Below are 43,458 nucleotides of genomic sequence, written 5' to 3'. Positions count from 1 at the left end.
CTCAGCGCTCGTAATCGTTATCGTTCGAGCGCTGCGTCTTGCGGTCCTGCTCTTCCGCCTGATGAGCCTTCTGCTTTTTGGCATCCTTCTGCTTGGCTCTCATCTCCTGCTCGGTGCCGGTGCGCGGCTGCTCCGGGTGGGGGGGGATCGTCCCGAGTTGGAAGGTCTCGCCCTCGCGCCTCGCGCTCGGGGATCGGTTCCTCACCGCCACCACCACGACGCTGTTGCTGCCGCTCGAATTGCAGCCGCGCGAGACGGTCGTGCATCTTTTCGTTGACCTCTTCACGATACTGTTCGAACTGTCCTTGATGCGTCGGCGGCAGCGTCTCGCGCATGTTGTCGAGAGCCTGATTGACGCGGGCCATCTGACGCCGCATTTCCAAGGGGGTTTGCGCCATGTTCAAATCTCCTATCAGTGCATTCAATTCTCTCATACCGGGATGGGACAGGAAAGACTTCTGCCCCGATTGATCAGCTCCGCGCCCCGCGGCAGGACCTGGCTGCCCCTCCCTGTCCGATCGCGACGGAACTGCAGAAAATCGTTGCCGATCGACTCGGCTGCCGTGAGAGCCTGACCGACCACGCCTGCGGTCCGCATCGTCGTCACAGTCTTTTGCCATGCGGCAGCGATTGCATCGCCGTTAACGACCAGGGATTGCCCATCCAACCGGCGTTGCCGCTTGGCCTCCACTCGCTCGATCGTCCTGGCGCTGACTTGGTAGCGCGGATCGCTCTGGGCGCGGCTGTAGGCTCCGGCATGCTCCTTCGTGAATGGCCGTGTCATCGCATGATCCATGCGCCGCGTCGCGACCATCGCAATGCCGTTCTCGCGTGCTTTTTCCGCAAAAGTCTCGCGCCAGGCTGCGAGATCCGGCTTGTAGAATTTCAGGCGTTCGCCGTCGGCTGACCGTGCCTGCACCATCGCGTGGACATGGACGTGCCTGGTGTCCTTGTGATGCGCCAGGACGAACGTGTATCCTGGCGCACGCTCCTCGAGCACGGCGCGCCGCGGCCATGACGGCGTTGGCATCGGTGCCGGCCCTTGCCGAGAAAAGCAGGTGATAGGCATTGCGGCGCTCACGTCCCGAAAATTGCGGGCGCCATTGTTCGTAGACCGAAGCCGCCGCCTTGGTCGAATTCTTCACCCCGGGTACAGGCTCGCCATTTGCGTGGCGAACCTGGCTGTGGGTGCGGATGAACTTCTGCAGGAAATATTTCGCTTTGGGTTCGCGGCTCACGGCCGCCGTTACCTCTGCCTTGGCTACCACCCCGCGGCACCCATAGCCTCAGACAAACGCGCCTCGATCTTGTCTAGCGCCTTGCTGCGCGAATTCTCCCGACCCCCGGCCAGAACTCTCGCAAGCGGTCCGGCCCGCTCATCGGTGTGCGCGTATACCTCCACCGCCTGACCATCCTGTGCATAGATGAACGGTTTTGCACCGAAGGCTTTGTTCAAGGCTTCGCCCAAGGCGGCATCGGTAACCTCGCCGGCGAGCTCGAAACGAACCTCGATAAAATTGGTGTTTTCCAGGGGCGGTTCGAACGTCTCGCAAAAGGTTTCCAGGAACGCCTTTCGTGCGCGGCCTGCCGCAAGGACCTGCCCGTCCTCGTCGAAAATCTCGATGTCGTGTTTCTCGCCTTTTTCGTCCTCGCGCTTCCCGATGTAATTGAGCAGCCGTGCGGCGGCTTCCTTGGTCGAGGGCGGATTGGGCATGACCTTGAACACAGCAGGCTGCGCACCCGCCGCATAGCCTGCCCGTGCCGCTACGGCCCGCGCCTGATAGGCGACCCGCGCCGCCCGTCCTGTACCGCTCGGGCGACCAGCGCCACGGCCGCCGCCGCCGCGCCGCTTCCAGTTCTCCTCCTCTTCTTCCGGCCGAAAACCGGCAAGCGTGGCGCCATAGACCATGATCGGCGCGCTAGCGGCCTCGGGCGAACTCGCGGCAGCAGTGGACTTCGGAGCACCGCTGGAGACGGAGCTCCCCGCCATTCCTCTCCCTCCCGGCGACGAACGAAGGGCGTTCCTGCCGCCACCCAGCGTCGAGCCGGCTGGTCCTGGCCTAAGGTGCCCGCCGCCGCCGGTCCGCTCATAACTCTTCATCACCTGGAATTCGCTGGCCTCGCGTCGGGCGCCCGTCAGAGACTTGTCATCGTCCAACTCCTCACGCTTCACGCCGGACTCGCCCCGCAGATAGCGTTCGATTTCGACCGCATAGCCAGCAAGACGACCGCTCATGGCCTGGCCTCCCTCGCCTTGCGGGACCCGCCAGTCATCGCCTTCAGTTCCTCGCGGAACTGCCGCACGAGGTCGCCCACGGCGATCAGCGCCTGCTCAAGATCCTCATCCTGGGCAACCCGGCCGTCGTTCATGGCGCACACGGCCTGATTGAAATTGACGCCGACGCGCCGCAGCTGATCGGTCATGTCCACGATCGCCGGCCGCAACGCCTCTGACGCGATAGGCAGATGCCCGGCCTCAGCCCGCACCAGACGCCGGACGACCTCACTGACGGTGACGCCGTCCCGCTCCGCGATGGCTTTGAGGCTGGCCAACTCGTTAGCCGAAAACCGGATGTGCGTCACCTCGCCGTAGCGTCGTGACGCGCTCTTCACCGCTGCTTTCTGGGCGTCTGCATTCATCTCTCAAGCCCGCTTGCGGGCGCTAAGGCCCGCCAGGGCCGCGCCGCCTATTTTGTGTGTATCACAAAATAGGCTATCCTGCCAATAAGAAGCAAGAATGAGAATAAGGGGGCGCGTCTTCTCACCAGCCCAGTTATCAGCGGCAGCGGCGCGGGCGGAATGTTCCCATCGTGATTTGATGCGATGTGTCTATGATACGATGACGACTTGTTTCCATGTTAACATGGAAACATCAGCCCTCTGATGCGCAGCCGGAAAACCGTTGTCGGAAAATGCGCAGTCGATGGGCCACCGGACCTGTTTTTTGCTGAAGACAGCAGCTGCGCAAAAACTGCCCCTTTAGCGAGCCCTTATCGATGCGCGCCTGGGTTGCCAAACCATTCTTCCCCGTCGACAATGTCACCATGTTTCGACCGTGATTTCGTTTCATGTGTCCATGATGACTTGTTTCCATGTTAACATGGAAACAAGGAGACAACGCCGGAAGGAGGCCCCATGATCATCTCCGCTGCGATCCCAAAGGGCGGCACTGGCAAATCGACGATGCTGCGCACCCTCGCATCCGTCGCGCTGCATAGGGGTTATTCAGTCACTCTTATAGACGGCGATCGGCGGCAGAACATGAACCGCTGGTTCCAGATGCTGGGTGACGCTGGCAATCGTCCTGACAGCCTGCAACTGGTGAGCGCGATGACCCCGCAGGAAATCCTTCGCGCGGCAGCCACTCACAACGGTGAACGCTCCGTCGTCTTGATCGATACGGAAGGCACTACAAATGACAACCTCATGGCCGGGCTCTTCGCGGCCGATATTGTCGTCGTGCCGGTCTATTTTGCCCTCGACGACGTGACCGCCGCCATCCAGATCACCGACCACTACATTCCGCTGGCGGTCGAGAGCCGGGGTAGACCGCTGCCTGCGATATTCGTGCTGACCAAGCAGACCATCATCGATGGTCGGGCCCGAGCCTTGACCGAACTGCGGGCCATCATCCAGGCCAACGGCACGCCGATTGCAGAACACGTCCTGCACAATCGTGTTGCCTACCGCGATCTACAGACCGGACAGACCCTTTACAGCTTCGCGGTGCCCGATGCGAAGGCGGTTGCCGAGAGCGAAGGGGTCTTCGACGACCTTCTGCAAACCTTCATCGAAGCCACAAGGAACGCGGCATGAGTGAAGAAACCGCACCGAAACCCGGTGACGACAAGAAAGCCCGCATGATGAAGGCGATCTCCACGCTGCCGCCAGCGCTGCCCAGCATGTTCATCCCACCGAAGGCCGAGCCGTCAGGGATCAAGCAGCAAGCTACGCCACAGACGCAGGAACCGACAAAGCCGTCCCCTCCAGTCGGGCCCGATTTTCGCAAGCTGCTGCGGCAGGGTCAGAAAAAGGATCCCATCGCCGGCAAGAAGATTCGCGAGGAGGAGATGGTTCGCTGCGGCTACTATCTGATGGCCGTTGAGCAGCGCCAGTTCAAGTTGCTGGCGATCAGCAACGGGCACAGCATGACCGAGCTGCTGCGAAAGGCCGTGCAGGATTATATCCGCATTCATAAGCACAAACTGCCGAAGGAATAATCGGCGGTATGGAGTCGCTGTCGCATGCTGTGACGGGTGACGTTCGTGGCTCTTTGCGACGCGCAAAAAAAGGGCCCGCGACGGAGTGTTCCGTCGCGGGCCCTTTTTTTGTGTTTGCCTACTCGGGTTGGTTGAGGTGTTTCAGCAGTTCACCGAGGATCCCGTCCCGTTCCGAACGATCGCCGGCTGCCGCTTTGTCCTCGACCAGCTTTGCAGCCATTTCGGGCGGCAGCGGCATGAAGTTGTAGCCCTGCGCAGTCGCGGCGTGGCGAAGATATCCAAGCGTTTCGAACGCGCGATCGGCGGTGCCAAGCCAGAGCGCGGGCTCGTCGGTTTCTTCGTGCGGGAACGCTTGCAGGAAGTAGGTCCGAAGTGGTGGATCGTAGCCGATGACAGCGTCTGGATCCGAGCGGACTTTTCCGGTGACGGTGCCCGTGACAGTGATGGTGTAGCGGCTCATTGCAACCTCCTTTTGCCGGTGGGGAAGCCGGCCCCTCGAGGGGCCGGCCACCGATGCCTCACTGGGGGTTGTTCCAGAGGATGACCTTCTTGTTTTCCTCGCCACCCGGGGCGGGAGCGAGATTGCCGAAGATGACGCCGATCTCGGGGGCTTCCAGCTTGACCGAGAGGTATTCCTCGCCCGAACGCTGGGAGATGCGGTGCCAGCCGGCTCCGATCTCGAAGCCCGTGCGCTTGTTGACGATCCGGTAGTCGGGCGCGTCCTCGCGCGACTTGTTGGTGTTCGGGATGAGGGTGATCGGGGCGTTGACCCGGAGCGTGGCAAAGACGCCTTCCATCGAGCCGTCGGCCTTGGTGGTGAGGTTTGCGATCGTGGTGGCCATGGTAGTTCTCCTTCGGTTGCATCGGGACCATTCCCGATGGCGCCAAAGGAGAGGGCCGTCCTGCTGCGGTCATCTCGGCGAAAATTCTGGAAAATTCTATTTGCCAAAAAATAGCGGGCAGGCCCTTCGCCTGCCCGCAGATAAAAAACAGAAATCGAATTTTCCTGAATATTCGCCGAGTGTACCCCCCAACGGGGGTTGACCGCACAAAGCAGGCGGTCGTCTACAAAGGCGACATGAAACGGGAATGGCCCCGGATGCGACCGAAGGAAAAGAACTCAGGCCGCCATCGCTAGACCGCCGACGCAACGCTGCCGGATCGCAGGAACATGCTGCAGCCTCTCGGGTCATGTCGTCGGCATCGCCAATACATCGAACAGCAGCCCGGCGCGTGACCGCCTTGCGTGTTCGGTATGGCGGCACAGCGGTTTTGAGATCGGAGCCGGCTGGCAGCGAACTTCACGCCCCTCGGGTAGGATGCCTCGCAGTCAGCTTGGACGACCAGGCAAGCCAGGATGTTGTTCGGCACGCTTGCACCCGCTTCAGAGGCGAGAAGCGTCAAGATGATCATCCTGCGCAACGCCCTGCGGCTTGCGCGTGGGCCGGTTTCGACGGGGCCGGCTCCGGCCGCTCATAAAGGTGGAGTAGGCGGCGAGGAGACGGATCAACATATCGGATTGAACCCGCCGGGCTGTCGGCAGGACCGCGCGTACATCATCCTGGCAACGTTAGACGCTCCTCCGGCATCATGCGGGCTTCGGCTTGGCGGCGAATGTCCAAACCGGCATGGCGGAGCATGGCGCACCAGTCCTCCACATTGTACGTCGTCGCCATCCGGCCCCTGGCCAGATCGTAAATGACGCACGGCTTGTTCGCGATGGCGAGCCGAAGCACGTTGACGGCCGTACCGGGTGATGCGCCGTCCCAGACCATCATGCCAAAGTCGGCGCGCCGCGCCATCTCCCGGTCCTTGGCGGCGTCGTACCAAGATCCATGAGTGCCTCCAGGTGACGGGACATGGTAGGCGGCCCAGTCGCCCAGATTGTTGTGGGGTTCCTTGCCGGCATGGAAGACCCCGACATGCTCGTACTTGTAGCCCGCGAGCAGGCCCTGCACCTCTGCATCGGCTCCCGACGCGTCGCCAACCAGCACGCCGTGCTCGGCAGCGACGATTGCGCCGATGCGAGCGATCGCAGGTTCCGGCAGCTCGAATATCTCGCGCGATCCACCTATGAATATCATCGACATGGTGACTTTCCCTTCCTCTCCAGCGCCCCCCGCCCCGCTCCGGCCGCCCTCTCCCCCTGACCCTGCGCGAGGGATCGTCACCCGAAGGCCGAGACGGCGAAGCCGGCTCGGGAAGCGGCGGGACGCCGCGACGAGAGCCCGGCCGGCCGCAGGCCGGCGCGCCCGAACCCTGCCGCTGCCGGAGGCGCTACGCGCATCTGGCTAGTGGCGCTTCGCGCTTGGAGCTAGTGGTCTTTGTCGGCCAGCCAGAGGCTCACGTCCTGGATCGAGCGCATGGCCGCGAAAAGAGAACGTCAATCCAGACGGCTGACGCGGCGGCCCTCGCTGCGCGCTTCGATAAAGGCGCCTGCGATCTTCATCATGAATGCCTTGCTGAACCGACCGAGGGACTTACCGTCGGATTCGATGTACCAGGAGCGTTCGGCAATATCGTAGTTGTATTCGTCAATCACGATCCAGCAGCGTTTGAGATCGGTCAGACCGGCGCGGCGGCACTCGATAGCGGAGACTTCCAAACCGACCCGATCGCTGGTCGGTGGCTGGGTGGTTATCGCCAGGAGCGCGAGATGGGTCAGGCCATCTCTTGCGCCGCGGACAGCGATGACCACGCAGGTCGGTCGGCTCTTGCGGCCTTCCGTTTCGCCGCGCTCGTGTTGCCATGCCCAAAGATAAGGATAGGAGATCACCTGACCAGGCAGAAATCTACCGCTCATCATCGTATCCTTCCCCGCGCGCCAATCGGTCGATCTCGGCGGCGAAAAGTTCCGTGTGTTCGTCCGGCATCTCGGAGACATGGTATGCGCGGCGGGGATCGCCGCCGGTGCGCATCCGTTCGTAGTGCTCGTAGCTCATCAGCACGAACCGGGGTTTCCGGTGCTTGGTAAGAATAACGGGTTCGCGGCTGGCAACGTCGGTGACGTCGCCAACCTGCTTGTTGAGATCCCCCGTCGTGAACTGGCGCATGGCTGGCCTCCTTGATCAGTCTCCATATTATCTGGATTTTCTGGATTTGCAAGAAAACGGCGCTCACGCGCCGCCCTCCGCGAACCGCCAGACGGGAATGCCCAGCCGACGCGCCTTGTCGGCAAGGTTGTCGGTGATGCCGGAGCCGGGAAAGACGATCAGGCCGTAGGGCACCACGGAGAGAAGCTGGTCGTTGCGGCGGAACGGGGCCGCCTTGGCGTGTCGGGTCCAGTCCGGCTTGAAGGCGATCTGGGTGACCTTGCGGTTCTCGGCCCAGCAGGCCGCGATGCGTTCGGCGCCGCGCGGGCTGCCGCCGTGGAGCAGGACCATGTCGGGATGTTTTTCGCGGGCCTTGTCGAGCGCGTCCCAGATGCGGTCGTGATCGTTGCAGTCGAGGCCGCCGGCGAAGGCGATCTTGGTCCCGGCTGGGACGAGCACCTCGGTTTCGGCGTGACGGCGGGCGGCGAGGAAGTCTCTGGAGTCGATCACCGACGCGGTCATCGCCTGGTGGGAGACCTTGGAGCCGGTGCGCGGCCGCCATGCCGATCCGGTTTGTGCCTCGTAGAGGTCGGCGGCCTCATCGCGCATGATTTCGAGCACGTTGCGGCGCTCGATATAGCTGATGCCTTCGGCGGTCAGCCGCTCCAGCTCGACGGACTTCACCTCTGAGCCGTCCTGCTCCTGCTGACTCGAGCGCTGCGCTTCCTCGTTGCGGTCGAGACTGCGGGCGACGCGCTCGGCGGCACGGTGGAAGACGTTTGCGAAGGACCAGAGCAGGTCGTCGAGGTCGGGTTCGAGCCTGGTGTCGCCGAGCATGCCGGCGAAGGTTTCGACGATCCCGGCGAGGCCGGCCCGGATCACCTCGTCGTCGGGAAGTGGCCGAGGATCAGGTTCGTCCTGATGCGGGCGATGGCCGTACATCTGCAGTTCGAGGATGACGCGGTCGGTCGGCGAGGAGGCGTGGTAGGGCTCGTGGGCGTCGTCGAGAGGAAGCTCGTAGGTCATGGCGTGTCTCCGTCGGTTATGGCCGCGCCCTTCGCGGCCTGACAGCGCATCCCGGCCGCGCCCCGGGCGCGGCCGCACCGAAGGCCGGAGCGCGAGCGGAGGACGGCGCAGCCGTTGCGGCTGTGACCGGGGGGTGGCAGGGGTCGCCTCTCAGGCAGGCGCGGGCGCGGCCTCTCCGGTGGACCGCCGCCATGTCTGCAGGCTATCCGCGACGTCGCGCCGGGCTCGCGTGCCGGCCCGACCCGTTCATCCGGGCGGCAGGAAGCGACGGGCATCCTCCGGGACGAGCTGACCGCTGAGCGATGCCGTAAGATGGGTCTGGCCGAGATGACGCAGATCGTCGTTGAAGTCGCCGAGCTGCGGCCGCAATACCAAGGCGAGAATCCCGGCCTCGGCTGCGCGCTGGCTGAGACGTTCGATGCCGTGCCGGCCGGCGGCGTCGGCATCGGCCGCGATGTAGAGGCGACAGCAGCCGGGCGGCAAGATCAGGCCGGCGAGGTGATTGGCCGAGGTGGCGGCTGCCACCGGCAGCGCCGGCATCACTACCTTAAGCGATGCCATCGTCTCGAAGCCCTCGCCGGCGGCCATGACCGGGACTGGCGCACCGTGTTCAAGGCCGAGCCAGACGCCGTTGCCCAGCAGGTGACCAAGCGAGCGGCGTGGATCGGCGAGCTGCGCCTTGCCGATCTTGCCACTCGGGTCGAGCCCAGGGGAGAGGTAAGTGCGCTGCAGGCCGGTGATCTGCCCGTTGAGGTTGGTGACAGCGGCAATCAGCGCAGGATGAGTCTGCGTTTCGCCCGTCACGAGATCCCGGTAGTAGCAGCCGGGATGAAAGCGCAGGGCTCGCTCATGCGCGGAGAGCAGAATGCCGCGACCGGCAAGGTATCGTTCGGCCAGCGTGCCGGCGATCGGCTGCGTCATGGCGAACAGGCGACGCGCCGCCTCAGGCGAGCCGCGTGCCGCGGCAGGTTGGCGCTGCGTGCCAAAGGGCTGGGGCGGGGGCGGTGGCGGCGGCATGGAGAGGAAGCGACGTGCTTCATCCGCGACCTCGCGGAAGTCGACCAGACCACAGCTCTGCTCGATGACGTCAAGCAGGTCGCCATATTCCCCCGACGACTCGTCGACCCACTTTCCGGCTGCCTTGTCGCCGACCGCCTTGAGCCGCACATGCATGGAACGGCCGCGCGTGTTGCGGACATCGCCGACCATCCAGTAATTGCCCGAGCGATGGCCGTTGGAGAGATATTCGCGGCACACCGCTTCGGCATGATCGCCAAGGCGGCGTGCCAGCTTGGAGGCCGAGCCGGACATGATCGCCTCCCTCTCAAGCCACCGAGGCACGGTCGGTGACGCCGACCAGCGTATGGCGGTCGAGAAGCGCGGCGAGGATTGCGGACCCGCGCGCGGACGTGGGGATGAACAGCCGCAACTTCCAGGAGATGATCTCGGAGATCAGCCCCAGCGCCTTCAGCCGGGGGACCATCGCGTCGGTGAAGCCGATCAGCTCGACACGGTAGTCGTTCATGACCCGACTGCGGCGCAGGATCAGGCCATCGGCGAGTTGCAGTCCGATCCTGCCTTCCACGAGCCCAGTCCAGGCATCTTCCGGCGCGAGCGTGGGCACATCGTCGAGCCCTAGATTGCGGAACATGGTCGTGACAAGGGTAGGCGCAATGTGACGCCCGATGATGCGTTCGCCGGCATCGGTCTGGATCCGGTAGACCTGACAATCATGGTCCGGCAGCCGACGCCAGATCGGCAGCAGCAGACCCGTCACGATGTGAAAGGTGCTGGTGGTGAACTCCGGGACGGCGGCGACTTCTGCAAGCCACAGGTCGCAGAACAGTTTTCGGTCGGCCGGCTGCCAGTGGGTTTCGGCAAGGGCGTCGAGACCGAAGCGCAGCTCGTCCGTCGGCCGCAGCAGGCGTACGCGGTGCTCTATCGTGCCGTCGTCGAGCATCAGGCTCGCCGTCGGCAGCTGTATCGCCGCGCGGTTCGACCGCGTGTTCACCAACAGAACAGATTGCGGCTCCGCGCGGGCGATCGCCAGCGCATCGACCAGACCGAGCGGCTGGATACGGTCCTTGCGCGCGACGGTCAGCACATGCGACTGCGCACCGGAGACCGGGTGCGCGTAGACGGTGCGGCGATCGGTGACGACGATGCTTTCGGCCGTAATGGTCTCCAGGCCGCGGTCGTAACTGCCTGCGGCGATGGCGCCCTCGACCTTCGCCGTCATCAGTTGCCCGAACACTTCGAACAGCAGGTTCTGGGTCTCGATGCGCAGCGCCAGCAGGCGGTTGAGCCAGGTCGTGATCGGCGGCAGCTCGTCGCGCAACCCACCCTCGTCGGTCGTCAAAGACAGCCCGGTCACGGCCTCGAAGGTCGTGAGCGAGCAGCCTTCGATCCTGCCCCTGATGCAGCAGCATGTAGAATTGGCGAAGTGCGGCCCGCGCGTAGGGGCTTTCGAGATTGTCCTCGGCACGGAACAGCCCTGCCCCGCCGGTCTGGCGGTGGCCGCGCGTGATGGCGCCCAGCGTGTCGAGCCGTCGTGCGATCGTCGACAGGAAGCGCTTGCCCGCTTTCACATTGGCGGCCATGGGCCGGAACAACGGCGGTTGCTTCTGATTAGTGCGGTGGGTTCGTCCGAGACCCTGGATGGCGTTGTCGGCGCGCCAGCCGGCTTCCAGCAGATAGTGCTTGCGCAGCCTCTGGTTCCTGACCCCGAGATCGGCGTGATACGAGCGGCCGGTACCGCCGGCGTCCGAAAAGATCAGTACGCGCTTGTCGTCATCCATAAAACTCTGGGTCTCGGCGAGATTGGCCGAGACAGGGCGGTTTTCCACGGCCAGCCGGTCGATACCGTCGCGGCCGGTCTTCTTCACGATGCGCCGCGAGCGGCCGGTCACCTCGGCAACCGTGTCGGTGCCAAAGTGATGGATGATCTGATCCAGCGCGCTGCCGACCGGCGGCAGCGATGCAAGTTTTTCGATCATCTCATCGCGCCGGCGCACCGCCTCCCGGCACTGGACGGGATTGCCATCCGCGTCGTGCACGGGCCGCGAATAGAGGTTGCCTTCGGGGTCCGAATATTCCTCGAACAACTGCGTGGGGAAGGAGTGCATTAGATACCCGCCGACGTACTCGCGCGGCGTCACATCGACATGGAGATCGGACCACTCCTCGGTGGGGATCTCGGCAAGCCGGCGCTCCATCAGCGCCTCGCCAGTCGAGACGATCTGCACGACTGCCGAATGACCGTCGGCGAGGTCCTGCTCGATCGCGCCGATCAGGGTCGGCGTCATCATCGAGGTGATGAGATGGCTGAAGAAGCGCTGCTTGGTGCTCTCGAAGGCCGACCTTGCCGCCGACTTGGCGTTGCGGTTCAGCGTGGCGGCCTCGCTGGTGATGTTGGTGGCCTCAAGTGCGGCGGTCAGGTTGTTGTGGATGACCTGGAAGGCGTCCGCATAGGCGTTGTAGATGCGGATCTGCTCCTCGGTCAGCGCGTGCTCGAGCAAGTCGTATTCGACGCCATCATAAGAGAGCGAGCGCGCCGCATAGAGGCCAAGCGATTTGAGATCGCGGGCGAGCACTTCCATCGCCGCGACACCACCCCCCTCGATTGCCGCGACGAACTCGGCCCGGTTGGCGAATGGAAAATCCTCGCTGCCCCAGATGCCGAGACGCTGCGCATAGGCCAGGTTCTCGACCGCGGTCGCACCGGTCGCGGAGACGTAGACGACGCGCGCGTCGGGAAGGGCGTGCTGCAGCCGCAGGCCTGCCTTGCCCTGCTGCGACGGGGCGACGTCGCCACGCTCGCTTTTGCCGCCAGCGGCATTGGCCATGGCGTGGGCCTCGTCGAAGACGATAACACCATCGAAAGAGCTATTGGTCCCTGAAGGGCCTTCGGCCCTTCCCGCGAGGTTCTCTCCAGTCGGGCCTTCGGACCTTCCCGCCGACTTTTCTCTGTTCCCCGTCGGGCCTTCGTCCCTCCTCGCCTCTTGTCCGACCCAGTCGAGGATCTGGGCGATCCGGGATCTCTTGCCTTCCCGTTCCCGCGAGCGCAGCGTCGCGTAGGTTGTGAACAGGATGCCCTGGGCAAGGCGGATCGGCGTGCCCTGCCGATAGCGCGACAGAGGCTGAACGAGAAGTTTTTCCTGGCCAAGTGCCGCCCAATCGCGCTGGGCATCTTCCAGAAGCTTGTCCGACTTGGAAATCCAGATCGCACGGCGGCGGCCCTGCAGCCAGTTGTCGAGGATGATGCCGGCGACCTGTCGTCCCTTGCCGCAGCCGGTTCCGTCGCCCAAAAACCAACCACGACGGAAGCGGACCGCGTTCTCGGCACCTTCTGGCGAGGCCGAGACGACATCGCAGGTCTCGTCAACCGTCCAGGCGCCGGTGAGATAACCGGAATGGGCTTCGCCCGAATAGATGACGCTTTCGAGCTGGGCATCCGACAGCAGGCCCTCGTCGATGATCGCATCAGGAAGAAGCGGCCGATAGGAAGGTTTTGGTGGCGCGACGGCGGCCATTGCGGCCGATTGTACCAGCGGCGTCGGATGCGGTTTTGCGCGGGGAATGTCGATCGACTGGAGCGCATAGGGTTCGTAGATCGTGTCGGTGAGCCGGCCGCCCTCTTCCGGCATCCAGTCGCGCAGCTCATAGGCAAGGGGGACCGGCGGCGTGTTGTTTGCCTTGACCTGGCGGGCGGGTTTCGCCTGCGCAATCGGGCGGACCGATTGGATGGGCTTTGCAGCAGCCCTTGAGACAGCGAGGGGTGCGGTTCTTGCTCCTGATCGGGCGCCCATACGCATGGCGGCACTGCGCAGGATGCCGCTAGACAATGCACCGATCGAGTCCGGAAGGCCGCCCGGCGTCCGGGGCGGCAGATCCGTGATCCAGGAGAGCAGCGTTTCGACATCCATGGCCTTGCCCGGCGAGCCGGAGAAGCTGGTTGGGTCGGTAGCAGGAACTTTGTCGATGATGGTCAAGCGGGTCTCGGCCATCGTCCCATGGCGGGCGTAGACACGGCCGTCGATCGCTGCGGTGAAGATGACGGTGCCCTGCTGCTGCAGCCGTTCGAAGGCGGGCCGCCATTTGAGGTTTTCGGGAGACAGCCCGGTGCCGGTGATGGCGACCAGGCGCCCGCCGGCGCGCAGGCGTGCGAATGCGGAAGAGAGATGCCGCCATGCCGCGTCAGTGACATGGCCGTCGACATAGGCGCCGACGCTGAAGGGTGGATTCATCAGAACGACAGACGGCTTCATAGCTGCGTCGAGATGATCGTCAATATGGGCGGCGTCGTGCCGCGAGACGGGCAACCGTGGAAACAGCAGGCCGAGCAGATCGGCCCGCGTCGCGGCTAGCTCGTTGAGGGCGATCGAAGCGCGCGTCATCTCGGCATGGACGGCGAGCAGACCGGTGCCGGCGGAGGGTTCGAGAACGAGGTCGCAAGATGCGATCGCCGCGGCGTGCGCCGTGACGAATGCCAGCGGCAAGGGCGTGGAGAGCTGCTGCATGGCCTGGCTCTCGTCGGAGCGCCGCGTGTGGGTGGGAAGAAGGTCGGCGATCCGCTTCATCATCGCCAGCATTGCCTGGGGCGTGCTCGACCGGGACAGGATCGCCGGGCCGAACCGGCGCAGAAACACCACCTGGGCGACTTCGAGCGCCTCATAGGCGTCCTTCCAGACCCAGAACCCTTGCGCATCGTTGCCGCCAAAACTGGTCGTCATGGCGGTGCGCAGTGCGGCGGTGGTGACAGGCTTGCCCTGATCGAGGAAAGGCAGAAGCCGCATTCCCGCCTGATGGATCGCCTGGGCGGTGTCGACGGCGTCTTGTGCCGGCGCGGCGCGGGAAGCGGCCGTCCGGGCGACGATCGATGTGGTCGAAACGATGTTCATGGAGATGTCCTTCGCGAGAGGGGGAATGATGCCCGCGCCGGCACTCTCTCCGCGCCAGCCGGGCCACACTCCTCCCGGCTCCCCTCTGCCTCTGGCGCCGATGCACCAAAGGGGTTGCGCTCTGTGCAAACCCATGACTTGAATGCGCGCACAGGGATGCGGCGGCGACCTGGAGCTGTGGAGGTGATGCGACGGTTCAGAATTGGCAGTGCGGTCTACGAGGAGGGAGCGCCTGACCTGCAGGCGGCGCTGGCGAACGCCTATGCCCGCAGCGAGCGTCCGCTATGCCTGTGCCGCGAGCCGGGCTGCCCGATGTACATCGCCCGCATCGGCGACCTTCATCTGATCAAGCGCATGCCGCTGAGCGGCGGCGGGCATGATCCGTCCTGCGATTCATATGAATCGCCTTACGAACTGTCCGGCCTGGGCGCCTTGATGGGCAGCGCGATACAGCTCGATCCGCAAAGCGGCATGGCGGCCCTTAAGTTGGACTTCAGCCTGTCGAAGACAGGGAGCCGGGCCGCATCCGTGCCTCCAGGGCAAAGTTCCGCCAGTCTAACCGCCGATCCCAGGAGGATGTCGCTGCGTGGCCTCATTCATTATCTGTGGCACGAAGCCGAATTGACGGTCTGGACATCGAGGTGGGCTGGCAAGCGACATTGGTGGAATGTCCGCTGGCATCTGCTCGAGGCTGCCGGGCAAATGACGGTCAGGGGCGGATCGCTCGCGGATATCCTGTTCGTGCCCGAGCCATTTCGCGCCGAGAACAAGGAAGCGATCGAGCAGCGTCGCAACGCGGTTCTCGGCACGGCGCTCCCGCCGAAATCCGGCCCCCGAAAATTGCTCGTCCTGGTCGGCGAGGTGAAAGAGATTGTTCCTGCTCGTTCCGGTCAGAAACTTGTCATCAGGCACCTGCCCGGCTTTCCTTCATGATCGACGATGCATTGCATCGCCGCTTGCAGGCGCGTTTTGAAAAAGAATTCTCCCTGTGGGCAGCGGATTCCAGCTCGCATCTCATGACGATCGCGACCTTCGGACTGAACCCGGCCGGGCTCGCCATTGTCGACGAGATCGCGTTGATGGTCGTGTCCGAGAACTGGATACCTTACGAGACGGTCCCGGAAAAGCGGCTCGTTGACGCGCTCGGCCGCCTTCGCGAGATGAGCGTGAAGGGATTGCGCTACGACCTGCAAACCGACCAACCGATCGCCAACGCTTTGCTTCAGAACAGGCAAGAGCCGATCGCGCTCTTTGTCGTCCCGGCCGGTGCGGACGAAGCGTTCGAGGCTTCGTTGCAGGATATGATGGCCGCGCGTCCGGAGATCGGCTCCTGGGTGTGGCGGGTCGGCGAAGGCGATATGCCGCCGCTGCCGCACTGAGCGTCGGCGGAATTTCCAACGAGGCTCAGTATGTCTTACGCAAGGCCCAGCTTCTTCTTGAGCTCGGCATTTTCCTTGCGCAGACGGTCGGCAAACAGGTTCTTGAGGCGCTTGTTTTCTTCTTCGAGCGCGACAAGATCGCGGAGATCGCCGCTGTCTGAAGAATGGTGCGGCAGCCCTCTTCCAATAATAGTAGGTCTGCTCGGATATGCCGGCCTGGCCGACCGCAATCTTGCTGGTCGCGCCGCCAGCGATCGATTTCTCGATCTGGGCAAGCTTCTGGGAGCGTTCCTTCTCGGAATATGTCTTGCGGGCCGTCTTCACTGCCACCGGAGCTTCTGCGGCCGGGGGCACGTGTTTCGCTCCGTTCTTACGGACCGGCTTGACGAGTTCTGCCTTCGCTTTCTTTGCTCGCGGAACTTTCTTCTTCGATTCAGGCACTTCCACTTTGGCTGGAGCTACTGTCGCCTGAACAGTCTGAGCGTCCTGAAAATCGGCCATGATATACTCCGCTTGTGGTTTTTCCCCTTCTTCAGCATCAAGGGGTCTTATACTGAAGTCAATGACCTCCGAATTTGGGAGCGGGGCAGCATAGCCCGGCTGCGTCATCTCCGTGGCAATTTTGGACAGGTTGAGATCGCCCCAGATCGAATCGCTTGGCTTCTGCTTACCGCGCCTCTGTTTCATTTCCACGATGAATGGCCGGATCTGGCGCTTCATAGTCTGTTCCTTGATGTGAGCATGACTTGCAAGTCAAGTCGCTGTTCGTGTTAGCGAGTATCCGACCTATCTTATCGCTCTCGTCGTGCTTTATCGGAGAAACCCCGCAACGAGCAAGCGGTGTGTCATGGGCCTTAGGCAGCCGGCTCCATCAACGGAGGCAAACATCCCTACTGAGAGGTGATGGGCTGATCTTCAGAGCTGCATCATACACGCGATGCTCAGGCGTCTAGCCGGCGGTGTGCGATACTGTGCACAATCCGGCTGGAGCGATTGCAATCCTCATTTTCTTGGGAACTAATCTTATCATGGCGGCGGATGAGCTGGACGCGCTTGTTTTCGGGATGGCGGTCGACAGCGTTCGGGCGCTTCCTGTTCCTTTCACGGAAGTCGCGGAAGTCGCCAACAGAAGCCTGGGCGTTGTGCTTTTCAATTTGCGCATCGATGGCGACATGGAACTTCAGCGCGTCGCCGCCATCCGGTATCCAAGTAATCAGACAGGGGTTCTGGTGCTGGATAAGCAGGGCTTGTTGACCAGCCATTGCATGGTCAATGGCACTTTCTCCAGCTTTATCGCTCCGTTGGAGGACTGGAACACGCTGCCGCTCGCAGCGCAGGCCAGGACGAGTATCGCCGGCCCGGCCAGCCTGTTCATCGGCGCTTTACGCAATGCCGGATACCTCCCGCGTGGCAGGCACTGACCCCAAGTTTTGCTGAGGACCGGATGCTTGTATCCTCGGGGCAGTTGGCCATGCGGTCTCGAAGGTCTTAACAGCTGAGGATGGACGCGGGTGCATCCATTGAGCGAAAGTCGGTCACCGTGATGGAGACTTTCGCCGCCGAAGCGCGTTTCTTATAGATGCCCATCGTCGCCTTCCTTTGTCAGCTCCGACGCAATCGCACTCTGGACAGGAATTCGTCGATCTCGAGATCCGACAGATCATCGAGCAGCCTGAAGGCAGCATCATGCCTTCCGGCGTTAACGAGAATCGTGCGTTTGCCGCTATGTTCGGCCCACCCGGTCTCGGGGTCTGCATTGCGGGCGGTCCCCCTGAGCTCGACAGGGGTTATGTTCCAGATCGCCTCGAGCTTTTCCGCGCGGGTCATGCTGTCGCTCGCGCCGGTCTCGTGGGCGATGGTGGCGGCGCGCATCTTGTCTGGCGACTGCCGATCCGTGAGATCGCAGAAGCCATGAAACCAGCGCTCGCGGCCCCGGATCCGGATCGCGAAGAATACGCTGGTCACGTTGCCCGCCTTATACTCCGACATTCCCAACATGCCGGTGCGCATGAAGAGCGGCGGCAACAAATCTAGCATGAAGTGGTATTCGGACGCGGTGATCTCAAACCACTCGCCTGAATAGGGAGTGCCGGAATTGGGATCGATGCCGGGAGTGTCTTTGTGGCGGCTGAACAGTTGGAACATCTGCTCGCGGGTGGCGACGCCGTCGAGCACCTTCCTGAAGGGTGGATGTGCGGTCATGAGGTTCTCCTCAAGGCAAGTCGGCCACGCGCGGCATCGCCGCGCCATGGCAACTGCTTGCTGTGTTGTGGCTGGCGACGGGCCGAGCCTGCGGCCGGCACGTGCACTGGCGATGATGGGGTTTGCAGGAGTTTAGGCGGCGCGTCGCTCGGAGGAACACGAAGCGTCTCGACCAACCCCGGTGATGGCACGGACGGCGGCGGCGAGCGCCGGGATATCGTCGAGCATGCCGAGTGCGACGAAGTGGTTGGCCCCGCCGATGTAGTCTTTACGGCCCTTGCAGGTGCGGATCAGGATACCGTGACCTGAGGACAAACCGAACTGGCCGACCTGGATGTAGGCGTCGTCGTGGTGCAGGGTAATTTCACCGCAAACGGCGATGCCCGCCCTGTTGGAGCGCAGGTCGAAGCTTCCCTGCGGCAGCGCGAGTTCGGCGGCGAGTTTCTTCAGCCGTGAACGGGCTGTGGTGTGGAAACGTCTCTTCTGCTGCTCGTCGTAGGAGCAGGATCTTTTCCAGTCGAACATGTCGATCTCCATGAAACAAAAACTCCCCGGGCGCGCTGTGGCGATCCCGGGCTTGAGGGTGAGTTGGAACTGGATTGGGCCCGGCGGGAGTGCCGGGCCCGGTGCGAGCGTGAGGCCGGCTATTCGGCGGCCTGAAGGTGGTCGGCCTCGTCGCTGTCTATGGTCACCGGCTTATTGGAGGACGGATCCGCATCGTCGGCGAGGAAGGCCGGCAGCTCGGCGGCATCGCCGTCGAGAGCCGCCTCGTCCGACATCTCGCTGGCGGCCGCGTCGCCAGCATCGGCAGACACTTCATCGACCTCAACGCGCAGCGGCTCTGGCAGCCAGTTCGAGCCTTCGAGAAGACGGGCAGCTTCACGGGCCATGATGTCCTTCTTCATGTGGTCGATCAGCTGCGCGGAGTCTGCGCCACGCGCTTCACGGACAGCCTGTAGAATCCGCGCCTTGGTGAGCCTCCCGAGGAACTCGACCGTGGGCGTCCAGCCGGCGTCGACCATGTCGAACTGGAGCGAGCGGCCAAGCACGTCTACATGCTCGAGCGCCTTCGCTCGCCTGTTCCAGGGTTCGACCACCGCATTGAGGGTCAGCGAGACGCAGTGCGCGAAAAGCGCCTTGCGGCTTGCTTCATCGAGGCCGAGAAGGAAGTCCCACAGGCCTTCCGCCTCATCGGGCAAATCGCGGTCCCAGGCTTCGTGCCGCTCGGCGATCTCCTTGGCCCAGGAGGTCTCGGCAAGACCGTCAACCTGGCTGAAGCTGCCGCTCTTCATGCAGATCTCCAGGCACGTGTTCGGCGCGAAGCGATAGAAGACCTGCAGGACGAAGGCATGGAGTGCGGCGATGATGGCGATATCGACGTCGCCGGCGAGCGCGTTGCGTAGCGCCAGCGTGCGCTGCGCCGTCAGGTCGAAGACGAGCCGATCAGGGAGGGGCTTGATGCCATCGTCCTCGCCGTCGTCGCCAGAGGCGTCGTTCACCGGCTGGCCGTTGACGACAACGCCATCGCCGTCGTCGTCGCCATTGGATCGGGTTTGGCCCTCGGTGCCCCCCTTCCTCGCCCTCATCGACGTCGCTGGTTTCGGGCCGCGGCTCGTCCTCGGACCGAACGAAACCGGCGTCGACCTGGGGCTTACCGTTCGCGGCAAGCATAACGAACACCCCGGCAATGGTCTTCTGGCCGGGATCGTAGCTTTGAGGACGATCATCGATCGCATCGAGCTCGGCACCCAGTTGGTCAAGCTTCGCCTCGATTGCCTCGTCGGTCTCCTCTGCCTCGGCATAGTCCGCATCCAGCTTGTCGTATTCGGCCTTCAGCGCCTCGTAGCGTTCGATCTCCTCGGCGCTGAGCTCCTGCGCCTCGGCGTAGATGCGCCGCATGCCGGAGGTGTGGCCATAGGGAAAGCTGATCGCCGCCTCGACCCATTTCCAGCCTTCGGCGCGGATCGCCTCGGCATCCACCTTCAGCCTGTCGAAGACAAGCTGCTCGAGGAGCGCGGCATCCTGGAACCAGCCGCCGGAATCCTGCTCGAACAGGTCGCGAAGGACGACGCCTCCAGCCGCTTCATAGGCTTCGGCACCGACATAGACGGCACGGCGATCATCGGCCCGCACCGTCGTCTCCGTCAGCAGGCGCCTGATGTAGTATGGTTCCTGCGTGTGCGAGCTGGCAATCCGCTCCCAGACCTGTTCCTGGCGCGCGTGATCGTCGGAGATCGAAAACGCCATGATCTGTTCGAGCCGGATTTCGTCCTTCTCGTAGAGATCGAGAAGTTTCGGTGACACCGAGGCCAGCCGCAGGCGCTGCCTCACCGTCGCCGGCGATACGAAGAAGCGGGCGCCGATCTCCTCCGGATCGAGGCCCTGATCGCTGAGCGTCTTGAAGGCCCGAAACTGATCGAGCGGGTGCAGGTCGGCGCGCCGCAGGTTTTCGGCAAGCGAATCCTCCTCGGCCGAGGTCTCCTGCCCGCGGTTGACGATGCAGGGGATCGGCTCGTTCTTCGCCAGGCGCTTTTGCTTGATGAGGATGCCGAGCGCGAGATAACGCCGGCCGCCGGCGGGCACCTCGAACGTGCCGGTCTCCTCGCCCTCGCCGTCGAGCACGGGACGTACGTTCAGGCTCTGGATCAGCTTTCGCCGTCCGATGTCTTCGGCCAGCTGCTCGATCGACACCCCGTCCTTGATGCGCCGAACATTCTTCTGCGACAGCATCAGCCTGTCATAGGGAATATTCTCCGCAGCGTTCATCGCGATCTTCTGAATGGCGTTCTTTGCCATGGTCAGGTTCTCCATGACGGGCGGCCCGGGGCCTCTCCCCGAACCTCCAAGCCCGTCAGAACCCTCCCCTCCCCCCTCCGCCTCCAGGCCTCACGCCGACCTGACCCCGGCTCGCGGATCTCGACGCGACCGAGCCGCCCGAGGGGCCTGCAGCATGTTGGCGTCACGGTTCTCCCACGAAAAAAGCGCCGTCCTCTTGCTTCGGAGGACGGCGCTGGGGATTGATGGAGACTGCGCGGAGGCGAGGCCGGCGACGAGAGTTTTCGCCGCTGGGCTCCGCAAAGGATCAGGCGGCGAAATCGAGAAGCTTCTTGGCCTTGCCCTCCATTTCCAGGCGGACATCCTGATGCGACTTGTCCCGCGCGACCCGCGTGATGCCCTGCACGAAATCGAAAATCGATTCTGGCGGCCGGCCTTCCTCAAGCAGCACAGTATCGATGATCTTAGTGGTCTCGGACTTGGAGAAGCCCCGCTTGCGCAGGAAGCTCAGGCGCTCTTCGTCGTCTCTGGCAACGATCCGTTGCCGCGCGGTCTTGATGCCGTTGACGAACGGCATGGGGGAGGAATCGGCAAACTGGATCAGGGCTGGTTCGGCTTCGAGGGCGAAACGGGAGGCCGCGTATTTTGAATGGCGGATGGTGATTTCCTCGAAATCTTCGACCCCCCACAGATTGCGATTCTGACAAACCGCGCGCAGATAGAAGCTGGCGATCCCGAGGGTGCGAGCTCCGACTTCGGAATTCCAGCAGTAGAAGCCGCGGAAATAGAGATCCGGTTCCCCATTCGGCAGCCGCCCGGCCTCGATCGGGTTCAGATCGTCGACGAGGAAGACAAAGATATCGCGATCAGACGCGTAGAGCGTGGTGGTATCGCTGGAGATGTCGACGTGCGGATTGTAGATCCCTGTCGACCAGTCGAGCACTCCGGGGACCTTCCAGCGCGTGTCTCCTGTACCGTTGCCGGCGACCTTTTGCACGGCGTCCACCAGCTCTGAGTCATATATTCTGCCATAGTCAGGGCCTGTTACCGCCCGCAGCTCGAGGCGTCCGTTCTCAATTTCCAGCGTCTTCACCTGCTCGGCGCGGTGGTTGAGGAGACCGTGCTGAAGGTTGATTGCCGCGAGCGGGGCCGGAAGCTGGCGCAGATAAGTGGCCGGCGCGCCGACCAGGCTGGCGAGTTGGCCAAAACTCCAATGCGTGGGGGCGACAGGCGCACGCGCATCGGGCAGCATTAGTCTCAGGCGCTCCGGATCGTCGCGGCTGGCCTCGACGCGGATCAGCTCACTTTCGACGATGCGGGTCTTGCTGCGCTCCGACCGGCTCTTCACCGCCTTTCCAAGGTCGTTGAGCGACAGGTATCGCTCATCCGCCGGCCGGTTGAACCATTCTGACGACACGCGGCCAATACGCTGGCCGCGGCTGAGGTCGACCTTGTATCCGGCACGCTCGTTGCGCTTAGGCGCAAGAATTTCCATTTGGGTCATGGTTGTTGCTCCTTGGCGGGCGCCGGGAGACTCTCTCCCGGACCTTTACCCGCCACCGCACCCCGCCCGCCCTCTTTCTCTCCCGGCACCCGCGCGCCACTAGCAGCGTCGCCATTGCAGCAGCGGCCGCCTCAAGGCCGGCACCGTTCAGGAAAGCCCGAGCCTAAGACCAGGCGCCGCTTCACCTTCCGGACACGTCAGAATTCGCTGTGCTTCCTTGCGCAACAAGACCGGTGCCCATCCGAATTCAGGTAGCTGCCTGCTGAAATTCGGCAGGCAACTTGTCTTGAGATTGGGCGTTCTGTTCTGGCCCTAGCCACAAATGTATAAATTGACCCAACGTCATGATAGCGAAGACCGTGTCACGGTCGGAATTGAGAGTGTAATTGCATGTCGAGCAGGTTCATCCGGCCCGTGGTGGTGCAAGTTGGCCGGCATGACCGTGAGCGCATCATATTCGATGTCAACGACGCAGCGACGATCCTGCTGCGGAGTTTCCCTCATCAGACGAACAAGCGAAAACTGGCCATGGATGCATGTCTTCAGGTTCTGCGTGGTGAAGCTCAGCCGCCGGTAGCGAGACGGGCCTTCGTTGTAGCGGCGTTAGAAGCGAAAATCCTACGCAGCGACTGAGGTCGAAGCGGAACATCGCGCCTCTCGACAACGGGCAGGTAGACCGGCAATATTTACCTCGATCGGAGATGGCATATGCGAAATTTGCCGAGCGACATCGATGCTGACGTTGTGATCGAAGTCAGTCGGCTTATCGATGATGCCGAGGATCTCTTGCCTTTGCCGGTGCACGAACTGGTCAAGCGGATTCGTACGATACTGCAGACCCGCCTTTCCGACGAAGCTATCGAAGAACTGGTGGTCGAGATGGCATCGACACGCGGGTTGCCCATGGTCTTCGACAAGCCTGCAGAATAGTCAATTCTTCCACATCTCTTGTGAAAATATCGGCAAAAGCAGGCGGCGAATTGCCATTGTCCTTCGAATGACCGGAGAGAATGGCAGGCCGAGAAACGGCCTTAGGTCAGTATTCGCCAGCCGGGCTGGCGAATATAAGCCATCGGCTTAACCGCTCTGACCTTCACCGATGAAGTGGCAACGCGATACTGCCCAATTCTGGCTGCGAGATCGCGCAATCACCGCCGGGCCTCGTCACCTCAGTTTACCCGTTTCTCGCGCGCAAGAAAAAGTCCGGACCAAGGTCCAGCCAGGTATGAAGGTTAAAACCTCCAGAGGGGAACGCGCCGGACGAATGGGAGGAAACATCCCACGCACCGCGCATATGGGTCAGCAAAGGTGACACTTCAACAACATGCCGGTAGGCCACCAGACCTGTCCTCTTGGTGCACTGAAGCTTGCGTGCTTGATGCGATTGCCAATTTGAGTGCCTGGTTCAGCCAGCCTTGCTCAGGTTGCCGGCAGACGATTTACCGGTCCGCCGATCCTGTTCTATCTCGTAGTTGACCTTCTGGCCGTCAGCAAGCGTCGAAAGGCCAGCGCGCTCGACAGCAGAAATATGGACAAACACGTCCTGTCCACCACCGTCGGGTTGAATGAAGCCAAAGCCCTTGGTCGCGTTGAACCACTTTACCGTTCCAGTCGCCATAAAGGTGTTTCCTTGCCGTAAGTGTCTACCTGTCCGTTGGCCGACCGCACTGGCCGCAGCTGTTTCAGATACATGCAGCAAATGGCCCTCATAGCAAGTCTTTGGCCTGTTTGACGACCTTTTGGCGCCAAGCGGTGGGGGGCGCTGACGCCACCTCGATAATTGAGCAGTGCCAGCATCGTATGCTTGGAAACAAGACTCTCGGAATACTGCCCCACCCTTGTGCCTTGTCGGTCAGACGCGCGGACAACCACCAAGACTGCTGCCGGTCGACGAAACCAGAGACCCAAAAGGCCGCATTGGCTTTGAGCTGGTCGCAACGCGACAAGCTGCGGGATCGGCGATCGTCATCCCGTCATCTTCGCCATGGCGCCGTTCGCCTTGAGCGCCGCCATCAGCATCGGCCCGACAGAGAACTGCCCTGACGTCGCCTTTTCGGTCAGTACCCGCAAATAGCCGCCGGCCGAGTTGATGTGCTGCGCCCTTTGCAGAATGCAGGCGATCACGATCGCCGCGATCTCTTGGCCCATCACATGGCACGCCTCCTCATACGCAGACGGCGAAACGCCCAGATATCCCCGCACCTGGGCGGCCGTTATCATAAGATCGCGCCAATTGCCGATCCCGTCGACGGCATAATCCGCAATTTCGGGGCAAGCCTTCAGCACCATCCCTAGTGGGTATGTTTTCGGCGCCTCTGCGGTCCTCGTCTTGGGCTCGGCCGATGCCCCGCTTTTCTCTAAAGCAGGTTCAAATTCAAAAATAGAGTCGGTATTTGAATTAGATTGCTGCCGCTCGTTTTGAGAGTCATTGCCGCTCGGATTCGTGTGTTTCATATGACTTTCCAGCAGCTTATCCACCTCGTCATGTAATCCGGCCATATCCGCCACGATCAGTTCGAGCTCGGCAATGCAGGCTCGGCGCGGAATTGCCTCCACAACGCCGCGGAAGCGCTTCCACAGGCCTCCCCAGTCGCCTGGAACATCTTCGTCAACAGCCGCCTCGATCAGCTTGTGGATGTCCCGGCGGTGTAAGGTGATCCGCTCGCGCATCAGCCTGAGCGCCCTGTTGTCGGCGCGAACACGCTCGGCCGCCGCCTCGAACTCGTGAGCGCGGGCCAGCAGCGGCGCCAGGGAGAAGCCAAATGCTTCCTCGATCTCCCCTCCTCTGCCCTTGCGCGCGTAGCGCTTGCCGTTCGGACTATCCCGACGGATGATCAGCCCGCAGTCAACAAGAGCCGCCAGGTGTCGTCTGACTGTGGGCTCGGGCATTCCGTGCGCCCTGAGCGACAGCTGTGCGTTCGAGGGAAAGACGATGAGGTCGTTTTCCTCACCCAATTCGCTGTCAGGATAGAATGATAGCAACGCATTCAGGACGGCCAGCGCACGATCGCCGATACCGACGATGCTCTTGCCCTCGCAGAGGTTGCGGTAGATCTGCCATTTGTCGACGACCCTGCCCTTGGGGATTTCACGTGAATCGTTTTGCGCTGCCAGCATGGCAAGCGACATCGGCCGCCGCCCAAAGGGCGTCGTTGCAATACCCGTCTCCATTTTCTTTCACCTTCGATTAGGCAAAAGAAATCTGCTCGCCAAAACGGCGCCACGACTCTTGACAGTGATTCGGGGAAATGCGATTCTCAGCTTGCGACAGACGAGAAGGGCTTCCGCGACGGTGACGTTCGGGGGCCTTTTTCTTTTGCGGTTTCAGTCTCCTGTTGAGGTCTGCTCCGATTTTCTGAACGCCTCATAGAGGTTGCTCAGATTATCGGAAATCCACGTACCAAAGCGGCTGCCGTCCATCTCCTTCACGGCGATCGTGGTGGCCTTGCCTGCCTTCTTAACGCTGACGCAAACTGCTTTGTCCTCTGGGACCCAGGATTGTGCTTGGGACTTCAGACCTACCTTGCGAACCGGCTTCCCCTTCGCATTCAGGGCTCCCAGCAGCCTTTCGAAACGTTCGCTGCTTTCCAACTCACCGAATTCTGGTTCGGACAAGATTGCATTAACCATTTCGAATTTCTTGCCGGCGAGGAGAGACAGCTCAACCCACCGCTCGCGGCCCACAGACGTAGCGGATCCAATCTTGCCGATCACAGACGCCGGAATTCTTGAGACGACTGATACCATCTTTGATACCGCAGCGGCGTTCGAGGCCAATGCTGACGAGATCACATCTCTGTCGTACCCCAAATCCTCAAGACGCTTTGCGAACATCGCCTTCTCGATGAAGCTAAGATTTGCACGAGCGGAATTCTCCTGACCCTGGGCAATTACATGGGCCCTGTCGTCGATCTCCTTGACGACTGCCCTTACCTTCCGCCCCAGCTCACGAGCGACTCGGACTCTGCGGTGGCCGAAGACAATCATGTAGCGGCCGTCGGAGCCTGGATGCGGACGGACAAGTATGGGAGAATCCTGCCCCCTTTCCCGAATAGCTTCCAGCAGCTCTTGGTACTGCTCCTGGTCGTCGCCCATGCGGTCGGAAACGAACGACCCGTCGACTGCGCTTGGGTCGAGTTCCACGACATGCTCGCCCTCAAGATACGCATCCGCTTGCTTTGCCAACTCGTTGACCGAACGGATCATGGATTTTGACGCTCCGCGGATCGGATATGCTGCAGCCGCGTAGATGACTCCCGCTCGCCGGCTTCCGCTTCTACGAGGCCAGAAAGAAGATTCTTACGTGCCATATTTTACCTCCAGGCAGCGTAGGCCGTTGAATACATTTGGAAAAGGTGCACTTTTGTCAGCAGACAAGTCAGCGCCCCCATGCTTCATGAATCAAAGCTACGATTTCGCCATTAACGACGTCCAAGGCTTCCATTGCCCGCTCGTATGTGGACCGGGTCATCGCACTCTTTTCGACTTCGTAGAGGGTCTGCTTGGTAATCCCCGCATCGGAAATCGCCGTTGATTTCAGCATCTGGTTCTTTAGGATGAATTCGCCGAACAGCGTATGCAGGAATGCCACCATCTGCGCTTGCGGCTGGTCCGTAGGTTCGAACCGAGTAACAAGGTAGCGATACCACTCCAGATTCACCTCGGCACCGGCCGCTCTGATCGGCTCCAGGATGTTCCCGAGCATCAGCAGAAACTGGCCCATGCTCATCACATCGAGCATCTGCGGATGGATCGTGATCAACACTGAAGTCGCCGCGGTCAGTGCAGTGATCGTCAGGTAGCCAAGCTGCGGCGGACAATCGATAACTATGACATCGTAGCGATCGTCGACCTCCATCAATGCCTTCGAGATGCGTGTGAAAAACGCTCTGCCCGCATTCGAAGACTTGTCAGTCATTGCCAGAGGCGTGTCGTATTCGAATTCCTGGAGCTCTAGGTTCGCTGGGACGATGTCCAAGCCCGGGAAATTCGTCGGCTTGATGATCTCGGAGAGAGGCACCCTCTCGTCGTCATAACGAATCGCGTCGTAAAGGGATTTCGTCTGGTCGAGTTCAGGCTGGAACCCATGCAATGAAGAAAGCGACGCCTGCGGATCGAGATCGACCGCTAGGACACGGTGACCGGTAAGCGCAAGGTATTGGGCGAGGTGGGCAGCTGTAGTGGTCTTCCCGCTGCCTCCCTTGAAATTAACCACAGCTAAAATCTGAAGCTTCTCGCTGGGCCGCCGATGGGGAACATACATGCGGGCGTCAGATCGACCGTACTGGTCCAGATACTGGCGCAGCTCAAGCATCTGTTCAGCAGTGTACGAACGTCTGCCCGACGTCGAGGTTTCAGGCACCGGTCCCTTTCCTTCCAGATGCAGTTTCTTCAGATGGCTCTGGGAAACCCCCAGATACGTGGCAACCTCCGCCAGCGAGAACGAACGAAGATCTTTCTTCGCGTGGGGAGGGAAGCGCTGCATCGAAAGCAGGTGCAACTTCTTCGATATCTGATCGCCCTGATCGAGGATGCTTTTCTCGAACAGCAGCGGGATCTTTGTAGGAACGGGCGAGTTCACGTTCATTCGATCGAGACTCTCTAAAAACGATTTTTGACGTAAAAGCGCCAAGCAACCGTCATTATGTCCGATTCGTTCGCCCGGGCAAGAAATTTAAAGTTAACAAAGCTTAACGGTCGCGGAACTGGGCTCAATAATATGATTCATGCAACTGAATATGCTGCACAATTCGGCGATTTTGTCTGCGGACAAAGCCTACCATCCAAGCACAAATCCAGCTTACCCAGGCATCACGCCCAGTTCTTATCGGCTTCCTAAGGCGCTCCGCACCGGTGCCTGGCAAGTGATCACGACACTCTGAGCCTATGACGAGTATTTGCAGATCAAACTTGACCGCGTTCTGACCCGACATCGCAAAGCGCCATGTTGTCTTTTACCTCCCTTGAAGACGCTAAGCAAAGCGTTCCAGGTGATAGCTGTCGGAGGAGAGAGGGCAGCACTCATCAGTCCGTTGCCTCACGATAAGCGCCAAGTGGGAGGACGGAGTAATGGTGTCGAGTTCGCTCAATGGGAAAAGAGAGGGCTTTTCAGAGCCCGGACGCCTTAGTGAGGTTGATCCGGAAACGGTCGCGACGCCGCTGGTACTTGCGGGTCATCTCGGCGCTGGCGTGGCCAAGCTGCTTCTGCACATAACGCTCATCAACCTCGCCAGAGGAAGCCAGGCCAGCGCGCAGTGAATGTCCGGAAAACTTCTGTCCCCGCTCGCCCTCGGAGAGATCGCCGCGCACGCCGGCGGCCAAGGCCGTGCGCTTGACCAACCGGGCCACCTCCTGATCGTTGAGCCGATCGACGCCGACCGTTTTACCCTGACCAGTAACACGGCGGAACAAGGGGCCATGCGCGATGCGGGCAAACCTCAGCCAGGTCTCGAGCGCGACAACCGGGCAGGTGGCGTCGGACGAACCGCGGCCGATCTCGACCTCGCGCCAGCCGGTCTTGCCGCGCAGTGTCACAAGAACACCTTTGTCGAGCACCTCGACCCAGCCGCGCCATCCTCGGTTTGATCGCGGGCAAGATCGAGGCCGACGATTTCGGAGCGGCGCAAGCCGCCTGCGAAGCCCAAAAGCAGCATGGCGCGGTCACGCAGGCCACGCAGCGTGCCGCGGTCGAGCGTCTCCAGCATGGCAACAAGATCGTCGCGCAGTACGGCCTCCTTCTGACGGGGCGGGGCGGCGTGCGTGTTGCGGATGCCGGCGAGCACGGTGGCGATATGACGGTCCTTCCGGTCAAGCGATTGGCCGCGCTGCGTGTAGTTCCAGGTCAGGGATGACAGGCGGCGCTCGATCGTCGCCACCGCCTTTTGTCCCTTCCAGTGCCCGAAGCCTGCGCGGTGATATAGAGGCCGACGGTCTGCGGGTCCGGCCGCGATGGATCAAAAGACTGGCGCCGGCACCAGGCGCAAAAATGCTTCCAGTCGGCTGCGTAGGCGCGACGGGTGTTCGCCGAACTTGCTGCCTCGACATAATCGCGCGCACGGTCGGCGAGCTTTTCGAGATGCGTAGGCAACGATGTCTGTCGCGGGTCAAGGACCGGCGGGGGAGGGGAGGGGCCTTCATCCGGCCGCCCCATCTCCATGACGACGTCGACAATGTCCGGCAGGTCATCGGTGTCGATTGCGTCGGTGGACACCATCAAATTACGGGCTTTGCCCATCCAGCCTCGTCCATTCTACTGTCGCAGCAATGCGATTCTTACGAGCGAAGGTGCGGCCAAAGTCCGGAATTGTCCACCGCGAGCTGTGTGACGGAATAGCTGCGGGAATTGCCTCCGCTCCGGTTCTGGTATCGCATCAGCGGGAGCGCAACGGGCCTTTCCGATCCAGGGATGGCCTCTCAGGGGGTGGTCTCTCCTTGCTATCATGTTCAACATCCTTTATATTCCGTTCAACAGATGGAGATCCCAAGATGACCATACGTGGCGCAGCGACAGCCGCAAGCGAGGAGCGGATCGCCCACACCCGCAACCGTCTGGTGCTTGAGCAGGCGAGGGCGGTCGGCCTGCTTGGCGCGGCCAAGAACACACGCCTTTCCGGCAGGGTGCCGTCGGAATTGATCGAGGCGGCAAAGAAGCGCGCCCATGTGACCTCCGACACCGAACTGCTTGAGCTCGCCTTGTCGCGGCTGGCCCTCGAGGATGATTTTGGCGCCCGGCTCGTCGGCCGCAAGGGCAGCATCTCCGCGGACATCGATCTTGGCATTTGATCTAGGCGGCGCACTGCGGTCCCTAAAACCACAGCGGCGTAGGGCAGGGCTGGAACGGCGACCAGATTCCACCCTGTCCTGGGCAGGTGACCAGCCGCCTGTCGGCGGCGTATTGCTCCTCGACACCAGCGTCTATCTGGATGTCCTGCAGGGACGTACGCCCGAAGCGGTCGATAACCTTCTGACGTATCGGCTCTGTCACCACTCGGCCGTCTGCCTTGCCGAGCTCAGCCACGTGTTCGGCCGGCTCGACCCGGCGCACCCGACGACGAAGTCGGTCCTGGGAGCCGTTGCTGATACGATCGAGGATATTCCGGCGCACCGGCTGCATGCACCCGACGCCACCGCTTGGGGACGCGCCGGCATGCTGGCCGGCCTGTTGTTCCGGCTGAGCCATCTGCCGAAAGGGAAGGGGCATGAACGCAGCTTCCTCAACGATGCGCTGATCTTTCACCAGGCCGGTATGCTCGGGGCGACGGTCCTGACCGGCAATGTTGGCGATTTCGATTACCTCAGCCAGCTTGTTCCGTCGGTGCGGGTGATCTTCTACCGGGCAGCGCCAGGTTTGCGCCCGCAGGCTTAAAAGCGTCAGTGGGATGCACCAGCGCTATCGTAGCCGTTCCAGGAAAGACCGTCGCGCTGTGGGATGGTCCGGAGGGTCGCTGGGCGTGAATTTTGGGCTTCTGCTCGACGAAAACGGCTGTCACTCTTCTTGGATGAGTGGACTGGATGTCGTTGTTTTGTAACATTCATCGCCCATCCTAATTCAGTGGATTCGTCCTGGTTAGGTGGATTCTTACCCTGATTTGGTGGACGAAGGCGAGGGCGACGGTTTATGGGTCGTGACCCCGACAAATTCGCGGCCGATGATGCCGACTGGCGAAGGGCGGTAGCGCGCGAGGCCGTCATCCGCCCCCCTGGCGTCGAAGGATCGCTTGTCTCCCGCCGATATAGGCCTCGCATGCCGCCAGCTCGGTGTGAGGCGGGCACGCCTTTATGAACTTCTCGGTCGATACCGTGTCTCTCCTGTCACGAGTTCACTGCTTGGTCACAATCCCGGCCCGGCGAAAGGGCGGCGGCGCCTGTCGGAAGAGATGGAGGCGCTCATCGAAACCGCGATGCGCGACACTTACCGCAGGCGGGAGAAGCCTTCTATCACCGCCCTGCATGACCGCGTTCGAGAATTGTGCCGCAGCTGCGGAGAGGTTGCGCCTTCCTGGAAGGCGGTAAGAGCCCGTGTAAAGCTTGCCGATCCGCGGCTACTGATGCGTGATCGGGAAGGGGCAGAAGCGGCGCGCGAACGGTTTGATCCCGTGGTGCAGGAGTATCGCGCTGATCACGCACTTCACATCGTCCAGATCGATCACACATTGGTCGATCTGTTTATCGTCGATGCCGTGCATCGTCGGCCTCTTCAGCGACCTTGGCTGACGCTGGCCATCGATATCGCAAGCCGCATGGTGGCGGGATTCTACCTCACGCTGGAAAATCCGTCGTCGGCATCTGTAGCGCTTTGCGTCCAGCACATGGTGATGCCGAAGGAACCTTGGCTCGAGGCACGCGATATCAAGGCGGCGTGGCCGGTTTTCGGGCTGCCTGACGTGATCCACGTCGACAACGGCAGGGAATTCCATGGAAAGGCGCTGGCCCGAGGGACGGCGGAACATGGCATCGCCCTTGAATATCGGCCCGTCGCAAGGCCTCATTACGGGGGCCATATCGAGCGGCTGATCGGCACGATGATGGGTGCGGTCCACCTGCTCCCGGGCACGACGTTCAGCAACATCGCCGCGCGCGGCACCTACGATCCGCAAAAGCATGCCGCAATGACGCTCGACGAACTGGAAGCGTGGCTCGCGCTCCAGATTGTCGGCCGCTATCATGCGGAAATCCACAGCAGCCTGCATCTGCCGCCCGCCAGCGCGTGGAACGACGCCGTTGCGGCACGTCGCCATCCCTTGCGGCTGCCCCATGACCGCCAGCGGTTTCTCCAGGATTTCCTGCCCTTCGAGGAGCGCAGCATCCGACGCGACGGGGTGCATCTGTTCGGACTTCGCTATTGGGACGATGTGTTGAGCCCCTGGGCAGGCCGGTTTCCTCGCCGGATGCGCGTCAGATATGACCCGCGCGACCTGTCGTGCGTGTTTGTAGAAGGCCCCGATGGCACGAACTGGCCGGTCCGGTTTGCCGATCTCAGGCGACCGCGCATTACGCTCGGCGAGCACCGAATTGCCCGCGCGGAATTGCAAGAACGCGGCGTCAGGGCGGTGGACGAGCAGCTGATTTTCGAGACGGTGGAAAAGCAGCGGCAGCTCGTCGACGCAGCCGGACATAAGACCAGGAGCGCGCGCCGGCATGCCGAGCGCCGCGACCGGTCGTTGATGGCGGCCGAAAACAGGAGCTTTGCCGCCCCGGAGATCGACCACGACGAAGAACTGGATACCGATCTACCGTCGTTGGTCGTGGAAGAATGGTCTTGAGCGACTACCAGCATCTGCTCCCCGCCTATCGCTCGCATGCCGCTCTTGGCGATGCCGACAGAATCGCCTGGATCCGGGCCGACCGCTGGCTGGAAACCGCCCAGGCGCGCGCGGCGCTGGCGCGGCTGGAGGACCTGCTGTCCTATCCTGCGCGCGACCGCATGCCCTGCCTGCTGCTTTATGGCGACACCGGTATAGGCAAGACCAAGATCATCCGTAAATTCCTGCGCGATCATCCGGCCTGTTTCGATCGGGGCACAGGCATCACAAGCATGCCCGTCGTGGCCATGCAGATGCCGCCCGAACCGTTGGAACGGGACGTTTATGGCGGACTTCTTACCGCGCTCGGCGCACCGGGACCTATGACGGACTCCACCTATCGTCTGAAGGAGGTCTGCCGGAGCCTTTTACGCAGCATGGGCGCCCGCATGCTGATCATCGACGAAATCCACTCGATGCTTGCCGGCACCTTCCGCCAGCAGCGCATTTTTCTCAACATCATCCGGTTTCTGGCAAATGACCTGAGGGTTCCACTGATCTGCGCCGGGACCGAGAAGGCCCGGCAGGCGCTGCTGACCGACCCCCAGCTTGCCGAGCGTTTCGAGGCCTTCCACCTTGAGCGCTGGACAGATGACTTCCAGGTTTCCCAGCTTTTGACGAGCCTGGGCGGGATCCTGCCGCTGCGCCGTCCCTCGGATTTGGCAACGACGGCTGTCCGCCGAAAAGTGCTCGCTCTGACCGACGGCATGACCTCCCGGATCTTTGGCCTGATGGAGACGGTGGCGGTGGAGGCGGTCCGCAGCGGCAGTGAGTGCATCACCATCGACAGTTTCGACGGGGACAATCTCGTCCTGCCGCTTGTGTCGATGACACGCCACATGGAAAAGGGACTGCAGCACCGGGCGACCCGGTGAGGTCGGTGCGCGTCCTGCCCCTCGCGCCCCGGCCATTTGACGACGAGTTGCTTTCCTCCTGGCAGGGGCGTGTGGCCTGTCGCTACGGATGCACGCTGCGCGACGTTGAAAGCTGGCTCGATCCGGACAGCGATCCGGGACAGCGAGGCGACCTCATCGGGCGGGACTTCGATCCTGGCGATGCAATGATCACACTTTGGGCCCGCGCCTGCCGGATGGATGCGGGCCGACTTACTAGGATGGCGCTGCGCCGGCAGGCGCGCGGCCTCAACTGGTACATCCAGGATCGCTGGCATCATGGCCTCTGCAGTGCTTGTCTCGACGAGGATCACGCCGGCGGCCGGGATCATTATCTTCGCCGTGCGTGGTCTCGGGTCGAAGCAATCGTCTGCCCCCGGCATCTGACCATGCTGCGGGACATGTGCGGCCATTGCTTCGCCCGTAAGGGATTTCGCTTCGATTGCCGAGAGGGGAGGGGACGTCTGGTTTGTGGGAGCTGTTCGGCTCCCGTGTCTTTCGGCCGCGCGGACAGGGTAGTTTTGGAATGGCAAAACTTCCTGATGGCGCTTGCCGACACCGTCACATTGGCCATCGAAGAGGGGCCGCAGGGCGCGGCGGCCAAGGACATCATGCGGGCGGCGCGATTGTTGTGGTCGTCATCGCAGGCGGGCGGAAAGCCCTTCATCGCATGGCTGGGGCATCCGCGCCTGAGCGGCAACGACATGCCGGCCGATCGCGAGGAGCCGCTTGCCACTGCCTCATTGCCAGGCCGCATGTTGACCCTGTTCGGAATTGCACAGCTGCTGGATCTGGCCGATGCCAGAAGCCACATCGGGCCGCCGCCTGTCTTTCTGGCGGAAGAATTCGCCGCGGGCGACCCGTCGCGGTCTGCCGCGCGCCGGGGCGTGCGGCAGACCCAACACGCCGAGCGACACGCAACGACGTGCGCGCTCCGCCCGGACGCCGAATACCGTGCATTGGCAGAACAGATCCTCGCCAGTCCGCAATGGAGGGCCGTTCAGGGCGCCGCAGGGACCGTGCGCGAGCGGGCGTTGGCACGCCTCATGACTGAGGCCCTTGATCGGCACCACGAGACCGAGCCGCCGGGCTCGATCCAGGAGCGCCTTGACCGACGACGGCTGCCATTGGCGAGCGCCGCGGGCGTGCGTTCATGCATCCGTTCCAGCTGTGCGCCGATCTCGAGCAGAGTAAGATCCGGATCGGCGAGCGCAATTCCGGCGACCAACGTCATCAGCCGGTCCTCCGGCGGGCGGCGAGGGGCGCGTTTGATCAGCGCCGGTTCGGCGATGTGTTCGCGCACCAGCCGATGCACCGCGCGCCGCAGCCGCTCGATCGTCCAGCTGTGCCCCTTCCGGTTCAGCACCCGCACCACGTCGTCCCAGCTGTGCTGCGGCCGCAAGCGGCGCACGGTCGGCAGCCAGGTCTGCGCCGAGGTGATGAGATCGTCGAGATAGGCCCGCTCTCGCGCTGCCGCGATCGCCCGGACAGCTTCGGGACGGCGTTCGCGAAGCCCGGGATTGCCGGCAAGCCTGCCGCGTGCCTTGGCCGCCTTCATGCCCGCCTTGGTGCGTTCAGCGATCAGGGCACGCTCGAGCTGCGCCACGGCGCCGAGCACCTGCAGCGAGAACATGCCCTGCGGCGTCGACGTGTCGATCGGATCGCGCAGCGAGCGGAAGTGCGCGCCCCGCGCCTCGAGTTGCTCGATGACCTCGAGCAGATGGCTGACCGAGCGGGCGAGGCGGTCGAGCCGCACGACGACGAGAACGTCGCCGGCCGCGATCTCGCGCATCAGCTTCGCCAGAACTGGCCGGGAGCGCGATGCGCCGGAGCCATGCTCCTGGTGAACCATATGACAGCCGGTGGCCTTGAGTTCGTCGACCTGGGCGTCGTTGAGCTGGTCTTCGGTGGAAACCCGAGCATAGCCGATCAGGCGGCGGGAGCGGGGAGGGGGTGTGGCTTGGGTGCGCGGTTTGGCCATTTGCGGGGACAATTTGGGCCGTTTTTTGCAATAGTGCAATGTGTCAGAAAAGGTTCCTTTGCAGGCGTGTATTATCGACCCATTTGCAGGCCCGTAGAGCGCGTTCGAGGCCTTCGGAAGTGTCCGAGGACTCGGAAAGGGCCAAAATCACGTCCACGGGCGCGCTAGGGCCGAAAGCGGGCAAAACAGGTCATTTGAAGCCAGAGCGGCCTGAAGGACCGGTAGCGAAGCGCTAGGGGACAATCGATTTGGCTTTAGCTCCACCGGCGGGCGAAGCGGATTTCATGAGACCACGTGAATCTGAGTCGGAAATCGTGAGACTGCGTGACAAAGCGCGTCTTTGCCGGAGGGGCGGACAATACCAAGGTAGTTCAAGAGGTTAGCCGTCGGCTGGCGTAACCGGGGCAGATTACCGGGCAGTCAGGCTTGAGCGGCTTGCCTAACGAGATCCGGGAGCGGCGGAATCGACTCTTGTGTTGGTATGCCGAGGCGGTCGCCGAGATAGCGGAAGAATGAGACGTCGAGCTTGATGCAGGTCTTCATCAGGCCGAGCAGGACGTCGCGGGCGTTCTTGCCTGCCTCGCTGACGGTTCCGCCGGAGATCTTGCGCTTGGTGACGAAGGTGCGGATGTCGTTTTCCGAACCATTGGTGTGGAGCGGGATCTCGGGACGATCGAGAACGCGCAGGAGTTCATGCTTGCGGCGATGCAGCCTGGCAAGAAGCCGGTCGAGCATGACGTAGCCGGTTCGTCGTTTGAACAGGCGCTCGAAGCGGGCGCGCAGGGCCGCCGCGTGGCGCGGACAAGGAGCACGCTGGTAGCTCTTGAGGTCGCGATAGAACCACCAGATCAACTGGCGCATGATGTCGACGGCCTGACGTTGATCCGGGGTCACGGGTATCAATTTGTGGACGAGCCGCTCGGCGTGGACCCAGCACAGAGCATGGTCGCCGATGCGGAACTGGCCGGCATCATCGGACACGACCACGGTATCGCCAAGAAAGCCGTGGTGGCGGATCGCTCCCACATCGCCCCTTCGGTGGCGATCCTGACTGGGTTGGGCTCAACCGCGAGCTGGTCGAGGCCGAGTGCGGCCAGATGCGCCTGCCATGCGGCGCTGTCGGCAAATGCCTTGTGCGGCGCAGCCGCCAGCCGCGCGATCACCGGACCGGCGAGGTTGCGGCCGCGCATATAGGCCAGGGCCTCTTCATTGATGAAGTAATCGCTGTGCCCGGCACGCAGCGTCGCCAGGAACGCCTCCCGTGACTTCGATCGCCCGGTGCGGAACGCGGTGAAGCGGCGATCGCCGATCTGGGTGGTGTAGCCGTCCTGGTGGGCGTGGCGCGCCGACGTATCATCGACGGTGATCCAGGGCGCCGTAGCCAGCCCGGCGCGCAGCACGTCACGGTCCTCCGCCGCGAAGGCCTCCAGGCCCTCCGAAATCAGCCGCACCACCTGGCGCTTCGAAATGTCGACCCCGATCCCGGTCAACAACGCCGTCAACCGCTCCGTCGTCACCTGGCCTTGAATGTGACAGGCCAGAATGAAGCGGCGCAGGTTCGCGCCCCAGCCGCCGATGATCCCCGCCGGCAACGGCGCCACCATCGTTTCGCCGGTCGGTGTCACCCAGCGCTCGCGGCGATAGCGCACCACCTCGGCCGACAACGCCAGATCGCGCACCAGGATCGTCTCATACCCCTTGAAGCGAGAGCCCGCAGGAGCGCTCACCGCAACCGTCACCTCGCGGCTCACGCGACCGCCGTCGCGCTTGGCGCCGCGCCGGCGGCGCTTGCCCTTGCCAGATGTCGGCTGCGTCGCCTTCTCCATGCCCGATGGCTTGGTCGGCTTGACCGGGGGACGCGGCGGCAGGTCCTTCAGCCGGGCGATCTCATCCTTCAGGGTCTGGTTCTCGGCGCGTAGCGCCTGGTTCTCGATCTCAAGGCTCTCGACCCGGCTTTGAAGACCGCGCACTTCGCCGATCAGCGCAGAAACCAGCCCGCGGAGTTCCGCGAGCGACAGGCCTTCAAGCGAATCAGTCGGTGGTAGCGTCACGCAAAGGGTGAATCACGAAAGCACGCGCCTGCAAACCCCCACCGCCCGGTAATCTGCCCCGGTTACTCGGCTGGCGAACTTTTCCGGCACGGAGTCTCACGAAAACCGATTCAAAACCGGCCGAATTGGCGCTCGCGTCTCGCGAATTCCACCGATCTTGGTCGCGCTGTCCACCCAATTAAGGTGAGAATCCGCCGATTTAGGATGAAAACGACGCCTGAAACGGCGCAAATGCCGGCTTTTCCACCCATCCAGGGCGAGCGACAACGGCCATTTGTCCTTGTAGCGCAATGACGAACGATAATGCAAGATTATCGTTCATTTTACGAAGGCGACAGGTGCAGCGCTTTCTATCCATTTCTGTTGCCAAAAGCGCCGCCATGATTCATCGTGCTTTTGATGATTCTGCGTCCCAAACCCTCCCCATGCCACCAGGGCACTCTTCCCGGCGCCACTGCGGAGGTGCCAGTGGCGACGGTGCCGGGTTGGCTGCGCCGGGCCGTTCACGATGCGCAAAGCCTTGCGGGCAAAGATGTTGAGGACCTCGCGCTCACCGCGGGCGCCGCCATCGGCGCGCTCGATGCGGTGGTCCGCCGGCAGGAGCGGTGGGCCGGCGCCTGGCGCCAGCGCCTGGCGCTTTCGGCGGCCGCGGCAACGGCGAAGCAGGCCGGCCGCGTCAACGATGAAAATGCGCTGCGCGATGCCATGCTGCTCACACGACCGGGCGATTTTTTGTCCGTCGGTCCCGCCGGTCTTTTGCTCCTCGCCTGGCGCCGGCTGGCTACCCGGCCCGCGGAGGAGCTGCTGACGAAGAAAAACCTCGCCGCCGTCCTGGAAGAGTTCGGCTATGCCGCCGACGCCGAGGCGGTGTCCGATCTGGCGGACGATCTTCGACCGCTCTCTGCCGGCGCCGGGACGGTAGGGATGCTCGCCGGTGCCTTCGTCGCTGCCGAGCGATACGGCTTCGGGCGCGCCTTCGGCTGCTGGCTTGCCGACGCCCTGCTGGCCGCGCGGCTGGGCTGGGCCCATGCTGTGCCGGTGCTGGGCGCAGAGGCGGCTTTGGGCGGGGGCTCAGTCGACCGCGGCGCATGGCCGCCGGCGTTGCGTCAATGAATGTCGAGACAGAGCCAAATCGTGCCAAAAATCTGCTGGCCGCGCAGGCGCGTGCGGCGTTGCGCGCGATCGATTTGTCGGCGGAGCTCGGGCGCAGGGCGGATCGGTTGCTCGCGGTTGTCCCGAAGCTCAGGGCCAAGGGAGCGGAAGCGATCGTCGACCGGTTGTTGAACGAAGACGCGCTCGTGGCCTCGCGCGGGGAGCAAAAGAACGGCATGAGTGATCGCGGCCTGCGCCGCCTGTTCGATCGGCTGGTTGAACTCGGCGCCGTGCGCGAATTGTCGGGTCGCCCGACCTTCCGCATCTACGGGCTCTGACGACCATGGCGGAAGCGGTGCGCAGACGCGGAAAGGATCGGTCAGATGACCGTCGATCAGGAGACCGCCTGTTTGACCGGGAGCTGGATCACCTGCCGGCGGAGGCCCGCTGGCGCGAATGGATGCATCGGGTCGAAGCAACCATTTTTGCAGCGAGCGAGCCTGTGACGCGCGAAACGCTGGCCCGCATTGTCGGAAAAAGCTGCAGCATAGATCTTTTGATCGACGACATCCGCGAGGAGTTGCGCGGCCGTCCCTACGACCTGGTCGCCGTCGCCGGCGGTTTTCGGCACCTGACCCGGCCGGCCTATGCCGACGCCATCCGCAGTGCATTTGGCACGGGCGTCGGCGGAAACGAGCGATCCGTAGACCTCACGCAGTCGGAGGTGCTCGTGCTGATGTGCATCGGCTACTTCCAGCCGATCACGCGCGGAGAACTGTCGTCTTTCTTCGGCAAGGAGATCAGTCGCGATTTTATTGGTCATCTGCGCGGCGCCGGCCTGATCGCTTCCGGTCCGCGTAGCCCGACGCCGGGCGCGCCCTACACCTACGTGACGACCAAAGAATTCCTGCTGGAGTTCGGGCTCGACACGCTGCGCGACCTGCCGGATTTCGAGGCGCTCGAGGATGCCGGCCTGCTGTCGAAAGAGAAGTTGTTGGCGGGCGACATCTTGCCGGCAGTCGAAACCGAAATGAGAGCCGACGACGAATTCAGCTGAGTGACATCAACCACGACCGGTTAACGCGCCACACGAGGTTTTGCATGAGAATCAATTACAAGGGCTACAGGATTCACACATGGATCGACGACGATACCAACCATGCCCAGATGCTTAAGGGCAAGAAGGGACCGGAGCGGCTCTATGTCGACATCGATCCCATTGAGGCCGGGGATGGGCGGCACCCATCGAGCAAGCGCTTCATGGGCGATATAGTAAAGAAGTTCCAGTTCTCGGGCACCGAAACAGAGCAGCTTGTGCAGGTTGCCCAGCTCTGGATCGACGATCCTGCGCACTTTGTCGCTCCGCCCAGTCCCATTGCCGCCGGCTTCAAATCGGGTTGGTGATCGGATCCGACGCAGCAATGAGAGGATGTATGGTCAAAGTGGCTGGGTGAGATGGCTGAGTTTCGGCTCGAAATTGGATCGGAGACGGATTGCCAGACATGTGGCGCCGCTATCCCGCTCAGTTCGGCTGCGTGTCCGGGCTGTTCAACAGACGCTCCTCATCGGGTGACCTTCGAGGAGTTCTTCATCGAACTCGAGCAGGGACGCATGCTCGATGCACGCAAGGGGGGCTTGGTCATAGGCCGCTCCGGGCCAGATGATGATATCCCTATGTACCGACATTTCGGGAAGGGCATCTTCGAGGTCGTTGGCCTGATGCAGGGTGGCGAGTTCATTGTCTCGAAGCTCGCAACGGAGAAACATCGAGAGTGGTTGGAAGAAATAAACCAGGAAAAGGGCGAGCGTCCAGCCGCTCTCGCGCTGGGGCATTCGCCGGTCACGTCGGTGATCAATACGAACCTGTTGCCAGAGTGGGGCGGGCTTTGGATCAGCCACCAGTTCGTGGTCAACCGGTTCGCGACTGCCAAATGGCTGGATGAGCTCCAATGGCGTAATGCGACAGCGAACCGTGACAACGTTGCCGGGCAATTCATTCGATGACGTGTCTATTCTAAGCAGCGGCTGCGCGTCGCGGTGGGCAAAAGATAGCCTAAAGGAGCGTCCCGATCGGGGTCAGATCGGTGATCGCTCCGCCCTGATACGAAAGTGACCCCGTACGGTAGCACATCCGAGCGGGGTCAATTGACCTTGAACAGAGAGCGGGGAGGGCGCGTGCGCATGACGCCTCGCTATGACATCACTGGGAACTAGTGAGCGATTTGAGTGCGCTGCTGGAAATCCCCCTTCATTCGATTTCAGTTATTCAAGGGCGAGATGCGGCGCCAAGCGCTGGACTTTTGCCTCAAGCTGGATGCCAGGTTCACGGGCCTCACTGGCGCGTCCTATGATCGACTGGGTAGGCGGAAGATCAATCGATCATTCATTGTTCTGTAAGTTTGCGATGGCGATAGATCGCACATCGCTGGATCTATTGTTCACACGGACAAAGCGGTCTCTATACCCAGGAAGGCAGGTGCAATGTAAGCGGTGCGCCAAGGCACCTCCCAATATCGTCTTGTGATGCGTCTATGGTAGGTCAGCCGTTAGTCGGCGCGCCGGCGGCGATCACTCCGGGTTGCCATAGCCATAGCGGGTGACGTAGTGGAGTTCGCGCAGTGCGGGGATGACGAGGGCGATGTCTTTGTAGGCCTCATGCTCGATGAAGCGCGCGGTCTCGGGCCCCGGCCTGGGCTTGCCGAGGACGGGCCTCCCCTTTTTGTCGACGCAGTAGATCAGGATCGGCAGCAGCAGGCCGTGGTTGGGGTTGTCGAGGTCGAGTAGCCGTCTCCAGCTTTTGATGTTGAGATTCATGGCCGCGTAGAACCCCTGGCACCACGGCCGGGGGTCGATGCCGCCGCTGGGCTTGGTTGCGAATCGGGGCGCATAATCCTGCGGTCTGTCGAAGAGCGTCTCGTTGATCCGGTTGTGGATCCTGGCGACGCTGGCAAACACGGCGTGATCGGTTGCAGACCCTTTGGCCAGGACGTCGCGCGGCAACCCCATGAGCGGGCACATCCAGTCTTGCGGGTCCGGGTAGCGCGGCCCGGTGACCGCCGCCGTTACGAAGCCATCCAGCGCCGACATGGTCCGCACCAGCGGGCGGTTGGTCTTGGCGGCCATCCAGGCCTCGAGCGCCTCGTCCGACAGCGCCATGTCATCGAGCGCGCTCATGCCGCCAAGGAGAGCTGCATCTCTTGGCGGCGCACCCAATTCCACGGCATCAGTTCGTCCCAGCGCGAGGCTGGCCAATCATTCTGGATGCGCTCGGTGACGTCGGCCATGTAGGCTTCGGCATCGACGCCGCAGAGCTTGCAGGTCTCAATGATGCTGAGCACGACCGCTGACCGCTCTGCCGCGGCGAAGCTGCCCGAGAAGAGCCAATTGCGCCTGCCGACCGTAAATCCACGAATCGCCCGCTCCGCGATCAGGTTGTCGGGCTCGAGCTGGCCATCGTAGAGGAAGCGATTGAACGCGCGCCATCGCCTGGTGCCATAGGCGAAGGCCTTGGCGATATCGGCATGGCGCGACAAACCCTTGCCCTGGCGCATGAGCTGTCGTCGCAGCGCGCGAACCAGTGGTCGGGTCCGCCTTCGTCGTGCGGCCAATCGCTCGGCGGGCGGGAGCCCCCGTATCTCTTCCTCGATCCGGTAGATCGCCTGGATACCAGCCATGGCCGTCGTGCTGAGCTCGGTCGGCTGGCTGTCGTGAACGTCGAATATCTTGCGACGCAGATGGGCCAGGCAGGCTGCTTCTCGAATGGCGCCGCCCTTGTAGAGCTGGTTATAGCCGCTGAATCCGTCGGCTTGGAGGGTGCCGGCAAATCCGGCGAGTTCGCTCATCACGCTCTCGCCGGCGCGGCCCATGGTGGCGCGATACCAGGCGATCGGCGGCTCCTTCGAACCCGAGTTGCGGTCGTCGGCGACATAAACCCAGAGCGCGCCCTTGTGGGTCTTGCCGGTGCCGGGCGCCAGGATCGGAAGCCGCGTGTCGTCGGTGTGAATCTTGCTGCGGGTACGGCCGATCTCACGGATGCGATTGTAGATGGGATCGAGCAAAGCGGCGGCGTAGCCGGCGCTGCGCGCAAGCGTGGAACGCTCGATATCGACGCCCTTGGCGGCCATCATCTGTACCTGACGGTAGAAGGGCAGATGATAACCCCACTTGGCCATCATGATATGGGCGAGCGCGGCATAGCTGAGCTTACCGCGTGCAATGGCCTTGGCTGGCGCCGGCGCCTGGATGATTTTATCGCAGGTCCGGCAGCTGTACTTGGGTCGAATGGTCTCCATAACCTGCCAGGCCTGGGCGACCAGATCGAGCATCTCGTCGCCATCTTCGCCCATGGCGCGCAGATCGCCGCCGCAGCCCGGGCAGCATGCGCAAGACGGCTCGCGAACGACCCGCTTGCGCGGCAGGTTGGGGTTGAACTTACGCACCGGCAACACCCGGACCTTGTCGGTGTCAGCAACGATGGGCAGCTCGAGATCCGGCACGCTGGCGGCGAAATCGGTCTCGAGATCTTCGAGTTCGAGCAGCATCTGGCCGAGCTTCTCGGACGAACGGCCGAAGGCCTTGCGGTTGAAGCGATCGATCCGCAGCTGCAGGCGCTGGATGCGAAGTGCGGCCTCGGCGCGCTCTCTTCGAAGCTGCTCATCGCGTTCGGCGATGGTGATGTCACGGGCAGAAACGGCCGCCTCCAGAAGGGCGATCCGGGCGAAGAAATCAGCGGTTGAGGGAGCTTGTTCCGACACCCAAATTACATACCCGAAAGACCCTCGTTACGGAAGAAGAATCAACACAAAATCAATTAGAAACATCAAAATCAGCCAGCCAAACGCGGTCGATAAATCTTGCTCGGTCGGCGCCAATCGATCCCGTCCAAAAGCAGCGAAAGCTGCGCCTTGGTGAGCGACACGGCGACCTGATCCCTGGTAGTTGGCCAGGCAAAACAACCATCGGTAAGCCGCTTGGTGAACAGACAGAACCCCTGGTCGTCATGCGCCAGAATCTTGATGATATGACCCTTGCGTCCACGGAAGCAGAAGATCGCGCCGGTGTGCGGGTTGAGCGCGAGCACCTGCTGCACCATCCGCGCCAGG

37 protein-coding genes and 7 pseudogenes (1 of these 44 running past the window's edge) are annotated in these 43,458 nt (G+C 62.4%); 16 read left to right on the top strand and 28 right to left on the bottom strand.

What is annotated here, in order from left to right; genetic code table 11:
- Position 1: 1 nt before the first annotated feature.
- The 4 genes from HB778_RS36295 to HB778_RS36280 all read right to left on the bottom strand — a co-directional run bounded on the left by HB778_RS36295 (position 2) and on the right by HB778_RS36280 (position 2,640).
- A complete protein-coding gene (locus HB778_RS36295) occupies positions 2–286 on the bottom strand; it encodes a hypothetical protein (RefSeq protein ID WP_183465422.1) in 285 nt (94 codons plus the stop codon).
- 144 nt (positions 287–430) lie between these two features.
- Positions 431–1,030, bottom strand: a complete 600-nt coding sequence (locus HB778_RS36290; protein WP_183465421.1) for a relaxase/mobilization nuclease domain-containing protein — start codon at positions 1,028–1,030, stop codon at positions 431–433.
- Between the two features lie 231 nt (positions 1,031–1,261).
- The gene (locus HB778_RS36285; RefSeq protein WP_183465420.1) at positions 1,262–2,236 is read right to left on the bottom strand and encodes a hypothetical protein; all 975 of its coding nucleotides are present in this window, start codon (positions 2,234–2,236) and stop codon (positions 1,262–1,264) included.
- On the bottom strand, positions 2,233–2,640 hold the full coding sequence (locus HB778_RS36280) for a hypothetical protein (RefSeq protein WP_183454984.1): 408 nt from the start codon (positions 2,638–2,640) through the stop codon (positions 2,233–2,235). Before HB778_RS36280 ends, HB778_RS36285 begins: the two co-directional genes overlap by 4 nt.
- A 495-nt stretch (positions 2,641–3,135) precedes the next feature.
- On the opposite strand from HB778_RS36280, the gene HB778_RS36275 reads away from it, so the two are divergent.
- The gene (locus HB778_RS36275; protein WP_183454985.1) at positions 3,136–3,816 is read left to right on the top strand and encodes a ParA family protein; all 681 of its coding nucleotides are present in this window, start codon (positions 3,136–3,138) and stop codon (positions 3,814–3,816) included.
- The gene (locus HB778_RS36270; RefSeq protein ID WP_183465419.1) at positions 3,813–4,220 is read left to right on the top strand and encodes a hypothetical protein; all 408 of its coding nucleotides are present in this window, start codon (positions 3,813–3,815) and stop codon (positions 4,218–4,220) included. The genes HB778_RS36275 and HB778_RS36270 overlap by 4 nt, the downstream gene beginning before the upstream one ends.
- A gap of 118 nt (positions 4,221–4,338) precedes the next feature.
- Here the strand turns inward: HB778_RS36270 and HB778_RS36265 are convergent, their stop codons facing one another.
- The 8 genes and pseudogenes from HB778_RS36265 to HB778_RS36230 form a co-directional block, all read right to left on the bottom strand.
- Positions 4,339–4,680, bottom strand: coding sequence for a hypothetical protein (locus HB778_RS36265; protein WP_183465418.1), 342 nt, complete (start codon positions 4,678–4,680; stop codon positions 4,339–4,341).
- A 58-nt stretch (positions 4,681–4,738) separates the two neighbouring features.
- Positions 4,739–5,062, bottom strand: a complete 324-nt coding sequence (locus HB778_RS36260) for a DUF736 domain-containing protein (RefSeq protein ID WP_006205585.1) — start codon at positions 5,060–5,062, stop codon at positions 4,739–4,741.
- 714 nt (positions 5,063–5,776) lie between these two features.
- A complete protein-coding gene (locus tag HB778_RS36255) occupies positions 5,777–6,310 on the bottom strand; it encodes a hypothetical protein (protein WP_183465417.1) in 534 nt (177 codons plus the stop codon).
- A 293-nt stretch (positions 6,311–6,603) separates the two neighbouring features.
- On the bottom strand, positions 6,604–7,023 hold the full coding sequence (locus tag HB778_RS36250) for a hypothetical protein (RefSeq protein ID WP_183465416.1): 420 nt from the start codon (positions 7,021–7,023) through the stop codon (positions 6,604–6,606).
- Positions 7,013–7,273, bottom strand: coding sequence for a type II toxin-antitoxin system prevent-host-death family antitoxin (locus HB778_RS36245; protein ID WP_183465415.1), 261 nt, complete (start codon positions 7,271–7,273; stop codon positions 7,013–7,015). Before HB778_RS36245 ends, HB778_RS36250 begins: the two co-directional genes overlap by 11 nt.
- 63 nt (positions 7,274–7,336) lie before the next feature.
- Complete coding sequence (locus HB778_RS36240) at positions 7,337–8,278, bottom strand: DUF2493 domain-containing protein (protein ID WP_183465414.1); 942 nt, start codon at positions 8,276–8,278, stop codon at positions 7,337–7,339.
- 246 nt (positions 8,279–8,524) lie between these two features.
- Positions 8,525–9,589: a DUF7146 domain-containing protein gene (locus HB778_RS36235; RefSeq protein WP_183465413.1), complete on the bottom strand. Its 1,065-nt coding sequence runs from the start codon at positions 9,587–9,589 to the stop codon at positions 8,525–8,527.
- A 13-nt stretch (positions 9,590–9,602) separates the two neighbouring features.
- Positions 9,603–14,178, bottom strand: a pseudogene (locus tag HB778_RS36230) (strawberry notch-like NTP hydrolase domain-containing protein).
- A gap of 186 nt (positions 14,179–14,364) precedes the next feature.
- Here HB778_RS36230 and HB778_RS36225 point away from each other — a divergent pair.
- Positions 14,365–15,557, top strand: a pseudogene (locus HB778_RS36225) (DUF1173 domain-containing protein).
- A 35-nt stretch (positions 15,558–15,592) separates the two neighbouring features.
- Here HB778_RS36225 and HB778_RS43240 read toward each other — a convergent pair.
- Positions 15,593–15,787: a hypothetical protein gene (locus tag HB778_RS43240; RefSeq protein WP_348524771.1), complete on the bottom strand. Its 195-nt coding sequence runs from the start codon at positions 15,785–15,787 to the stop codon at positions 15,593–15,595.
- Between the two features lie 798 nt (positions 15,788–16,585).
- Here HB778_RS43240 and HB778_RS36215 point away from each other — a divergent pair.
- Positions 16,586–16,978, top strand: a complete 393-nt coding sequence (locus HB778_RS36215; protein ID WP_183465412.1) for a hypothetical protein — start codon at positions 16,586–16,588, stop codon at positions 16,976–16,978.
- A 181-nt stretch (positions 16,979–17,159) separates the two neighbouring features.
- On the opposite strand, the gene HB778_RS36210 is transcribed toward HB778_RS36215, so the two are convergent.
- From HB778_RS36210 to HB778_RS36195, 4 genes and pseudogenes are all read right to left on the bottom strand, one after another.
- Positions 17,160–17,759: a DUF1419 domain-containing protein gene (locus HB778_RS36210; RefSeq protein WP_183454992.1), complete on the bottom strand. Its 600-nt coding sequence runs from the start codon at positions 17,757–17,759 to the stop codon at positions 17,160–17,162.
- Positions 17,760–17,891: 132 nt separating this feature from the next.
- Entirely contained in the window at positions 17,892–18,296 is a 405-nt protein-coding gene (locus HB778_RS36205) for a hypothetical protein (protein ID WP_244662052.1), read from the bottom strand.
- 107 nt (positions 18,297–18,403) lie between these two features.
- Positions 18,404–20,570 (bottom strand): annotated as a pseudogene (locus HB778_RS36200) (ParB/RepB/Spo0J family partition protein).
- 271 nt (positions 20,571–20,841) lie between these two features.
- Positions 20,842–22,038: a DUF932 domain-containing protein gene (locus HB778_RS36195; protein WP_183465411.1), complete on the bottom strand. Its 1,197-nt coding sequence runs from the start codon at positions 22,036–22,038 to the stop codon at positions 20,842–20,844.
- 390 nt (positions 22,039–22,428) lie between these two features.
- On the opposite strand from HB778_RS36195, the gene HB778_RS36190 reads away from it, so the two are divergent.
- Together HB778_RS36190 and HB778_RS36185 are read left to right on the top strand one after the other, a co-directional pair.
- Positions 22,429–22,671: a DUF982 domain-containing protein gene (locus HB778_RS36190; protein WP_183465410.1), complete on the top strand. Its 243-nt coding sequence runs from the start codon at positions 22,429–22,431 to the stop codon at positions 22,669–22,671.
- Positions 22,672–22,746: 75 nt separating this feature from the next.
- Positions 22,747–22,968 carry a hypothetical protein gene (locus HB778_RS36185; protein ID WP_183465409.1) on the top strand — a complete coding sequence of 74 codons (222 nt, stop codon included), beginning with the start codon at positions 22,747–22,749 and terminating at the stop codon, positions 22,966–22,968.
- Between the two features lie 475 nt (positions 22,969–23,443).
- On the opposite strand, the gene HB778_RS36180 is transcribed toward HB778_RS36185, so the two are convergent.
- The 5 genes and pseudogenes from HB778_RS36180 to HB778_RS36160 all read right to left on the bottom strand — a co-directional run bounded on the left by HB778_RS36180 (position 23,444) and on the right by HB778_RS36160 (position 29,272).
- On the bottom strand, positions 23,444–23,656 hold the full coding sequence (locus HB778_RS36180) for a cold-shock protein (protein WP_057143290.1): 213 nt from the start codon (positions 23,654–23,656) through the stop codon (positions 23,444–23,446).
- 347 nt (positions 23,657–24,003) lie between these two features.
- On the bottom strand, positions 24,004–25,209 hold the full coding sequence (gene repC / locus HB778_RS36175; protein ID WP_183465408.1) for a plasmid replication protein RepC: 1,206 nt from the start codon (positions 25,207–25,209) through the stop codon (positions 24,004–24,006).
- Between the two features lie 153 nt (positions 25,210–25,362).
- The gene (gene repB / locus HB778_RS36170) at positions 25,363–26,244 is read right to left on the bottom strand and encodes a plasmid partitioning protein RepB (protein ID WP_244662051.1); all 882 of its coding nucleotides are present in this window, start codon (positions 26,242–26,244) and stop codon (positions 25,363–25,365) included.
- 172 nt (positions 26,245–26,416) lie between these two features.
- Complete coding sequence (repA, locus tag HB778_RS36165) at positions 26,417–27,625, bottom strand: plasmid partitioning protein RepA (protein ID WP_111543958.1); 1,209 nt, start codon at positions 27,623–27,625, stop codon at positions 26,417–26,419.
- A gap of 521 nt (positions 27,626–28,146) precedes the next feature.
- Positions 28,147–29,272 (bottom strand): annotated as a pseudogene (locus HB778_RS36160) (site-specific integrase).
- Positions 29,273–29,523: 251 nt separating this feature from the next.
- On the opposite strand from HB778_RS36160, the gene HB778_RS36155 reads away from it, so the two are divergent.
- The 5 genes and pseudogenes from HB778_RS36155 to HB778_RS43635 form a co-directional block, all read left to right on the top strand.
- Complete coding sequence (locus tag HB778_RS36155; RefSeq protein ID WP_111543956.1) at positions 29,524–29,820, top strand: hypothetical protein; 297 nt, start codon at positions 29,524–29,526, stop codon at positions 29,818–29,820.
- Entirely contained in the window at positions 29,810–30,403 is a 594-nt protein-coding gene (locus tag HB778_RS36150) for a type II toxin-antitoxin system VapC family toxin (RefSeq protein ID WP_183465407.1), read from the top strand. Before HB778_RS36155 ends, HB778_RS36150 begins: the two co-directional genes overlap by 11 nt.
- Before the next feature lie 511 nt (positions 30,404–30,914).
- Positions 30,915–32,300: a transposase family protein gene (locus HB778_RS36145; protein ID WP_244662050.1), complete on the top strand. Its 1,386-nt coding sequence runs from the start codon at positions 30,915–30,917 to the stop codon at positions 32,298–32,300.
- Positions 32,291–33,214, top strand: a complete 924-nt coding sequence (locus HB778_RS36140; RefSeq protein ID WP_183465406.1) for a TniB family NTP-binding protein — start codon at positions 32,291–32,293, stop codon at positions 33,212–33,214. Before HB778_RS36145 ends, HB778_RS36140 begins: the two co-directional genes overlap by 10 nt.
- Positions 33,112–33,615, top strand: a pseudogene (locus HB778_RS43635) (TniQ family protein); the annotation flags it as partial. The gene HB778_RS36140 and the pseudogene HB778_RS43635, both read left to right, overlap by 103 nt.
- A 687-nt stretch (positions 33,616–34,302) precedes the next feature.
- On the opposite strand, the pseudogene HB778_RS36130 reads toward HB778_RS43635, so the two are convergent.
- From HB778_RS36130 to HB778_RS36120, 3 genes and pseudogenes are all read right to left on the bottom strand, one after another.
- Positions 34,303–35,213 (bottom strand): annotated as a pseudogene (locus HB778_RS36130) (recombinase family protein); the annotation flags it as partial.
- Between the two features lie 420 nt (positions 35,214–35,633).
- Positions 35,634–37,231, bottom strand: a pseudogene (locus HB778_RS43230) (IS66 family transposase).
- A gap of 232 nt (positions 37,232–37,463) precedes the next feature.
- Positions 37,464–37,646 (bottom strand): hypothetical protein, encoded by a 183-nt coding sequence (locus HB778_RS36120; protein ID WP_183465405.1) that lies wholly within the window; start codon positions 37,644–37,646, stop codon positions 37,464–37,466.
- 86 nt (positions 37,647–37,732) lie between these two features.
- On the opposite strand from HB778_RS36120, the gene HB778_RS43225 reads away from it, so the two are divergent.
- The 5 genes from HB778_RS43225 (at position 37,733) to HB778_RS36100 (ending at position 40,360) form a co-directional block, all read left to right on the top strand.
- Positions 37,733–38,377, top strand: a complete 645-nt coding sequence (locus HB778_RS43225; RefSeq protein WP_348524766.1) for a DUF1403 family protein — start codon at positions 37,733–37,735, stop codon at positions 38,375–38,377.
- Entirely contained in the window at positions 38,374–38,694 is a 321-nt protein-coding gene (locus HB778_RS43220) for a DUF1403 family protein (RefSeq protein WP_348524765.1), read from the top strand. The genes HB778_RS43225 and HB778_RS43220 overlap by 4 nt, the downstream gene beginning before the upstream one ends.
- A 5-nt stretch (positions 38,695–38,699) precedes the next feature.
- A complete protein-coding gene (gene scpB / locus HB778_RS36110; protein ID WP_183465404.1) occupies positions 38,700–39,413 on the top strand; it encodes an SMC-Scp complex subunit ScpB in 714 nt (237 codons plus the stop codon).
- A 44-nt stretch (positions 39,414–39,457) separates the two neighbouring features.
- The gene (locus HB778_RS36105) at positions 39,458–39,760 is read left to right on the top strand and encodes a hypothetical protein (protein ID WP_183465403.1); all 303 of its coding nucleotides are present in this window, start codon (positions 39,458–39,460) and stop codon (positions 39,758–39,760) included.
- Positions 39,761–39,925: 165 nt separating this feature from the next.
- Positions 39,926–40,360, top strand: a complete 435-nt coding sequence (locus HB778_RS36100; RefSeq protein ID WP_183465402.1) for a hypothetical protein — start codon at positions 39,926–39,928, stop codon at positions 40,358–40,360.
- 564 nt (positions 40,361–40,924) lie between these two features.
- Here the strand turns inward: HB778_RS36100 and HB778_RS36095 are convergent.
- The 3 genes from HB778_RS36095 to tnpB all read right to left on the bottom strand — a co-directional run.
- Complete coding sequence (locus HB778_RS36095; protein ID WP_183465373.1) at positions 40,925–41,530, bottom strand: UPF0149 family protein; 606 nt, start codon at positions 41,528–41,530, stop codon at positions 40,925–40,927.
- Positions 41,527–43,110: an IS66 family transposase gene (tnpC, locus tag HB778_RS36090; protein ID WP_183457560.1), complete on the bottom strand. Its 1,584-nt coding sequence runs from the start codon at positions 43,108–43,110 to the stop codon at positions 41,527–41,529. The genes HB778_RS36095 and tnpC overlap by 4 nt, the downstream gene beginning before the upstream one ends.
- Before the next feature lie 71 nt (positions 43,111–43,181).
- Positions 43,182–43,458 carry the 3' portion of an IS66 family insertion sequence element accessory protein TnpB gene (tnpB, locus tag HB778_RS36085; protein ID WP_183465207.1) on the bottom strand. The gene runs 74 nt beyond the window's last position, so 277 of the gene's 351 nt are visible here — the last part of the coding sequence; its start codon lies off the right edge, out of view — the gene reads right to left on this strand; its stop codon occupies positions 43,182–43,184.

Origin of the sequence: Mesorhizobium huakuii (assembly GCF_014189455.1) — a bacterium.
Lineage (GTDB): Bacteria > Pseudomonadota > Alphaproteobacteria > Rhizobiales > Rhizobiaceae > Mesorhizobium > Mesorhizobium huakuii_A.
This window is presented reverse-complemented; position numbering and strand designations above follow the sequence as displayed.

Bases quoted from the DNA above. Each gene is read 5' to 3' on its own strand.
- HB778_RS36290 (WP_183465421.1), bottom strand. From the start codon at position 1,030: ATGCCAACGCCGTCATGGCCGCGGCGCGCCGTGCTCGAGGAGCGTGCG.
- HB778_RS36285 (WP_183465420.1), bottom strand. From the start codon at position 2,236: ATGAGCGGTCGTCTTGCTGGCTATGCGGTCGAAATCGAACGCTATCTG.
- HB778_RS36280 (WP_183454984.1), bottom strand. From the start codon at position 2,640: ATGAATGCAGACGCCCAGAAAGCAGCGGTGAAGAGCGCGTCACGACGC.
- HB778_RS36275 (WP_183454985.1), top strand. From the start codon at position 3,136: ATGATCATCTCCGCTGCGATCCCAAAGGGCGGCACTGGCAAATCGACG.
- HB778_RS36270 (WP_183465419.1), top strand. From the start codon at position 3,813: ATGAGTGAAGAAACCGCACCGAAACCCGGTGACGACAAGAAAGCCCGC.
- HB778_RS36265 (WP_183465418.1), bottom strand. From the start codon at position 4,680: ATGAGCCGCTACACCATCACTGTCACGGGCACCGTCACCGGAAAAGTC.
- HB778_RS36260 (WP_006205585.1), bottom strand. From the start codon at position 5,062: ATGGCCACCACGATCGCAAACCTCACCACCAAGGCCGACGGCTCGATG.
- HB778_RS36255 (WP_183465417.1), bottom strand. From the start codon at position 6,310: ATGTCGATGATATTCATAGGTGGATCGCGCGAGATATTCGAGCTGCCG.
- HB778_RS36250 (WP_183465416.1), bottom strand. From the start codon at position 7,023: ATGAGCGGTAGATTTCTGCCTGGTCAGGTGATCTCCTATCCTTATCTT.
- HB778_RS36245 (WP_183465415.1), bottom strand. From the start codon at position 7,273: ATGCGCCAGTTCACGACGGGGGATCTCAACAAGCAGGTTGGCGACGTC.
- HB778_RS36240 (WP_183465414.1), bottom strand. From the start codon at position 8,278: ATGACCTACGAGCTTCCTCTCGACGACGCCCACGAGCCCTACCACGCC.
- HB778_RS36235 (WP_183465413.1), bottom strand. From the start codon at position 9,589: ATGTCCGGCTCGGCCTCCAAGCTGGCACGCCGCCTTGGCGATCATGCC.
- HB778_RS36215 (WP_183465412.1), top strand. From the start codon at position 16,586: ATGGCGGCGGATGAGCTGGACGCGCTTGTTTTCGGGATGGCGGTCGAC.
- HB778_RS36210 (WP_183454992.1), bottom strand. From the start codon at position 17,759: ATGACCGCACATCCACCCTTCAGGAAGGTGCTCGACGGCGTCGCCACC.
- HB778_RS36205 (WP_244662052.1), bottom strand. From the start codon at position 18,296: ATGGAGATCGACATGTTCGACTGGAAAAGATCCTGCTCCTACGACGAG.
- HB778_RS36195 (WP_183465411.1), bottom strand. From the start codon at position 22,038: ATGACCCAAATGGAAATTCTTGCGCCTAAGCGCAACGAGCGTGCCGGA.
- HB778_RS36190 (WP_183465410.1), top strand. From the start codon at position 22,429: ATGTCGAGCAGGTTCATCCGGCCCGTGGTGGTGCAAGTTGGCCGGCAT.
- HB778_RS36185 (WP_183465409.1), top strand. From the start codon at position 22,747: ATGCGAAATTTGCCGAGCGACATCGATGCTGACGTTGTGATCGAAGTC.
- HB778_RS36180 (WP_057143290.1), bottom strand. From the start codon at position 23,656: ATGGCGACTGGAACGGTAAAGTGGTTCAACGCGACCAAGGGCTTTGGC.
- repC (WP_183465408.1), bottom strand. From the start codon at position 25,209: ATGGAGACGGGTATTGCAACGACGCCCTTTGGGCGGCGGCCGATGTCG.
- repB (WP_244662051.1), bottom strand. From the start codon at position 26,244: ATGATCCGTTCGGTCAACGAGTTGGCAAAGCAAGCGGATGCGTATCTT.
- repA (WP_111543958.1), bottom strand. From the start codon at position 27,625: ATGAACGTGAACTCGCCCGTTCCTACAAAGATCCCGCTGCTGTTCGAG.
- HB778_RS36155 (WP_111543956.1), top strand. From the start codon at position 29,524: ATGACCATACGTGGCGCAGCGACAGCCGCAAGCGAGGAGCGGATCGCC.
- HB778_RS36145 (WP_244662050.1), top strand. From the start codon at position 30,915: ATGGAGGCGCTCATCGAAACCGCGATGCGCGACACTTACCGCAGGCGG.
- HB778_RS36140 (WP_183465406.1), top strand. From the start codon at position 32,291: ATGGTCTTGAGCGACTACCAGCATCTGCTCCCCGCCTATCGCTCGCAT.
- HB778_RS36120 (WP_183465405.1), bottom strand. From the start codon at position 37,646: ATGGCGGCGCTTTTGGCAACAGAAATGGATAGAAAGCGCTGCACCTGT.
- HB778_RS43220 (WP_348524765.1), top strand. From the start codon at position 38,374: ATGAATGTCGAGACAGAGCCAAATCGTGCCAAAAATCTGCTGGCCGCG.
- scpB (WP_183465404.1), top strand. From the start codon at position 38,700: ATGGCGGAAGCGGTGCGCAGACGCGGAAAGGATCGGTCAGATGACCGT.
- HB778_RS36105 (WP_183465403.1), top strand. From the start codon at position 39,458: ATGAGAATCAATTACAAGGGCTACAGGATTCACACATGGATCGACGAC.
- HB778_RS36095 (WP_183465373.1), bottom strand. From the start codon at position 41,530: ATGAGCGCGCTCGATGACATGGCGCTGTCGGACGAGGCGCTCGAGGCC.